This window comes from Bacillus sp. OV322 (genome assembly GCF_900112495.1).
In the GTDB taxonomy this organism is placed as follows: Bacteria; Bacillota; Bacilli; order Bacillales; family DSM-1321; genus Peribacillus.
Map to the genome: position 1 here is coordinate 57672 of NZ_FOMA01000004.1, position 57671 is coordinate 115342.

The window sequence follows — 57671 nt, forward strand, 5'->3', positions numbered from 1 at the left end:
TAATACGCAAACTTATTCCGCCGAAGTGTTTTCTTCTTTATTGCCCGCACCGTCTGCTTAAACGAAACAACCGACATATTAAGCATCGTATCACTGCAATAACCCAGCCCCTTAAAAGCAAATCCCGTCATTCTCCAAAATTCCTCTATCACACTGAAGTCATCAAAAATGCATGAAACAATTTTCGTAAATGCTGCTGGAACTCTTTCGCTTGTGAAAGACGCATCAAGAATCTCAGGATCAGGAGGCGCGGTGTTACGTTCTTTTTCTTTTATGTTGTTAGTTTCAAAAGATTGATAGTTTTCTGGGCGGTCCAATTGTTCGCCTTTGGGTGGTTCAGCGCACTGTGACAAAGAAATACGGTTGAAAACATAAAGATTGGCGGTCTGCGATCCGTTCTTCCTCTCCAGCTCATGAATCGTCAGCAGCCCGGAGTCCTTGGCCTTCAAAACCGCTCTTTTAAACGTCGACCTTGATATCCCCATTTCCCCGTCTTTATGTGTCGCCGCCACAATCGTCCCTATTTTGGCCAAACAAACACCTGGTATTTTGGCAGCATATCGAATAAGCCTCTTAATGGCAATACTTTCACTTTTCGTAAACGTCCCCTTCAGCTCAAGCATCTGCTGTTCAATGCTATTGTTAAACTCTTTTAGTGATGAAAAATTAGATAAATAAGCAAATTCCTCAATATGTGCTACCTTCACAAATCCGCCCCCCAATATGTAAACACACAGGAAAGACTTCCCCCACTAAGTGGAGAAGCCTTTCCTTCCTTATTAAAAAGAATAATTAGTTGTCGTTTTTTCAACGATGCGTGCTTCCTTTTTGCTTGTGTAAGTGCCGGTTTTGGTAATGAAAATGCCTGAAGAGAGCATCTCATCCATCGCTGCACTGATTGCCTGCGAATTAAGATTATCAATCGGATCCTCGACCGATACCTTGGCCGTTTTTCCATCAGAAGTCGTAAAGTATAGTTCTAATACTTTTTCCATTATGGTTTCCTCCTTTCATAGTTTCAGTGAAATCGATTACTCGATATCCCACGTATCCAGACGCTTCACATTCACAACAGCATGCTTTTGAAGTCCGGCAAGTGCATCCGCTCCTTTTTTCAAAGCCGCTGCATCTGCCTTTTTGTCGATGTTAGAAAGAGTTTTGCGCTTAACCACAGGCTCACCCTTCTCATTCACACCAGACTCAAGCTCAATCTGCAAACGAGTCAGTTCCAAAATTTGATTTTCCATGTTCTCACCTCCCTTTCACTGTCTATATATCTTTTACTTAAGAAAAAGGAGCATAGTGGCAATTTTTTTTATATAAGGCTTTGTTAAAGTCCATTGTTGATTTCAGGATTTTGTTGATTGGAGCGGAAGACGCTTGACTCCTGGGGGATTAGCGTTTCAGGCGAGACCCCGCAGGAGCGACAGCGACGAGGAGGCTCGGCGAACGCCCCCCGGAAAGCAAGCGTCTGGAGCGGAAATCAAGAGGCAAGACTAACAGAGCTTTCCATAAAAAAACAGCATCCCTGAATAGGGTGCTGCGCAGTAAATTAAATTGAATATTAATTCAATATTATATATAATTATTCACATATAGACAGAAACGGGGGAAACACCATGTTAACAGCAGTATTAGTAGATTCAGAGTTAAAGGCTTGGGCCATTGAACAGCGGAGGCACCTGCATATGCATCCGGAGCTTTCAGGAGAGGAATATGGGACAGCATCTTTTGTAAAGGAAAAGCTTGCTCAGTTCGGAATTCCGCTTGAGCCGCAATTTTCCGCACCAAGTGTTGTGGCCTTTTTTAAAGGAACAGAAGGAGCAAAAACCATTGCTCTGAGAGCGGATATGGATGCTCTTCCTATTACAGAAGAAGTTGAAAAACCCTATAAATCTACTGTTCCAGGTGTGATGCATGCCTGCGGACATGATGGCCATACCGCCATTTTGCTTAGCGTGTCAAAATGGCTGAGCGAGAATCCTGAGTTAGTGAAAAATAATATCCGCCTCATTTTCCAAAGCTCTGAAGAAGCCTCGCCAAGCGGCGCACAAAAGCTTGTTCGTGAAGGGGTACTGGAGGGAGTGGATGAAATCTACGGAATCCATTTAATGTCAAGCCTTGCTCTTGGGAAAATCGGATTTGCAGTTGGAGCATCCCGTGCTTCCTGCAATGACTTTGATATAACGATCGAAGGAGTGGGAGGACATGCGGGCCAGCCTCACCTGGCAGTTGATCCTGTTTACGTGGCCACACACTTGATTCAGGCTTTCCAATCCATCATCAGCCGCAGTCTTTCGCCACAGGAAGCAGGCGTCATCTCAATCGGCGGGCTGCAGGCAGGAAATTCCTACAATGTCATCCCATCAGAAGCAAGACTGCAAGGCACCATGAGGGCCATGACGTACGAAGCAGCCGACCTGCTGCAGTCAAAAACCAGGCAGCTAACAGAAATGCTTTGCGCAAGCTTTGGTGCAAAAGGACACTACGAATATATCGAAGGAACCATCCCGCTTTACAACCATCCAGAAGCATGTGAATTTGCACAAAAAATCATAAAAGAAACCTTCGGTGCTGACACCTTCGTTACCGTGGAGCCATCAACAGGAGCAGAAGATTTCTCTTACTACTTAAAAGAAAAAGTGGGTGCCTTCATTGATGTGGGCATGCAGAGTGAAAACAGCCAATACCCTCATCACCACCCTCGTTTCGATATTGACGAGGAAGCCATTCCTACAGCGATTGAACTAATGATTCAAATTGCGCTCAAGACATAAGTTTTTTGTTTAACAAAGGGAAGCTTCCGCTTCCCTTTCTTTATGGAGATTTCTCTTTCGTATTCTCATATAATGTAGCACTTCACTATCATTCTTTAGGATGTTTTCGTAAACTGTGTTGTTTTTTAGTAATGAAATTAATAATATAGAAGAAAGGGGTGGTTTTGTGGCACGTTGTACCAATTGTAATAATAAATGGAAAGCTAAAGAAATTTGGTCGCTCGGATTTTCAAAGAAGGGTAAAAACTGTACCAACTGTGGACATAAACAGTATATTTCCTCTGATACTCAAAGGACTTTTTCTTTAGGTTATCTAAGCCTTATATTTATTGTAATTCTTCCTTTCTTTATCAAGTTAAGTGACAAAGACGAACCATTATGGTAGCTTCCGCCATTTTTCTCTGAACGCTGCCTGCCTAAGGATGTGTATCAAAATCCGGGGATTAAATATGAATAGACGCTCAAAGGTTTTTCCGTTCTTAACGGCAATGATCTTAATAGCTTTCATCTAATACATAAGTGTTTTAGCACCGTATAACTTAACAGGAAAGCTGTTCCATAATAGTTTAGGTATTATAAACCAAAACAGTTTTAAAGAAATCGATGAATTGGCTCAATACTTTAAAGGCTATAAAATTGATATAGTAAAATATTTGGGCAGCGACACCTATAAAGTGACTATAGATAAAGGTGAATTTATAATACTGGCCGATTACTCAGATACCATGAATTGGACCTATAAAATCTATAAACTTGATACCATGTAATTGCTTATAAAACACAAAAAGAGCTTTGAATTTAAGCTCTTTTCTTTATAATTTGGTTATACCTCTGTTTCTTTCTAAAAATAGCTATATTTTCAATAAGGATGGAATCAATCCAAAGTCTCTGCAAAATGTGTAAATTTCATTTCCACTTTCATAGACATTTGGCTTCTTTTAATGGGCATAAAATCTGTACCTTTTGCGAATTCAGTTCCCCAAAGTCTCAATGACTATAATGATTGAACAAATACTATATTCATTAGCCATGAAAAACTGAACTTAGACAAATGCAAACTATTAAAGGTATCTGTCCACCTCGGAATCATGCAGCTTTCCTTTAGAATCATGCGACTTTTTATGAAAATCATGCAAGTTTATTCCGAAATCGTGCAACTTTTCGTGATAATCATGCGACTTTCTCTCGGAATCGTGCAACTTCAGAAGTACCGCCATTTCCTTTCGAAATCGCGTGCCTTCTCATAATCATCGTGCTCAACATCCGCCCCTCGGAAAACGAGCATCCTGAAGCGGAATTCAGCCTCCATTTTCTGAATGGGACGGGTGTATATAAATTTCTTTCACACAAAAAACAGCATTAAAATTCACATTTGAATTTTTAATGCTGTTTTGTTCGTCTATACCCGCCTTAAAATTCTTAATAAAGAACAAACAACCAAAAAAATTATCGCATAACTTTCCTGCGTGGCTTACTTAAAAACTTAATATAAAGAATGTCATCATCTGCTCTATAAAATCTGATTCCGACCATTTTTAGTGGCGTCCATATTTCTTTCATATAAAATAATGGCATAATGTCCTTCATCCTTTTTGTGGCAGCCCAGCCATCTTAGCATTTGCTTTAGATCTGTGGCTTTGCGTCCTAACCTTTCGGAAAGTTTGCTTTTCTCTAGAATTAATAGCTTAATAAACTGTCCTATAACTATATAAAGAATAATTAGTTCTCTATAAAGAATATCATAAATTTACTATCATTCATTAGACATGTCAATATCTATATAAAAAAAACTAAAGCAATCCGCTGCCTCTTCACCAGAATTTCTCCCTCTTAACATACAACTTAAAAAGCCCGCTAACTATTCATTAGCGGGCCAGTCTTTTAATATTTAAACCTGTGCTACTAGCTGCTCACTTCTCACGCGCAGGTCTTTTTCAACCACACCGTCTTTTGCCACCAGTACAATATTTTTGGAGTCTTCAAGGGATGTGATATTTTCCACGGGGTTTGTTTTAGTAATAACAAAATCGGCTGCTTTCCCTTTTTCCAGTGTTCCTACCCGGTCTCCCCAGCCCATGCATTCGGCTGCCACTTTGGTTGTAGCAACAATGGCTTCCATTGGAGTCATTCCGATGCTGCACATAAGTCCCAGCTCGCGCAGGTTGGTGCCATGAGGCATGACTCCTGCATCTGTACCCATTGCAATTTTCACTCCAGCTTTATATGCTTTGGCAACACTCTCGCGGTGAATATCGACGACTTCCCGCGCTTTTGCCACGGCATACTCCGGCATGTTTTCTGTATTTTTGCTCGCTTCAAGAACAGAAACAGGAGCAAGCAGTGTCGGCACAAGGTAGGTGCCTTTTTTAAGCATCAATTCAATTGCTTCATCATCGAGGAAAATTCCATGTTCAATGGAATGAATGCCAGCACGGACGGCATTTTTCACTCCTTCCGCTCCCTGGGCGTGGGCCATGACCTTGACGCCCCGGCGGAAGGCAGCTTCCTGAACGATAATGGAGAGCTCTTCTTCAGAAAACTGAGTGAATTCCGGATGATCTGTCGGGCTCATAACTCCCCCTGTCGCATGGACCTTAATAATATCAGCGCCTGCCCTAAGCATCTCCCTTACTCTTTTGCGGACTTCTTCTGGACCGTCGCATAAACCGGACGGCATTCCCGGGTAGGTCTTGCTTGTAACATCTATGCCTGAGCGCATCCAGGAATCCCCGTGGCCCCCAGTAATCGTTAATGGATTGATGCTGACCTGCATCCGCGGTCCTTTAATCAATCCCTGTTCAACCGCCTGTTTCACACCGACATCAGTAAAACCTGCATCCCGGACGGTGGTGATCCCCACATTTAATGTGCGCTTCAAATGTTCAATAGCCTGGTAGAACTTAAGTGAAAAAGGAGTGACAAGTGTCTCGCGCATATCCTTCACTTCAAACATCATATGGACATGTGTATCGATGAGACCCGGAAGAATGTATCCACCCTCGGCATCAATCACCTCGGCATCATTTGGAGCAGTGATCGAATCCAATGTGCCAACCTCTTCAATTCTATTATCCTTAATTAATACCGCTGCATGACGGACAGGTTCATTTCCTATTCCATCTATAAGAGTTCCGTTTTTGATCAATATATAAGCCATATTTTTCCCCTCCTGAATTTATAAGGTTTTTACAAGAATGCTGGCAATGATGACTGAGCCAATCGTAACCGAGGTAAATCCTCCAATAAGCATCGGCGGCAATATTTCTCCGAGAATCTGTTCTTCTTCTTCTTTCGTTCTTCCAACACTTCGGCTCACTTCCTGTGATATCAGGAAGTCACCAGGGAATCCATACATGGCAGTCAGTACAACGGCAACTCCTTTATAAGGATCCCATTTGAAAATTTTCGAACCGATTATACCGCCGATCACCAGTCCTGCTGCACCGACAATAATTATCAAAGCAACAGCTGGCAGGACACTGACAATGCTTTTGATCGTAACGCTTGATAATGAACTAAGGACGATGAAAACCAGTCCCACCATTGCAATGCTGAATCCATTGGCTTTTTCCAGCACCTTTTCCGGATAAAAGCCAAAGTAAGAACCTGCAATCCCAATGGCTAAACCCCATAAGCTGTAGCTGATACCGGTTACTCCCTGAAGTGCCACTGCAAGGGCGCTTCCAATGAAAATCAAAAACAAGAGGATAAAGCTGCTTTGCTGAAACTTTTCCGGAATCAGGTTCCTTTTTTTCTTTTCAACGATTGGCTGCTCGAACTCTATGACTTCCGCTGTTGCAACACCTGAGGCAATGAAGGTTCCGGCATCGATGGTACGGCGAAGGTTTGTGGCATGCCTCCTAAGTAAGAAAGAAGTCAGCGGCATCCCGACAACACTGTGAAGGGTCAGTACAATGATCGGAATCAATACCAATGCAGCCAGTCCCGCTTTTTTAAGGGCTTCCGCTGTTAAGATGTAGGCAATGAGTCCTCCAGTCATTGGCCCTGCACCTGCTACAGCCGTTTTATAATCGAAGAAAATCGGAACAATGAGAAGCATCAGGATAACCGAACAGGCTAGTCCTATTAATGTAATCAATACCGCTTTATATTGGCCCTTTAATACCTTCATAGGAATCAGCGTTCCCATGTGGACTAATAGTGCCGGCTGCAGGACCGTCCCGACCACTGCAAAGGTCGATGCTTCAATGATATTGCTTGGAACAATTCCTGTTTTAAAAAGAATGAATGTACCGAACATCATAACGAGCAATGTCGGAACCTTTGCCCTCGATACAATCGAAACTATTTCACCAACTGTAATAATAGCCAGTACAATCAACGTGGCGTATACCGGATTCATCATGTCATTCCCTTCTTTCTCACAGTGAATTTTTTTGTGCTGCAAAGATGAATCCTAACCTGCTATTCTTTGTTTAATCGAAGCGGTGCTTCCACCAGAATTTTCATTCCATGCTCAAGCGCAGCTTCGTCAACGGAAAAACGCGGATGATGGTGAGGATGGATAATCCCCTTTTCTTCATTTCCTGCTGCTACTAAAAGGAAGCAGCCAGGCACCTCTTCTGAAAAAGCAGAGAAATCTTCACTTCCCATCATGAAACATGAAGGCAGGCGGAGAATGAATTCCTCACCAAGCGCTGATTCGATAACGTTCTCCATTTTCGCAGTCAGCTTTTCTTCATTCACAACGCTGCTGTATCCAAATTCATAATCAAATTCATAGGAAGCTCCGTGTGCATCTGTGATTCCTTTTACGATTCGTTCCATTAATTCCGGTACTTTTTTACGAATGTCAGGATCAAAGCTTCTGACTGTACCATTTAAAGTAACACTTTGCGGGATAATATTTTGGGCGGTACCTCCGTGAATCTGTGTGACGGAAAGCACAACCTTCTCTCTTGTCGCAATGTTGCGGGACACAATGGATTGAAGGTTTGTCACCACTTGAGCACTGATGACGACAGGATCGATTGCTGTATTAGGCTGTGAGGAATGCCCGCCTTTGCCGTTGATGGCGATGTTAAAAACATCACAGTTAGCAGAAAGCGTTCCGTACCCAATGCCAATTTTCCCAGTAGGAATGGGTGAGGATAAATGAAGCCCGATTACATAATCCGCTCCTTCAAGCACCCCTGCTTTCACCATTTCAGCTGCTCCGCCGGGTGGTATCTCCTCTGCATGCTGAAAAATGAACCGAACTTCACCAATGATCTGATCCTTCAGCTGAGTAAGAACCTTCGCGGCCCCAAGCAGCATCGCCGTATGTCCATCATGGCCGCAGGCATGCATCACACCAGGGTTTTCGGAAACAAATTCGAAATCATTTTCCTCCATGATCGCCAAAGCATCCATATCGGCGCGCATCGCCAGCACCCGTCCAGGCTGATTTCCCTTTAACACAGCCATCACACATGTTTTTGTTGGCCTGGTAATCTCTAAACCTCCAAAGCTTTCAAGCATTTCATAAACAAATTGAGAGGTCTTTTCCTCCTGAAAAGATAATTCAGGATGCTGATGCAGATATCTTCTCCACCCGATTACCGTATCTTTTACTTCTTCAATTAATTGTTCCGTTACTAAGATTGTACTCATCCCGCTGACACCTCCTGTTTTTCCGCCTCAGCTTTCAGGATTTTTTTAGATAGATTCACAAATATCCGTACACCATCTTCCAATGCATCTTCATCGATATCAAAGCGCGGATGGTGATGCGGATAGGTAATGCCTTTCTTCGCATTTCCTGCACCAACAGGGATAAAGCAGCCGGGTGCTTTTTGCAGGTACGCGGAAAAATCTTCGCCTCCCATAGCTCCTTCACCATGTTCAACATAGTCACGGCCAAATTCCTCCAAGATGAACTCCTCCACAACCTTCGTGAGTTCTCTGTCATTGACCACTGAACTGTATCCATAGTGATACTGAAAATCATAAGAACCGCCGTGAGCATCCGTTACACCCTTTGCAATTTGTTCAATCGATGTAACCGCCAGCTCCCGAACCTCGGGCAAAAACGACCTGACCGATCCGCCAATATGTACAGTTTCAGGAATGACATTTTTAGCAATGCCCGCCTGAAGTGTTGTTGTCGAAACAACAAGCTTCTCTGCTGGATCGAGATTTCTTGAGACAATCTGCTGAAGGCTTGTGATAAATTGTGCGGCCATCAGCACAGGATCAACGGAATTTTCCGGCTGTGAAGAATGCCCGCCTTTTCCCTTAATCGTTACATCAAAGGTATCCGAGTTAGCGGTTACCGGACCGTAAACAATGCCCACCTTGCCTTTTGGGATCGTCGACATGAGATGGATTCCTACGATATAATCCACATCATCTAGAACCCCTGCATCCACTAACTCCTGTGCACCGCCTGGAGGCAGCTCTTCCGCATGCTGAAAGATAAAACGGATTTCCCCTTCGATATCCTCTTTCTGCCGGCTTAATAGTTTGGCAGCGCCAAGCAGCATGGCCGTATGTCCATCATGTCCGCAGGCATGCATCACTCCGGGGTTTTGGGACACATAATCCACTTGATTTTCCTCTTGGATTGGAAGAGCATCCATATCTGCACGCAAGCCCAATACCTTCCCTGGCTTGCTTCCTGACAGTGCAGCAACTACACTTGTCTTGGTTGGGCGAGACACTCTTAGCCCGCCGAAGGAGTTCAGCTGCTCATACACGAATTGAGCCGTTTTTTCTTCTTTAAACGACAGCTCCGGATGCTGATGCAGATATCTTCTCCATTCCTTCACTTTATCGATAATCTCTGTGAATTCATCCAAACCCGTGTTTTGCATATCATCACCCTTATTTTCTGAATTTTTTAATTATTCATAGATAAATCTTAGCACGGTCTGTCTGCCAGCAAGTAATAAAAAATTTTTATACCCTATCAAGGCTTGAAAAGCTGGCGGTTTTTCTATGATTTATTTACTAGTTTTTATTGTGAATATAGAAAAATCGTTGTAATATATACAATAATAAGAAAATTCAGCTAACAAAAGAGCGCATATACATACAAAAAAATGCATAAGACAGGATGTGTGCGGTAATGGATATAGACGGATTAGAATCTTTTTTAACGGTTGCTAATAAGAAAAGCATATCCAAAGCGGCGGCTTCCCTGCATATTACGCAGCCGACACTTAGTACGAGAATTCGAAAGCTTGAGGAAAGCCTTGGGTTTACATTGCTGGAGAGAAGCTGGGAAGGTGTTACTTTATCGAAACAAGGAGATTACTTTTTACCCTATGCGATTCAGCTTCTGCGGGAATTAAGCAATGCCTCTGCGGTTTTTACGAACTTCAGCGATCTTATTGGTTATGACGCACATTTAAAAGAAACATCAAATCTCCCTCAGCAAAGGATACGAATTGGGATGAACATCTGGCTGGCCCCTGTTTTCACAGATAGTATTATTGCGGATTTAAGCAATCACTTCCCGCAATTGGATTATCAATTCTTCACAAAGCCCACTGATACCTTAAAGGATATGCTTGAATATAACGGGATTCACCTCGCCATCTTTTATCAAAATGAAAGAAAAACAGGCCACTATAGCCGGCCGCTCTTTGAAGATGAAATGGTCCTGATATGCCCCGACGAAGATTGGGCCCTGATGGAAAAGGACATCCACCATTTAGGACGGGTAGACAAACCCTTTCTCCTGCTTGATAACCCAGTGCTTGCAAACAACAAAAAATTAATCAATTCCATAAGAAGCAAGCTGGACATAAAAAAGTGCCAGATCGTTGATAACATCAATGTGATGTGTTCACTGATTTCCTCCAAAAAAGGCTACACAATTTTGCCCAAAACAGCGTTGTTCCAAATCGCCAATCTATCTTCTCTTCCATTAAAAATCGTTCCGCTAGAAAGAAAGGTTCCAAATATAGCAATTCACATTGAATATAATGAAAGCTCTCCATATGCAGAACCTATCCGGTTAATCGAGAATAAATTAACTGCTTATTTTGAAAGAGTTTCTGCAAGCTAAAAAGATTCATTCTCTGTGGCCCTGCACATGAAAAAGCCCGCTAACCAGAAGATTAGCGGGCACATATTAATTATGTTTAAAGCTTTCATTGCCTTCTTACGACAATCCATCCTTTGGAAAGTCCGACCATTTTAATGGGTTCAACATTAATATTAAGTTCCTGAGCAATTTAGCCAATAAGAAATGCTGCTTATTTTTAAGCAGAAGTTTCCTTAGTAACTTTAACCACTGGTCGAATGGGCAGCATAATTCCAATGAAAGCAATAGCTGCACTTACAAGAAACATTTTATCAAATCCAAATACTGCAATACCTGCAACACTACTAAAAATTAAGATGTCACAGAAAGAGTCAACGATTGAAAGTAAAGAAATCGTTGTAGCCCTTACGTGTGAAGGAATAACTTCATTTGCCAATTGTGAATATACAGGATATCTTACAGTTCTCACAAATCGAAGTAATACCATTACACCAAGTAGAATCCATAAAGTTTCTCTGAAATATGCGGCAAGTAAAAGTCCCATTACACCAATCAATCCGCTACCATATAAAACGGTTACTCGTGAAATTTTGGACGTGATCCAGCCAATTGATCTTGAGACAAAGAAGCTTAATAATGCTAGTCCCGATAACACAAAGCCAATTAAATAGACTGGTAGACCAGCATCACTAAGTAATTTGTCACTAAACTTATCGAAGATGGCTGCTGTTGGGATAAACACCAGAGTAATATTTAAAAACATCCATAATACCTGTGGCGCTTTTTTTATCGCAAGAATGCCTTCTTTAACTTGATTAAATGGATTTTCACGATAATTTCCGTGGTTTGATGGATTTTTTATAAAAGTTAGTATGACAAGTTGGACCGATTGAAAAACTATACCTAGCATAATAAGCAAATTAAATTGCTTGTTCGTTAAGTCTTTAGCAATTATTGCTCCAAGAATCAGTACGACTACCATAATAATAAATTGCGCCGATTGGATGAGACCCATGGCTCTATCCATCATGTTTTCTTCATTAGACTCTTTTAATGATTCGTATAGTAATGCTTCATCCGCACCACTAAAAAAGGTAACGGCAAAACCACTTACAAGACTACTAGCAAAGAACACCCACGGTTCATAAGCCCATATAAGCATACTATGACTAACAATACTCAATATGGCACCTATCATAAACGATTGTTTTGCCCCATACCGATCTGCAAACATTCCAGTTGGGACTTCCCCAATTAAAACACCTATACTCCAAAAGAGCATGACCCAAAGTATTGACGCTTCATCGAGTCCTCTTGCAAAATAAAACAAAGCAAGTACAGGTTGGATGAACTGAACACTTCCAAATAAACTAGACCAAAATAAAACACGAATATTATGTGAAGCTAACGTACCTTTTTTCATGAATTTTTATCCTCCTGCTATAATAAATGAATTGTTTGCTAAATTAAAGACAAGCAGGAGTGAATGATTTTGAATAAGCCTTTAAAAACTTACTATTCTATTGTTCACCCCTACTTGTTGGTTTAAAAAGAATATTAAGTTTTTTTGCATATTAATTTCCTCCTCTTAAGTATTTAGTATCATTATACAAGAAAGGGGATTGAAATAAAGGTTAAGTGGTATTGTTTACCAAATTTAAGCGTTAGATCCAAAAAGTTGGCTGTATCCCAAGTACATGCTTAAAAGCCCATTACCTGATAAGTGATAAGCTTGTTATTTAGACTAATTCATCTTATTCATTTCGCTGTGATTTCATCCCTCTTACAATCGAATCAACAGACACCTGACGGGCGGCAGATTTCTGTGCAATATCTATCATTTTTTTCATGAAAAAACCAGACACCTAGGGCATCCGGTTATCTATTCCTTATCACTGATACATATCGCCTCTTTTAGCTGCAAACATTAAACTCATTATGAACAGCATAAAAAAAAGATCCGGCAAATACCCCAATCACAAAGTTAATCATACAATCCTCTCCCAAGTCCCATAATTCGCTGGAAGGTAGTTTCGGCAGCTGGCTGGCTTAGTGTTTAACAATGAAGCCCCTTTAGCTTTGCGTCACCACTTTTCAATGGCTTTGCCCTTATAACAAATTATGATTTTAGGGATAGGCGGTGGAGGTTCTACCATTTTTATTATCTTCAAAAAGAAGAGACTCAAAAGAAATTTGATTCATGGTTTCTTTTACTCCTTAAACTTATTTGTATCCTATAATGACCTTTTCTTTACAATAAAAGCGCCCATCCTTCCCCAGGCAGCATTCAGCGGATTTCATTGCTCAGAGAGTAATAATTAATAAAGAACAAAAGCTATACAGCCAATTGGTGCTTTGGTTAAAGGTAGGTTTTATTTTGTAAGTTAGTACTATAAATACAAGTATTGATGGAATAATTGTTAACTTAAATAAAGTGAAGAACCAAAAAGCAGGAATCATTCCAAAGAAAAGTGAACCTATAATAGAAACAGTAATTCCTGCTAAAACGCCAATAAGCATTAACATTTTCTTCCCACCTTAATCATATTTATCTATAAAATTCATTTTATCTTATCTCTTTTACTTGCTTTGAGTGGAAATCTCCAGATATTATTTTAGTAATTTAGAAAGTATGTTTTTTTTGCATTTGTTGTACTCCACCAACGGCGCCTTCTGAAAGAGTCTTAATCCAATGCTGCTCTTTTTCCTGGGCTTTATCTAACTTAGAAGAAGCTACAGAGAGGGATTTGCTCTTGTGAAAAGGTAATAATACAACCTAACACCCTTTATTTTGTACGTAAAATGAGTCTCCATTTATCAAATTTCTCAAATTGAATAACATGATTTTCCTTTTCATAAATAAAGATATGACCTGGTTTTGAAGGTTCGCCCATTAACTTTATAATCTCGGATTTTGAATAATTCAGTTCTACTTGAATATTATTTATCTCGTTCATTTCATCTACATAAATATAAAACGTTTGATTTTTAATCGTATACCGATACAGTTGGCGTTCTTCCAAGTCACGATGCTCTTCTGGTTTGCCCCAATCTTTCTCGATATCGCTCAACTTCAAAGTCTTATCAAGTTTAAAAGGCGTTCCTCTTAAAGCTCCGTTTTGCAGATCTTTAATCGAATCCATATCTAAATTAAATACGCTGTTCTTCGGATTGTCTTTTGCAGTATTTGTTTCTTCTTTTATTTTCATGCTACAACCAGATAAAATAAATAGAGCAATACTCAATATCATTAATGCATCTATTGTTTTCAAATTCAACCTCCTTTTTACTTCTTTTTCTGTGTTTACTATTTTCATCTTAACCTCCCTTTCCTTATTTTTTAAGTTTTTATATTATAATCATAAAGACGGGCGTTATAAGAAGTATAGTAGAACGCTGTTAACACCGTTTTTATCCAAATAAAAAAGCCCCCATCATAAGGAAGCTCTCGTACTAATTTATAAGTTGTAATCAGTTTCTTATCCTTCATTCTTTATGAGTAAGCTTTTATTCACTGCCTTTAATTTAATTTTCCTCTCTTTTCACTATAAATATTGACTTCATATTGATCGTCTTTAATCATATGTTGTGCTTTCTCTGAATCAAGGAACTCCTGGACTGTTTTTTCAATTTTATCTACAACATCATTTACATCTGGATCTGTAGGTGATAAATTCGTCTCAATTGAAATGGTAAAAGGAATTAATTTATTTGAATAACCTACCATCTTTACTTTATATTCAGATTTTGCGGTTAAACCCTCAGAGATAGTATTAACGATAGGCAACCATCTACTTTCTCGTTCTCTTTTATAAGGGTCATATGTGTGTACTTTTATTGAGAATTCTCCCATTTGTTGCTGTCTTAAACTTTCAACAATTTGTTTTTTAATGTCTTCTGTTCTCGTCTCCGTTTTGGGTAATTCAAATTCAATCAAACCATTATTAATTCCATTTTCTTGCCCCAGAGAGTTGTAACCATATTTTTGTAGTACTTCTAAAACTACATCGCTTATTTTTTCATACTCCTCCCATTCTTTCTTTTCATCTAAAGTCGGTTCCTCTATAACTGGAGCTCTTGACACTTTTATTTCGTAGGCATCAAAATTTCTAGATTTCAATATATCTCTAATAAGTTCTTCTACTGACAATTTAACTTGATTGAAGTATTCATCTGAACCAACTATCATTACGCTTACCTCTCTAGGTTTAACAACAACACCTAATCCGTCCCATTTATATCCCTTTTCATCAAGAGCCTCACTAATTTCATCAATTACTGGTTTAGATTCAATTACCATATTCAGATATGGAATTTTAGAAGCTATTTTTGCCATAGCTGGAGATACAAATGTTGAGCCAATGAAAAGAACACAAGCTGCAGCAAGGGATAACGAGAAAGTAACCGCCTTTTTTCCAAACGTTCTTTTTTGCTTCTTTACGTCAATTCGAAACGCATTCCAATCTTTATCAATTTGTTCTTCTATTTCTTCATTAATATTTCCATCAACATATCGCTCTGGCAGTTCCTCAATAAATTTTTCAAGAGTTTTAGGAACCTGTAACTGGTCTAATGAATGGATAATAACTTCCTTTTTATAACCCATTAGTCTTAACCTCCTGAGAAAAACTGTTTGATTCTTTAATTGTTTGAGCTAACTTTTCTTTTCCCCTTTTCATCCTAGTCTTTACTGTATTGATATTTTCATTGAGAATGAGAGAAATTTCCTTCACGGTCAACTCTTCAAAAAAATAAAGAAAGATGGGTAAACTCTGTTCTTTTTTCAATTTCATTATATGACCTATCATTTCATTTTTATTTTCTTTATTGATAGCAATATGTTGGGCAGATTGAGTTGTCATTTTCATTTTGGCTTCGCTATTATCATCCATATCAATATGTAAAAGTCGATTATTTTTTCGATAAATGTCTATAGAACGTGAATAAACGATACGGTAAAACCATGCTTTAAAATTTGTCATATCCTTACTTTTCATAATGCTAATATAAGCTCCTTCTAGAGCATTTTGAAGTGCATCTTCTGCGTGTTCTTTTGATCTAAGTATAAGATAAGCTGTTTTATAAGCAGATGGCAGCAAGTCCTTTACCAGTAGACTAAATGCCTCTTTATCTCCTCTCCTTATTCTTTCTACTAATTCCTGTTCCTTCTTCAAATGGGGAACCCCCTTTTATTAATTCTATATAGTATAACGATATTAAACGTTCGTTTGGTTTCATTTTGTCTAATTTATATATCGATATCATCTTTGTGATAAACAAAGTATCGCGTAATTACTTGATACAATACTTTAACATGATCAATTTTATAGATATGGAAAAAAGGATCTTCAGGTAGAATCGAAAATCCCTTTATGCTGCTTGTTCAAATCCCCATTAATGGATGAACAACCCTTTTATTAAGGTTTCTTCCACTCTAATTTATTTAAAATATATTAATTACATAGTTCATTCTCTATCCTCCTCAATTAACTCCGGTAAGTGAATCCACGTCTTTGAATAAAATAATTTATTTGATATATCCGTCTATTAAATTTTCTTTATTGGAGAATATCAGCTGCATGGTGCGCAGCGATTTTCATCCTAAAACTTTTTTGCCCCTTGACCGATTATCCCGCCGCCTTGGCTTCCGGCATGGGAGGTTCGGGTGTCCTTCATGCTGGAAGGTTAGCCGTCCTTAATCTTGCATTTTGACAGGACAACCATCTACATTATTCACTAAATAAAGACATTGAGCATATTCTAAATCATCACTTCACCTTGGCCCAACTTACTTTCACTCAAGCAGCCTTATATTAGGTTGCTTTTGCTTTTTCAGTGATAGGTATTTACAGGATATTTCCATCACACCTATTTAGCCCGATAAAAGGGAAGGCACGCGAACAACATGCAGGTAAAGATTGCCTTCAACACACGGTTCAACAAGGAAAATCCGGTTCATATTGACTTGCTTTAACCAATGACATTGAAAAGGACTGTCATTTCATTTATTCAAGCATATGAAACTCATGTAATACCTTCCCGGTATAAAAGGAGGATTTGAAATGTCATATGGATCTGGAGTTGGAGGATACGGTGGCAGAGGCTTTGCTTTGTGGTTGTTCTGTTTATCCTACTAATCATTGTTGGATGTAGTTGTGCCGGCGGTTTCGGCGGAGGCGGTTACGGATACGGCGGTTATTAATACTTCTGCAAAAGCATTAACAAAAGGGAGTCCTTATTTTCGGGCTCTTTTTTTTTTGCAACCAAAAAGGGATTAACCAATTAGGAAGTCATTTTAATCTCAAAACAAAAATAGGGTTAAGGAACATAAAAAAAGCCTCCAAAACGGAGGAAGTCGAAATGATCTATATAGATAAATAAGGGGGGGTACTCATTATTTTAAACACAATCCTTTACTCACATCAAGAAAATAATATCAAGTTCTGACTGATGTGTTGTCTTCACGATATTGTGCTGTCTAGGTGGAAACTTGTGAGGTAAGTTATATTTTTAATAAACCTTTTCACATCAAAACCGTCAACATTTAATTTTTCCTTTTAGATTCATCATGTTTGGAGCCAGTTGCACCAACTATTTTTCTAAATCTCATATAGTTCAATCGGCAGTCCATCAGGATCACGGAAAAAGGTGAATTTTTTATCTGTATATGGATCAATCCGAATTGTCTCAGCACTTATACTTTCTTCTGCAAGTTCTTTTACTGCCTCATCTATGTTTTCTACTTCAAAAGCAAGGTGACGAAGGCCTGCAGCTTCCGGATAGCTTGGACGCTTGGGCGGCTCAGGAAAGGAAAACAATTCTATGGCATACCGTCCGTTCACCTCTAAATCCAGCTTATACGACTCTCTTTCTTTTCGGTATACTTCTCGAACCGGTTTTAACCCAAGAACTCTGACATAGAAATCTTTGGACTTTTCATAATCAGAACAAATGATGGCAATATGATGGATATTATTTAGCTTCATACTTTCTCCGAGACCTCCTTTTCCTCACTGCTCCAAATAATACATAAAGTAAAATGGCAAGTATCATTCCGGCTGAATCGAATGTATACACATCAATAAAATGCCCCGTCCTATCAGCTACAAAGGATTGATGAAACTCATCACTGCAGGCAAAAACAAACGAGCATACAAAACTAATAACAACAACTAATCCTTTACGCAGCCTCGTGCTGCTCCACAATGCTAAGAAAATCAGTGTAAGCACCGTATATTCAAAAATGTGGCCGCATTTCCTGATGATAAATTCAATAAAATCATAAGGAAGTTTTGACGTCACTTCTTCATGATCATACGAAAAAGAAAGGTCTGGCAGTGAATGGGGTGTAAGAGTGATAAGATTCCTCAGCTGCGGTTTGATATCCTGCTGGTGATAAGGAGTATTGGAGGCGCGGAACATAAAGCCCATACAAATCAGCAATATGATTGCGATTAGAGATATTTTGGTTCGGTTATTCATTCTTTTCAACTGCTTTCGTGTAAAAATATGACTGCTTCTATCCAATAACCATTATAACTTATAAACTAGACCAAAATTAGTTAACATTACTTGCCGAGAAATTCAAGTTATTCATACCTCGTTACAAAAAAAAAGGAAAGCATTCACTATGAACCGTGAACACTCTCCCTTTGTAATGTACATAAAGATCCAATCAATTCCTGCCAGTAAAGCTTATTGCTTTAATTTTATTGAAGTTCCTGTCGTACTGATAGTTATCAAATACCAGCTTTAAGTTCGAGTCCGGATTCGTTTCATAGTAAACATATCCGCTTGTCATAGACCCTGGATGCAGGGTGCCCATAATGGTACGATCGTTATAGATCGGGTAATATGGGTGCTGATATACACTTCCGCTATACAAATTCAAGTCAGTGCCGCCATCAACGTATTGAGTTTCTTTCCCGACATTTTTCACTGTCACTTTGAATTGGACCACATTATTTACACCAGAATAATCATCCTGAAATGCATAATACGGATCGACATTCTCAGGCAAGCCTACCTTCACTTCGAGACTGCCGAAGCGTACACTTTGTCCGAACACATGCCCTGAAGCTGCTGGCTTTTGGGAAGACAGGCCGCTTTTATACACATATCCGGTTTTACCCTTGTACGTCACTTTATACATAGTGGAAGAAAGCGGGCTTCTTGTAGTCAGCGCGGTTCCCGCTCCAATAGAAGTAATTTTCTTCTTTTTAGAACTAGTAGAAGTATATAGATTCAAAGCTGTTTTTACATATCTAGTAACAGCAGTGGTCCCTGTGGATAAATTTGATTTATACACGTACCCTGTTTTTCCCCCGTATGTAACTTTGAACATTGAAGATGTCTTTTTTGAATAGGTTGTTAGCTTTACATTAATATCAAGGGTTTTCAATTTAACCTTTGAACTTTTTGTTGAGCTATACAAATAAGCTGTTTTGTGGACATAGTACGTATACTTGCTGCTGGCTGAAGCAGAATGTGAAAGTATACCAAACAAAAAGATAAAAACAGCAATCACAGCCAATAACTTTTTCAAACTTCCCATACTAGATGAGCCCCTCTTCCTTTATGAAAAAATGATAATTACCCCACTATATCCACACACATCCACCTTTAGCGGATAGTGGAAATCAGTAGGCAAGTTATTATACCATCAGAAAGAGATTCCTATAATAGTCCAAGTTATGGAAGTTTACTAGGTCAATAGCATATTGAAAGTTCCTTATGACTAGCTGAAAAAGCCCGCTAGTCTTAGAGATTAGCGGGCTTTTGGTATTTTACATATATTTAGAATCAGGTAAAATTGAGCATCTTCCTATCCGTCAGAATAAGGAAATGACTGCTATGATCCTTTAATAATCATCAATAACTTTGCTGACAAATCTTCTACAAATTCATTGATAGGTACGCATACTTCACTCTCGCCCTTTTCAAATGCGTCCCTAAGAATAGTATAAAATTCTTCATTTGATGTCTTTACTGTCTCCAAATTAATCTTCCTTCATTTGTTTAGTTTGTATAACAATAGATTTTACCATTAAAAGTAAAAAAAAGAAGGGTACATCTTTAATATTTCGGAATTTTTTTCTCACGCTAATAGATCGATAACCTTCTAATTGAACAGGTTGCTACTACATCACATAGTAGATTCCACTTGTACACTAAGCATCCCGCTGAACATCCCTCTTTTTTTCCTTTTCTAGCACCTGGTATTCTCCCATTTGGATCACCTTCCCCCCATCCATGACGAGCACCTGATCTGCATTGCGGATGGTGGTTAATCTGTGGGCTATGACAATGATGGTCATAGTTCCCTTTAGCTTGTCGATTGCACCTTGTATTTTCGCTTCATTTTCTGTATCGAGCGCACTAGTCGCTTCATCTAGTATAAGAATTGATGGTTTCCTGAGAATAGCCCGGGCAAGTACAATCCGCTGCCTCTCTCCTCCAGACAGCCTGATTCCCCGGTCGCCAATCAATGTATCGAGACCATTAGGGAGCTTTTTGACAAAATCAGCTGCTGCTGCAAACTCCAGTGCTTCCCATATGCTTTCTTCGCTGGCATTCTCTTTAATGATCATTAAATTTTCCCGCAGTGTCGCATTAAACAGAAACGGATCTTGAGGAATATAACTCATGGCCTTTCTTAATGATACTATCCGTTCACCGCTAAGCGGGATTCCATCAATGCTAACATGTCCGCTTTCAGGCTTGTTCAATCCCATAAGCAGATCAATCAGCGTACTCTTTCCGGCTCCTGAACGTCCTACAACAGCTGTCATACGGTTCGCCGGAATGTTAATGTTAATATCCTGAAGAGCATAGATATTTTCTTTTTTGCTGTATCTAAAAAACACATGATGGCAGCTAAAGCCCTGTTCCATTTTAATTGGGCTTACTGTTTTATTCTGATACTCTTCAAGCTCCCTCGCTTCCAGGCATTCATTTTGCAGATCTGCTACTGCTTTGAAAGAAGGGATAATCGCCCCTATCATTTCAAGGTTGGACTGAATGCCTGTAATACTTGGCCACAGTCTTGAAAAAATCACCGTAATCAGCATGAGCTGTGCAGTTTGAGCCATGAACATCTTTATCGAAACAAAGACAAAAATGGCAATTAAACAGGTAGAGAAAATTTTAAATGTCATTTGAGAAGTTGAATTCACCGTTGTTGATTGAATTCTGTTTTTCTCCATTTTTTCATTTAACGATTGAAACCAGTTCACATGAACCTCTTCCACGGAATTGCTTTTTATATCCTTAATTCCATTAAAATGATCAGTTATGCCAGCTAAATATGTTTGCGTCAGCAGAACTTGTTCCTTCCCAAGTGATTGTGATTTTCTAATGAAGGTTTTCGAAAAAGCAATCAGCAACACACCAAAAAATAAAAGGAAACCCGTCATTTTGATAGATAAATAAAAGGCGATTCCTACTTGAATAAACGTAAACACAAAGGAGGATAAAAACTGCAGAAATAGTTGGATGCCAGCACTTACATGAAAGGTTTCATTTGTCATGATATTGATAATATCGGATTTCCTTTTTTTAAGAAAAAATCCCCAATTTGCTCCCAGCAGGCTTTTATAGGTCTCATCTCTTACATGCCTGATAAAATTCTGCTGAATCTTTGCGCCTAATATGGTCTGCTGCCGCTTGAAAATACTTTGTCCAATCATCAGCAAAACATAAGCACCCAAAATAATCACAAGGCTTACTGTTTCAGGCATGGATTGGAAGAAGACATTTACTGCTTTTAGTACAGGAAGCTTCCCTATGTTGATATCAAGAATGCCAGTTAAGCCAATTAAAGGAATCAATAAAAAAATTCCTGCACTTTCAATCAATCCTATGAAAATCATGCATAGTAGATTGATATAAAGAACCCTGCCGGAGTAACGGTAGATTTGCTTGGTAAAATACCAAAGATGGCTCAAAATCTATCCTCCTTCCCGCTGCGATATGTTAGAGAATGTTGAAAAGATAGAAGATGATACAAATTCACTAGAAAATTCATGGCAATACCGCCTCACTTATATAATCACTATCCTTTCAAAAAGGAGAATACAAGCCAAAACAATGGCACAAACTATCCCGGCTGGTTCAAAACTGGTTCATTAGCAAACTGGGCTACAACAGTAAATCTTTCCATGACCTCAGCACCTGTCAGATAAAAAGGGCCGCTCCTAAGCCAGGCATGAGCGATAAGCTCTCCCTGTTCATCCTTAGCCGTCCCTAAATAAAGAGTGCTTTCAATGTTTCTTTTTTCTAGCATTTTCATCCCGGCTATAGCCTTAACAAGACACTGGCTTTCCCAAAACGTATACCTGCTCATAATATGAATAGCTTTAGAAACACGGACTAAAACCTCTTTGTCTAGCGTTTCCGCTTTAAACGATGTCTCCTTTAGCTGTTCTCCTAAAGTCGGGGCCACTTTTGAAAAGGGGATGCTTTTAAGATACCGGGCTCTGCCTAACTGGATGAAAGCCTCCATTAACAGCAGCTTGGTTTTCATGTCGAATCTTATGAACGATTTTGCCTTCCTGTATATGTTCATGATTTTCCTCCTGCAGCCAGAAAATGATGAAACGATTAATTGCTGTCCTTAAGTTGTATTAATTCTTCATCTAGCATTTGTTTTAAAAAGGCAGTGACTTGATGTTCACATTCGTCGGGGGTAACATCATACTGGGAGGTTAGATTACTGCACAAATCTTGAAGGGATATTGGCTCTTTTATACGATCCCAAATTTCTCCGCCTAATACCCCAAGATTATAATACTTGCCCTTTTCAATGCTTAACATCACTTTTTCTCCATCCATATTGCTGACGATGTTCCCTGGACTTTGGCTAACCATACTTTCTTTTGTGAATGAATGAGTACGAATCATGATCTTTTCCCTCCGCCATGTATTGTTTTTACGATCATGTCTGCTAAGTCATTTGCCGTAAAACGATTTACTGGTCGCCGCAGCTGATAAAAGCCGAATTGATTAATCATTTTTGTACAAAGATTAAAATGCCACTCCATTAAACCGGAACGCTGAATAAAGAAATTCCGGTACGTATGATAAAACAGCTTATAAAATCGCTCTAAACCTAAAAACTGCTGTATTTCTATCGCATCACTGTCATCAGTAACCAATTCAAACACACCAGCAAGCGGCAAGGATTCAGCAGCAAACTGTGAGGGAACAGGAACTGCAAATTTATCTTCCCTGACAATAAGCGGCTGATACCGGGTGGATTTCATACCAAAATGCTTCAGGCTATCAAGCCATAATTTCTGCTGCGGATAGGAAGGTGTGACAATTGGTTGATGGTTATCATTCAATGTGACCGGAATCACATCATCACTCAGCAATCGATATCCTCTCTTCATTAAGGCCGAAGCGAGAGTGGATTTCCCTGCACCAGAATCACCAACAATAGCATAAGCCTTTCCGTTTATCGCGATTGCACTTCCGTGAATAGGCATGATTTCCCGCTGCAATAAAATGGCCCCCATACAGGTGCCAAGCAAGTATAGGCGAATCTCACGCTCGTGGCTGCCTTCAAATGGAGAATAGAATATTTTGTTTCCATCCTGAACGAGGAATATGGCTTTTTCGTCCAAATGGTACATCACCAAATTTTGCTTGATGACAAAATCATCTCCTGGTTCAGAGTGTGCAGACCACATGTCATACAGCTCAGCTTCTTCAATGACGACATCAGACTGATATTCAACATCCAGCTTACGTAGAGGCAGTTCAGGCAGATGAATATCACTTGAAAGGGTTAATCCGAAAGCTTTATATATGGTTTTCGATAGAGTACTAATCATCACTAACTCGCTCCCATTCAAATATAACGGCTGATTTTTTTTATAAAGCCCCTATATGGTATAGGGACTTGTTACGATAATTTGATTAGTTCTATTTTACATAGGTTAATTAACTTCTAAATGTTATTTTTCCTCTTGGGGTATTTTCTGGAAAAGCAGCATCAGTGTAATCACCACTAGTCCCCAGCATGGTCTTATTAACATCCAAGACTTCCAATACAGGTTTTGTCCAAACCTTTTTCATTGTAATCACCTCCTTTAATCAAACCTTTTAAGAAACCTTCCCACTATTAAACTTCTCATTAAAAATTTAAGATTCGGGTCTGTTGCGGCTTCTGGACTTGGTACGTCTTTCAGTTTTGATAACGCTGTCTTAATGGTTTGTCCATCTAAATATTCCATTGCACAATCATCGGAACCAATCTGCTGGAGTTCATTTTTAATTAAATCCCACTTCGGAATCATCCTGTGCACCCAATCAGCACCCTGCACCCCTCGAATGCGCTGATTCATTCTGATTTTGTCCGGTAAATAATTTTCTGTACCCCTTCTAATCAATGCCCGGTCTATGCCTTTCTGAACATATTGGTTTTCCGGAAGTGATAAACAGAAGCGGATGACACGCAAATCATTGGTAGGATCACGTTTCCATAACGAGTATCTTAAAGAAAGCTTGGATGTTAGTGTGTTTCCTGCATTCCACTGGAAAATGTCTTCAAAGTGCTTTTTTCTTTCAAAAAAGATGTTTGTATTGGAATACCAGCCTGATTGATCTATTCCATATTCGTTAAATTTAGAATACACTTTAGTTCTTTCAGCAAATGCAGGGTTAATTAATGAAGGTATTTTGTAGGATGTGCTATCGGGCTTGACCCGATCTATTATCGGAAAAGCAATCCTCGCAATATATTGCAGATTCCGCTTTCTTGAGCCGCCGCCAACACATCTTTGATACTGAAGCAACTCTTGATTAAGACGAATCCATTTCAACCCTTTTAATAGAATAGAATAATATTCTAAGGGGAAACCCCAGGACACGGAGAAGTTGCCACGGTCACCATTCAGCAAAACCCCTATGTTTTCTTTATAGGCGTTTTCAAACATGCCTTTTAACCAAAATGAGTTCTCGAAAAATTTATAAGGCATTTCCAGAACGTCTAGAAAATCATCAATTTCTGAGTAGGAATCTCTCCCCGTAAAGTTATCATAATGATCGGTAATCCCCCCCACATACTCGACAGTAGATTTGATATAGGGCCGCTCATCTGCCAATAAGTATTTGGGTGTAAAGTCTTTAAAATCATCGGGAGGAAAATAGCTGAATGTATGGAGCGGCTTTCCCTCGCTTTGCAGCTTTCTAGCAGCAAAGCCTACAACGGCACCAGAATCTAGGCCTCCGCTTAGCTGTGAACCGACATTTCGATTAGTTCTTAACCGCGAATTTACCGCTTCCTGAAAAACACTCTGAAACGCTTCTACATATTCTTCATCAGAACTTAGCTTTAGCCGCTTACCTTGAGTTAAGTATGAATATCTTTTAACATATACTTTATTTTTTTCTATTGTAATACTGTGTGAAGGAGGCACTTGCTTTACCGTTTGATAAGGAGTCAGTGAAGAATCGACAGCATCTATCATGCCAGAAACCGCCAAATAATCTGCAAGCCAATCTTCGTTGAGTTTTTTCTGAACATATGGAAGTGACAACAGCGGGTCAATCGTAGAACAAAAGGCTAAATTTTCAGAATTTTCATGATAGTAAAGGGTCCTGCTTCCCGAAAAATCTCTGGCACCAAACAGCGTATGATTCTTCTGATCCCATATCATAAAAGCAAAATCACCAACCAAAAACTTCGGAGCATCCTCTCCCCATTTATAGTAAGAAAGAAGAATGATTTCACTGTCTGTCATGGATGTCTGCTCCGATGCTTCAACCTGCAGCCTTCCAAACAATTCACTTCTGTTGTCGATAATAGCATCTGCAGTAATGGCACACTGCCTTTCAGAATCATAATACGGCAGCACCTCACCCACAGACTCAGCAGTAATCCACTGAGCATGGCAGCCCAGAAAAACTTTGTCAGAATGCCAAGTCCCGATTTGATCGGCAGGATATCTCAAAAAACCCCTCATTAAAACATGGCCGTATTGATCATTCAAAACCCCCCTGCCTAAATGAAAGACACCCGTAATAGCACTCATCTTATCCCCCATTGTAACAATTTAAGATTATTCCAACTTTCTTGAAAGAATAATCATGAACACAAAATGTTCTTAATAAAGAACTATTTAATGTAAAAATACTCTATTTTAAGAAATGTGTCAATATTTAAAACTAAAGCGTTGGAATTAAGATGTCTTTTGTAATATTTTGCTATGATTTACTTAGTTAATAATATATTTTATAAGTACACCTTAAACTCTTTGGTAATTTAGTTTAATTTCTATTAGAAATATTCCGCACATATTATTATCATTTAATTTCGAGAAATTCCCGCATTTGTTCTTGATTTTCTAATTGCCCATAAAAATGGACGCAATGGAAAATATAAAAAATGAAGGGTTTTAGGTAACCTCAATGTCATTGCATCAGCAGAACTAGGATAAAACAAAACCATTATTGAATATATTTTCTGCAGATTTTTTGAATTTAAGGATAAACGATATCGTTTATAGTAAATGCTGGACATGGTGATGTCTAATGGCAAAATATCTTTTATAAAAGGTAGTGCCTTATATGCTAATTCCTTTGAACGACTTTTAACAATCAATAGGTTCATATCTTCATTAGTTGGAGTTTTTAATAGGAGCGAAGATAAAATTAGTGCTTGCCCAACTAGATGGAGAATTTGGTAGTTTTTTAAAAGTATGTTCACCTTGTTAAGATTGATTCCGCCTCTTACCAACTTATCAATATCTAAAAGCCAGCGAAGACGAAACCAAGCATGTCTGGAACCATGAGAAATAAGAAATAAAAATAAATCCTCTTTTCCTAAAAAATTAACTGGGTGGCTAGTTATTGTACTTACTCTTTTTCTTTTCCAGAGTTCTTTAAATTTAGGTTCACTCGAAGGAAATGGATTCAGTCTCCAATGAATTTCAAGCTGAATATTTCTTGCAGGATGGTAATAAACGATGTGGTGTATTCTCCATTTCCATTCATTTAAGATATACGGTTCTAACTTTTTTTCATACCCAGAACTTAGAAGAAGTTTATCTGCTTTTTGAAGGGAATCTATCGGAATAAAAATATCTAAATCCTTAGATGTTCTTAATGAAATATCTCCGTAAATATCGGCAGCGATTACTGGCCCTTTTAAAAATAGGGTAGAAATGTGGTTCTCGGTAAATAATTTACTTATTCGTTCCATTTCCCCGCATAGCGCAAGCATGCTAAATGTGTTCTTATGATATTCTTGGTATAAAGTTTGAACAACAAATTGGGGTATCAGTTTATCATCTAACATTTTTAATTTTGAATAAATGACGGGATAAACACGATGATGCATAGTTAATTGAAGAAATAGCTTCCAATCAATCTCCTTAAAAGAATAACTTGAAAAGTAATCATCTATTTCTTCTTTTTCCATAGCTAAAATTTCTAGTAATAACTTTAATTCATTTGGAAATAATTCTTTTTCCAGATTAAAACTATTTTCCATTGTTATTCTCCCTGTATTCTTATTCTTATTTTATTGTTTATAACTTAAATATTTTTAAAAGTACAGAATAGAAGATGTAGGTAAGAAAATTTTAGATGGGCTTCAAAAAGTTTAAACTATATTGTTGAAATATCGTTCTTTATAAAGAATTTTATTGATAATTTACCTCACCTTACTGATAATGTCAATAATAAAGAATTATTATCACTTTTTGTGACTTGACACAAAAACAGGAAAACGATTTAGAATTTGTGGCAATAATGTTAGCAACACACAAACATTACAAGAGAATCCTTTGTTACTAGAATTTACAAAATTCGAAGTTGTTAATCAAAAGATTTTTCCCACTCATTACTTTATCTATGTCGATAAAAAGTCGGCTGAGAAAATCCTCTATATCTAATTTTGTTGGTCATGTCAACGCCGGTTTATTTTTCCCCATTGTCATCGGAATAAAAGTCCCCATTTATATCGGTTACTCAGTTACTTTGGCTGGGAACATTCCAGCCTTTTTCTTTTCTTTGAGGCGATAGGACTCTCCTTTGATATTAAAAGTGACAGAGTGATGAAGGAGTCGATCTAGAATCGCTGTAGCTAAAACATCATCCCCAAATACTTTTCCCCATTCAATAAATGATTTATTAGATGTTAAGATCATAGCCCCATTTTCATATCGTTTGGACACCACCTGAAAAAAGATATTGGCTGTTAGTTCATCAAATGGAAAATATCCTACCTCGTCTATGAGGAGTAAATTGAGGCGGCTCCATTTGTTAACTAAGCGATGGAGAGTTCCTTTTGATTCTGCCTTTCGGCATTCTGATACCACTTCATCAGCTGTTAAAAATAACGCAGTGTATCCTTGTGTAATAGCTTCTACGGCAAAGGATATTGCTAAATGGGTTTTTCCTACACCTGGTGGACCAAATAGAATCCTATTTTTCCCATTTGCGATGTACCTACAAGTCAAGGTTTCCTTCACACGCTGTTCACTTACACTAGGCTGAAACGTATACTCAAAATCATGGATGTTCTTCATGTAAGGAAGCTTGGCGCTCTTCATCCTGTTGGACAGGAGATTCCCCTGTCTAGCTTCAGTTTCTCTCAAAACAAGAGTGTGCTAAAAATCAAAATATGATACATTATTTCTAGAAGCGTTCTCTAAAAGATCATCTAATTGGTTGGCTATTTCCTGCCAACCAAGATTCTCTAGCTGCTCTTCGAGTTGGTTTTTCATATTGAATCACCTTCTTCCAGAGCAGCATAAGAAGCTAGAGAACGTGTTTCAACAATAGGAGTAGGGACAGTTCCAGAATCTTTGGCCGCCAAACCAGTGGGATTCTCATGTTCCTGCTCTTTTCCTGTTTTGTGTAATCCTTCATAATGCTCTAGCTTCACATGAACACTCGTTTTACCCGTTAAAATAGGGTGTTGAGCCAAGCACTCCTTCTCATCATAGATTTCAATTTGATGATCCAAGGTTACTTTAACCTTTACTTTATATCCCGCATACCGGAAAGGGACGAAATACTTTTTGCCTAAATAAGAGATGAAACAATCCCGGCTTACTTCACGTATCTCCCAATGACTAGTCGGGAAGAGGGGTTTTGTTCCCCAAGTCTGAAGAAACCTTTGTTCGTGTTGTAGGCGTTGAACCGGTGGTTCATTAGTTGTTTGATTCTTCTTTTGATTCGCTGTTTGATCAAGCCATATACGGATATCATGATTTAAGGCGTATATTGTAGGTTCATGTTTTCTTTGGAAGAAATTATTCTTTACATATAGAACCGTTCTTACCACTTTCCCCTTGGTTTGTGGACGATGAGGTTTACATGCTTTTGGGATGATTCCATAATAGGCTAGAAAATCTTCAAACGTTCTATTAAATCGAATCTCTACTGGACTATGCTTCGTGACGACTGTTTTCATATTGTCATAGAGAATCTGTTCCGGTAGACCGTTAAAGTATGCGAAGGCATTCATGTGGCATTTCATCAGAGTTTCTAATTTCATATCTGTTGTAAACTCCACATACTTCATTCTGGAATAACTTAAAACCATGATGAATGCATAAACTTTTTGAAGCTTACCATCTACTTCATACATACCTACATCCGCCCAATCCATCTGAGCTTGTTTTCCTGGTGTTGTTTCAAATCGTACAGTGGCTTGTTTTTTCGGTTGAACCCGATAGGGTTTTATAAACTCTCGGAGGATAGTTGTTTTTCCCTCGTATCCCATGGCTTGAATTTCCTCAAATAGCACCATGCAATTTGTTGTTCCCTCTTGAATCCTTTGAAGAAGATAAGGCTTAAATGTTGCTAATTTACTCTCCCTAACTTTACGCTTAGATGATTGAGGTAATTGATCTTGATTTATGTATTTACTTACTATTTTACGATCAAACCCTGTCTCTTCAGCTATAGCTGTTTTTGTCCATCCTTTTTGATGTAATTCTCTTATCATAAAAAATTCCCCAGTCTTCAGCATCGTCTCAAACACTCCAACCCTCTTAAGTGATTAGACAATTATCTGTTATTATTGGGGAATTTTAAACCGCTGATATTGGGTATTTTAGCACCGTTGATGACAGGTCAAAAGTTATATGAAATTAATGTCGAAATGTTTAGATATAAATATGGACATTATATTCGACTAATTATGGACAGGCACAGGCAATACCGTCAACTTTCGGAAATTTAGGGGTGTCAAAAATAGATATGCTCACCCACGCCATGGAAGAAGGAGACTTCTATGCCGGCTGCTTTGACCGTGCAAACAGGATCGGGGGAAAGTGTGGCTGCATTCGCAGTAAGAATATTTTCTTTTTTGATATGCAATGTAACAGGGACGATGGTAAGTTTTTGTGGAGGCATGGAAAAGCACCTCCTTTAATTAGATACGTTTATCGTACCCGAGGTGCCTTTCATTTTATATGCGTTGTTTGAATACGGGCTTACAGAATTGGAAATCAAAGGTTCACTTTTAATGTAATCAAAACTTATAAAAGTGGGTCAAAACTAACTTATCAAAAACGAAAAACAAAAAAGCCCGCCAAGCTATTAGGCCTAGCGGGAAATAATCTTATTTAGAATTCTGTAATTCTTTATTATTCTTCTCAAAACGCCAAGCATCTCTGCACATGGCGATAATATCACGTTTCGCCGTCCAGCCTAGTTCCCGCTTTGCTTTTGAAGTGTCTGCATAGCATGAAGCAATATCTCCAGGTCTGCAATCCACTATTATATAAGGAACTTTAATACCATTAGCTTCTTCAAAAGCTTTCACTAACTCTAGGACGCTGGTACCTTGACCAGTTCCCAAGTTATAAACATGAGCACCTTCTTTAAGATTATCTAATGCTGCAACATGCCCCTCAGCAAGATCAACTACATGAATATAATCTCGAACCCCTGTTCCATCCACTGTTGGGTAGTCGTTACCAAACACACGTAATTTCTCAAGTTTACCTTTTGCTACTTGAGATACATATGGCAAAAGATTATTGGGGATACCATTAGGAGCTTCACCAATTAAACCGCTCTCATGAGCTCCTACTGGGTTGAAATATCTAAGAATTGATACCGAAAGAGCTGGATTTGCCTTTGCTATATCGATTAAAATTCGCTCACTCATAGCTTTTGTTTCACCATAGGGATTAGTCGTTAGCAACAAGTCCATTGACTCTACAAATGGAACTTTATTATCCCCGTAAACTGTTGCTGATGAGCTAAAGACAAAACGATTTACACCAAATTTCTGGCAAGCTTTTATAAGAACCATTGTACTTACGATGTTATTATAATAATAATCCAGAGGTTTCTCTGTAGACTCACCTACTGCCTTAAATCCTGCAAAATGAATAACTCCATCAATCTTGGAATTTCTAAAAATATTATCAACAGCTTCAGCATCTGTTACATCAATCTCGTAAAAAGTTACTTCTTTTTCAGTTATTTCCATAATTTTTATAACAATCTCACTCTTACTGTTAGAAAGGTTATCGGCAATAATGACTGAATATCCTGCTTCTAAAAGAGCAATACAGGTATGTGAGCCTATATATCCGGCACCGCCGGTTACTAGTATGTTCATAAATTTACCTCCCTTCCAATTAAAAAAACTTTAAATATAAAATGAAATATTATTTCTCTTATAATTTTTTAATATTCAACAAGCAATTTCTTCTATAAATAACGAAGGGTTATTCCTTAATCATTTCATACTGAAGAATTGAGTCTTCTGATATATCCATTACAGCTACTTTCCCAATAACATTCTTTATATCTGCAGGTGAAATACCTGTACCAGGTCTTTTAAAAGTAAGCATTTCGTTAGTAATAATCTGGCCCTTTTTAATAGAATATGCTGCAACTAAAGATCTTCTAGCATTCTGTCTAGAAGTTAATTCTGATTCAAGGTAATTAATCTCATACGATCCTCTAATTTTTTGAATAAACTCAATACCTTGAACTATCTTTTTCGCATCACTAGGGTCCATCGCATGATAATGGTCATTACCAGGTAAAGTTTTATCCAGCGTAAAATGTTTCTCTACTACATTTGCTCCTAAATTAAAGGCCGTTTTAACTATATCTGCATCAACATCGGGTTTTGTATGGTCAGAATAACCAATAATTACATCTGGATATCTGTTCTTTAAGCTAACTATCTTATTAAGGTTAGCATGACTACAAGGAGTTGGGTATTCTAGTACACAGTGCATTAAAACAATAGACTGATCATTATGCTCTCTAATCGTTGAAATGGTTTGATCAATTTCTTCTACATTTGCAGCTCCAACCGATAAAAGTATAGGCTTACCTTTCTTAGCCTGATACTCAACAAACGGTATATTATTTAAATCTGAGGAGGATATTTTATAAACATTCATTAAATCATAAAGGTAGTCAGCTGATTCTATATCAAATGCAGTTGATAAAAACTCAATTCCTAAATCATTACAATATTGAGCTATTTCTTTATAGTCTTCATAAGTAAAGCTATCAAATTTTTTAAAGAGTTCAAACTGTGAAGTGGTGGCTTCTTCATTTGTATCCCAGTAGGAAGGCGATTCCTTAGCAGCTAATGTTTCAGCTTTATATGTTTGGAATTTCACAGCATGAATACCTGCCTTTTTGGCTTCCTTTACCATTAGTTTTGCTGCTTCCATTACAGAAATCTGCATTTTTTTAGCTATGTCATAGTAATTTACACCTATCTCAGCTATTAAAACAAATTTATCATCTTTAGCTCGTTCAATAATTGTATTCATTATCTTAGTCCTCCTTTAAAATTATATCAATCACTCTTTTTATCCCTTTTTTCAAATCATGTCTCAACATTAGCTCTCTCATTTCATGCCTAATCTGATGTGCTTCTACCAACCATTTAAAGGTGGACTCAATAGTCCCGATAGATATATTTTTTCCTAGTCCTAAATTCATAAATCCATTTTGCATTTGGGCAAAGGTATGCAATTGTTCTCTTTCATTTTGAGATAAGACAATAGAAGGAATTCCTAATGATGCCAATTCAAATACAGTTCTACCTTGTGAGGTAAATGCTATATCAGCATTTATCATATAATCACTTACCCTTTTAACATCGTTAAGGACAAATATTTTTTTATCTTCAAGGGTATAAATACCATTATCCTCACTGTTATATCCTTTGCCGGTAATAAAATTAAATTCAAACCTTGGATTATTCTTGTTTATTTTTGTAGCGAAATGATATATTTTTTTGGTTAAGTTCGAAGGATCCGTACCTCCAAATATTACCAAAATGTTTTTTACTTCTTTAGAGAATGTTTTAGGCTTATTAATCAGGAATTCATCCCTAAGACAAACATAGCTTTCCCCATAATATTCGTTAGATAATTTCTTCTCCTTATTATAAAGGGCATTAATTACAGCATCGGCATACTCAGCACCTTCACCCAAATCTTCTATAGTTATGACTTTACTTACAATTTTTTTTAATTTTTGAATGTAATTTTCATCAGTATCCAGGCAGTCATTAACAACTATATCTGCATCCCATTCAACTAAAAAATCAAAGAACTCCTCATCAGAATTAATTAGGGTATAAGGCATATAACTACTTTTAATCTTATTTACCCCTTCTGTACATTTTTCTTTTGTAACAAACATTATTTCATGACCTGTCAAATTATAGGCTAAGGTTAGACAATGATATATATGTCCCATACCTAGCTCCTTGTATCCATCAACACGAAATATAATTCTTTTCCTTTTCAAAGCATTTTCACAAATTAACCAATCACTTTTAGTATCAATATCCACAGATTCTTCTTCAGGAACCTCAAAAATAGAAACGTCCTGTCCCATACGACTATTTGGTTTAACATATTCTCTTTTTGTAATAAAAAAGGCACCTGTTTCAATATAGTTAGGAGGTAGCTGTTGTCTATTTACTCGTTCTTCATAATTAGGGAAATATCCACTTTCATTTGCCGACCATGATAAATGTGGAATATTAACAGCACTTATATAAGTATCCATCCCACTGTTTATAAAGCTTTCAATGGCATTATTTAAAGTAGAACTTTTTAACAATGGAGAAGTTGGTTGAAGCGTTACGATAAAGTCATATCCTATATTTTTTTCTTTTTCCATTTTGAGTACTGCGTCATAGATAACTGGATCCAAAGTAACGTTATCTTCTGCTAATTCTTTTAACCTTTCAACATAGGCAACAGTATTTAATTTAGCAATACCTATAATTTCTTCGTCATCAGTTGTTATTACTACATCTGTAATCCATTCACACGATTTAGCATTTTCAATTGAATAGGATATTAAAGGTTTTCCATTCATCAATCTAACATTTTTTCGTGGTATACCTTTGGAACCACCTCTTGCAGGGATAACTGCTAATATATTCACAAACAATCACTCCATTTTACCACTTGTTTTTTTTGTTTATCATAAAACCATCTTAAATATTACGATATTTTTTCAGAATTTATTTGTTTTCTTATTTTTATTAGAAAAACGATATTCATTAAAATACAATAAATAAAAAATGATATAGAAGTTGCTAAAGCAACTGAACTAATCGAATAAACGTAATGCAGAAATACAATACTTAATATAACATTTAACAATATACAAAATAATTGGATAGAAACATATACTTTTTGATTATCTGTAGAATTAAAGTAATTGGCCGCTATTCCGACTAATGTTAGGGGGTAGACTCCAAAGAGTAGTATTTGTGCAGTTTTAATACCTTCATTATACTCTGGCATATACCATTTAATAAAATATGGCAATAAAAAGTACCCACATATAACTATTCCTAGCATTATTAATGCCAAAATTTTATTTACCTTGAAATAAAGTTTTTTCACTTCAATAACTTTGTTTTTACTAACCAGACTTACAATTTCAGGGTAGAAAATTTGATCTAAAACTTGCGGAAAGAGCATTACAGTACTAAATACAAACATTCCTACACTATAGTTTCCTAAGTCTTGTGGAGTCATAAATATAGTTATTATAAATCTATCTGATGCAATCGTTATACCCCAAACAATCCCGACTAACAGTATTGGGAATCCAACCTTAATTAATTCCTTGAAATTACTTGAATTACCTTTTTTTCTTTTAAATGGAATTACCTTTCTAGCTATAAACACCTGTATTATTAAGGCAAGTAACATGCCTAAATACATGCCTAAGTAGCCAAACCAGACTACAAATGATAAAGTTAACACAGACTGTGTAATACTTCTAATGGAAACTAACTTTGAAGTTTTTTTAAAATCCTGTTGAGACTTAAAATACATTTCAACATAATTTGATAGATAACTAAAAAACACAATTACCGTTACTAGGAATAATCCAGATTTATATTCATTAGGTATATCTGAAAAAGACATAAATATACTTGTAAATAATAATAATACAATTATATAAATAGGTACTGTAAATAAAAAAGAAAAAACTGACTCTCTAATTTCTTGGACTTTTTTCAAATCATTTCTTGCTAGGAAAAATGGCACCTGCCTATTCATTGCATTTAAGGTTCCTAAATGAAATAAGGGAGTAAAAGTAAATATCAATGTAACAGAAACCCAATACCCATATTGTTCAGGTCCAAGGATATTCCTTGTTAATACACCGATTAAGAAAGACAATAATGCATTAGTTAAAGTTGCAGCTCCTAAAGAAGTAATATTTGATAACGTATCATTTTTTAATAATTTACTTTTCATTTAATTCTCAACCCATTTTCTTCAAAAATGCTGTTAATAGTAAATAATATTATAAGACTTTAATTATTTTTTATGTCTCTTCATCATTGTTTGTGATGGCGGTGTTTGTTATTTTTAAGCTTAAATAACTGAGCGGCGTCTCAAAATCATTCGATTGGTAAAAGTCACGAAAACGTTTTTTAGGAAAAACACATAAAATAAATTTTCATGGTCTTCAAGGAGTTTATTGAGTCGTTCCTTTTGCCAATCTTTGAGGTTTTCATTGCTATTCACAGGGTAAACTGGGCTTTCTACATGGTACTTATCAATCACAATCTTGGCTTGTGGAAATACCTATATCAAAATATTTTCCAATTTTTATGTTAAATCACAAAAGGTGATGATGAATCTTAATGTTTAATAGTATGAGCATTTTTTTTTACTTTCATTAAGGTTAAATCCACGGTACATTCACCTGATTCTTTCTACAACAGAATACATCGATTATTCACATAACCTTATTTATAGGTTTGATTAGCCAACTACCATCGTCCAAACTTTCTTTCTGCATAACCTTGTTTATAGGGTTATTTTCCTGATAAAAAATTATAATCCCACACTTCTTTATTTATATATACATATTAACATTCCTATTTTTTATATAATCTTGGTTTTACCAATAATTATGAGAAAGTCTTAAAACCAGGCACTATTCCTTGTTGCTCTCTAATACATTAAGAATATTTTCTAATTCTTCAATTGTTTCAGGTATGAAAAACTTATTTATATCTCTATAACTATTCTTCACCTTAAAAACTATATCATAAAATGTACTATTTAATGGTTGCTGTATAGAATTATCCAGTAACTTGAACAACAATATTACATAAGGTTCTTCATCATATACTATTTTAGGGTTTAAACAGGCAGTAGAACTTATTGAAATTAATACTTTTTCCTCAACTTCATTATTAAGCTCAAATAATTCAAATGGTATCGGTAAATTAGTAACCTTACATAAGTTTTCATATGTACTCTTAACTGTTCTAGGGTGTAACTTTACAGTTACTTTATCTGATTCTGTCTTTGTTATTATAAACTGTAAAAGCTGCTTCCCTCGATTCATACTCGAATTAAACTGAAAAGCTTGATCAAAAAATATATATGGTTTATCTAATTCCCTCTGATAAGAGTCTTGATAATTCATTATTTTATTTAATAGGTTCTTAATATTAATATCTTTTTTATTTATAGAAGGCAGTTTATTTATTTTGACCATTTTATTAGTTTGTAAAAATTCTGGTCTGTAAACATATACCCCAGTATGTTCATTCATTATGTCTCTTCCAAAAATAACCTTTATAAAAAGTTTTTTAAAAAAATTAAATTGAAAATCAAAATAACTATAAGCAAATGTTCCATCCTCATACATAAATAGTTGAGTAGCATTAGTTTTATTTTTATAAAAGTAATATATTAATTGACTAGGGATATCCGGGGAAGAAATAAAGATACTATCATAAACTTTGTCATTAAAAATCTGATTGGTTACATATCTTGAATTTAATAAATGTTTAAAAGAATTGTAATAACGGATCAAAGGAATGCTGCTTCCTCCTCCAGTTAAATTCTTTGTTCTCAAAAAAAGGATGTTATCGAATATTTTTTCTCCCTTTAAATTCAAATATATTTCATAATTACTTGCGGAATGGTCAAGTATATATAAGTCTTTCTCACTATCACTATATATAGTATTTACCAAGCTAACCGCGTTATATATATGGTATGGTGTACTACATATAAAAAGGACCATCCTTGTTACCTCTCTTAATAGGATCTTTGTTATTAAAATATGGTACTAGGTATTATTCTCAGGTAAAGACACAAATACTATATGTTACACTAAATAAATAGTTTAATCCGATTATTATAGTATTTTTATACTAAAGCTTTCCCTCTATCTCTTTTCTCAGTTGCCGTCTTATAGATTAACATCCAAAATAATAAACCAATAAATAATTCGGGTCTTACTAATAAAGACTCCAAGGCATTGTAATACAAAAAACTAATAATAAATGAAACAGATTTACTATCAGCTGCATCAATTAAGATATTTAGTGATTTAACAATTAACACTAAACTAAAGATAAAGAAAGTAATACCCATTGAGCACAATAATAATAAATAACCGTTATCAACGTCTCTTTCCGTTGTCCCCCCTAACAAAAAGGTTTTCATGGTATTAGTTTCTAAATAAAATGTATTTAAAGTTAATCTCAGACTAAAAATTTTATCTAATATTGGATAGTTTTTTAAAAGAAATGGAGAAACTACAGATAAAACTAAAGGGATTATACAAATAATGGTAATAAAACCTTTTAATACATTTTTGTATTTTAAATTTTCCTTCATGAAACTTCTTAGAATAAAATAAAATAATAAAAAAATTAAAATACTATATAGTACACTTCTAGTATCTGTATAGTTAAAAATAAAAGTTAAAACAATTAAATTAATAATGATATGAGTTAATTTGATAGTTTTCCTTGATAATAAATAGACCATTAATATAGAATACTCTAAATTAGAAAATGCATTTACATTATTAAATCCAAATGTACTTCTTACTCTATCCCCAATAATCTGTTCGACATTTTGGGTAATTCCTAATTGTAGAAATATTATTAGAAGGAATGCAACAAAAAGGTTAAAATAATTAAAATATTTATAATATTTATCGATAGAAATACTTCTTGAAACTATAATTACTAATAATAAATAACTGAAGTTAAAAATTTTATCATTGAAACTAAACCCAAAAAGTGCAGTCATGCTAAAGAAAAACCAAACCAAATCAATAGGTCTTATTTTTATAGCGTTTTTTTGTATTAAAATCGAAAATAATAATAAGGATATAGATATTATTCTGATACTACTTTTTTCTATCGGATTCAATCCTAATGAATTATACAAAACATAATTTAAGTTTGCTATACATAAACTTGCTAGGACAATTATTCCCCTCATCTAAAATTTCCCCAAATCCAAATATAAATTCACAACAAAGACTCGGTGTACAAATTTATATATTGATTATATTTTTTATTTTTCTCATATAATTTAGCCCTATTAATACAAGAATTTTTTGTGATTGCTTCAGATTTTAGCGTAAAAATAGCTTCTTTAAGCATTGATATATCTCCTTTATCTACCACCAATCCACAGTTCTGATCTACAATTTCTGGTAAAGCTGTTGCATTAAAAACGATTACAGGGGTACCACATGCTAAAGCTTCAACCGTAGTTAACCCCATTGTTTCTTCAACACTTAAATTTAGATAAATATCTGCAGATGAGTATATACCAATTAATTCTTGAATATTATTAGTCTTGGGCAAACCAATAATATTTTTAGGCAAAGTATTAATCTGTTCTTTGTTCAAACCAACTAGAACAATTTTATAATTGTCTTCTAGATTTTCAGACAACTTTAAAAAGTACCTAAGTCCTTTCCTCTCTTCCCATTCACTAGCTACTCCAAGTAATACATATTGATTTTCAATATTATATTTTGTTTTAAAATCACTATAAACTGGTTTAAATATATTTAAATCAATCCCGTTTTCAATTACTTTAATAGGATACTCGTTTAAAAAGGATTTCTCGACTACACTTCTCAACCATTTAGAAACAGTTACTATTTTTAGGTTTTTAACATCAGTAAAAATTTCTTTTTTAATTTTAAAATTCTGTTTTGAATTATCTAATAACATACTACTTGGATATGATTTTTTCTGCGGGCAACTATGGCATAAAGACATCCATTTATTACAACCTATATCATCAAAATAAGTACAATGGCCTGTGAAACTCCAACAATCATGGAGTGTCCATATTACAGGTTTGTTAGATTCTTTTAAGTATTCAAAGAAAAGTTCTATATTTAAATAGTATCCATGAATATTATGCAAATGAATAACATCCGGATTAAGTGTCTTTAACACAGTAATAAAATCCCTAGTTACTCTTTTAGATCCGAACCCATGTCTATCAAATATCCTTGTTATAGTTACATGTTTATAATTATCATATTTATTACCTATTCTGAGGGCACTATCACAATTTATCGGATTCTCTCTTCCAAAAGCTATATAGCTTTTGTGACCTTGTTCTTTTAAGATTGCATGTATATCAGTTGCAATTCTTCCTGTACTTCCTATTCCACATACGGAATTTATCTGTAATACTTTCACTGGGTTTTCCCCCAGACAACTCTATTCACATAATCAGTATATGATAATATTATTCTCAGAACCTTATCGGATACATTAGGCATACTATAATCGCTTACAAGCTTTAATGTGCCATTTTCTTGTGTTTTTAATATTTCCATTCCTTGTAAGACTCTCTCTTTCCTTAATCCAACCATCATAACTGCTGCTTCTTCCATTGCCTCTGGTCTTTCATGAGTTTGTCTAATATTAAGTGCTCTAAACCCAAGAATTGAAGATTCCTCACTAATTGTTCCGCTATCACTTAATACTGCTTTCGCCTTAATTTGGAGTTTAACATAATCATTAAACCCTAAAGGCTTCAGAGTTTTAACTAAAGGATTGAACTCAACGCCTTTAATCTCAATCATTTTTCTAGTCCTTGGATGAGTACTCAAAATTACTGGCATATTATATTTTTCTGCAATCGCATTTAAACTATCAACTAAATCTAGGAAATTGACTTCTGAACTAATATTTTCCTCTCTATGAGCTGATACTACAAAGTAATTACCTTCTTTTAGGTCTAATCTTTCTAATACATCCGAACCCTCTATATCGTCTTTTCTAGAGTTAAGAACTTCAAACATAGGGCTTCCAGTTTTAATAATTCTATCTGAAGGAAATCCCTCTCTAAGAAGACACTCTCTTGCGATATCACTATAGGTTAAATTAATATCTGCTGTATGATCTACAATTTTTCTATTAGTTTCTTCCGGTACTCTTTGGTCAAAGCATCTATTTCCTGCTTCCATGTGGAATATAGGAATAAGTCGTCTTTTTGCTGCAATTGCACATAAACAGCTATTCGTATCTCCAAGCACTAAAAATGCATCTGGTTTGACTTCCTCCATAATAGGATCTATTTTAACCAGTATATTTCCAATTGTTTCTACTGCTGTCCCGGTAGCTGCATTAAGAAAATAGTCCGGTTTTTTTAAATTAAAGTCTATAAAAAACACTTCGTTCAACTCATAATCATGATTTTGTCCCGTATGAACAAGTGTATGTTCAATCGCACTTGATTCTTCTAATTTATTTATTACAGCTGACAATCTAATAATCTCAGGTCTAGTTCCAACAACTGTCATGACTTTTAATTTCTTCATTTATTATACCTCCACGAAGTAAGTGTCCGGCTTTTCTGAATCAAAACATTCATTTGCCCACATTACTGTTACGAGCTCTCTCTCTCCTACGTTTACAATTGAGTGTGTATAGCCAGTAGGAATATCCACAACCTGAAACTTTTCCCCACTAACTCTATATTCAATAATTTCTTCAGAACCTATCTTTCTAAAGCGAATTAAACCTTCTCCACTAACAACTAAAAATTTCTCGTTTTTAGTATGATGCCAATGGTTTCCTTTTGTAATCCCAGGCGTTGAAACATTTACAGATACTTGCCCTCTTTCAGGTGTTCTCATAAATTCTGTAAAAGATCCTCTATGGTCGCGATTCATTTTAAGATCATACGAGAACTGGTCTTTAGGTAAAAAACTTAAATAAGTACTATAAAGTTTCTTAGTTAAAGCATTTTCCATATTAGGAATATCTAAATTTGTTCTACACTCTTTGAAACTCTTTATAAGGTTAGCCAATTCTCCGAGTTTAATATTTTGTGTCACTGGTACAATACAGAAATCATTTTGTGTTGTGGGATTTCCCTCTAAAGCTCTTATAAATTCATCTAATACATCATCTATATAACAAAGTTCTAGTTCTGCATCTGGATTGTTTATTTGAATATCTAAACCTCTTGCTATATTATGACAAAATGTTGCTACCACAGTATTATAGTTAGGTTTGCTCCATTTACCAAATAAGTTTGATAGTCGATATACATACACATTTACATCTGTCTCATAATAATAATTAAACAATAAATCTTCTCCAGCCTTCTTACTTTTTCCGTAAGGATTAGTCTTTTCTGCTTGTATAGAAGAAGTAAGAAGAACAGGAGCTTTATTATTATTTTTCATTAATAGCTCTAGTAAATGAGAAGTAAAGCCATAATTACCTTCCATAAATTCATCTTCATCTTCTGGTCTGTTTACACCAGCTAAATGAAAGACAAAATCACATTCTTTTGTATACTTTTCAAGTAGAAAAGGTTCACTTTCCCTAGCAAACTCAAATATATCGTCATAACCCTTATTTTTAAGTTCAGCAATAAGATTTTTTCCCACAAAACCTTTTGCACCTGTTACAAGAATTTTCATGATTTACGTACCACCTTAGCTCATTACATTAACTTTTTTATTCCATTCCTTTAGCTCATTCTTCACATAATCTAATTCAAGTAGTTTTTCTTTAATCTGCTCAACTGTAAGAATTTGTGTATTGTCAGAATTATATTCCGCTACAGTAGTAAGTTTTTGATCACCCTCAGCAAAATATTTATCATAGTTAAGATCCCTTTGATCAGCAGGAACCCTGTAAAAGCCAGGTAAATCTTCTGCCTTTACATATTCTTCTTTTGTAAGAAGTGTTTCATAGCGTTTTTCACCATGACGAGTTCCAATAATTTTTATTTCATTGTTTACATTAAAGAGCTCCTTTACTGCTTGAGCAAGGTCACCAATTGTACTAGCCGGAGATTTTTGAACCATAATATCTCCCGCCTCAGCATTTTGGAATGCAAAAACAACTAGCTGGACTGCTTCTTCTAGACTCATTAAGAACCTTGTCATATTAGGATCTGTAACCGTTAAAGGATCTCCACTTTTAATCTGCTCAATAAATAATGGAATGACTGACCCACGGGATGCCATTACATTACCGTATCTCGTACCACAGATAAGTGTTTTTTCTGGTGATACTGTTTTTGACTTTGCAACAAAAACCTTTTCCATCATTGCTTTCGAAACTCCCATTGCATTGATTGGATATGCCGCTTTATCAGTTGATAGGCAAATTACCTTTTGTACTTCATAATCAATAGCAGCTGTTAAAACATTATCAGTCCCTAGAATATTCGTTTTTACTGCTTCCAATGGGAAGAATTCACATGATGGTACTTGTTTCAGTGCAGCAGCATGAAAAATGTAATCAACTCCGTGCATTCCATTTTTCACACTTGCTAAATCCCTTACATCTCCAATATAAAACTTTAATTTTTCGTTTTTATACAATTTACGCATATCATCTTGCTTTTTTTCATCACGTGAAAAAATTCGAATTTCTTTTATATCACTTTCTAAGAATTTTTCCATGACAGCATTACCGAAGGATCCTGTTCCTCCAGTAATTAATAATGTTTTATCTTTAAACATGCTCTATACCTCACTTTTTAAAATGGCTCTCTAGTATCTCAACAGAACGATTTACATTGAAATTTTCTTCTAAATACTTACGACCATTAGCCCCCATCAAATTCAATCGTTTTGATTTGGACATTTCCTTAGCCTTATTTATAAAAGTTTCTATATCTCCTGACCAAACCCACTCACCACATTCCGCTTCTTCAATTAGCTCTTTTAAGTCAGTCACTTTATCTGTAGCTGCCAGCACTGGTTTGGCGTACTCCAAATACGATAGGATACGTGAAGGATAATTTGGTATAGAGAATCGTGGATCTAATACAATCAATCCAACATCACATTCTTTTGTTATCTGTTCATACTCAGTTCTTGGTAGATTTTCAATTACAAGAGCATTGTCAATATCCTTTTCCATTATTGTCTGCTCTAATTTATATCTATCAGTTCCTCTACCAATAAAAAGAAAGTACATGTCTTTCTCATTTTTGCACCCTTCAATAACCTTGCATAAAAGATCAATATACTGTGGTCTTCCCATATTTCCACCAAATAAAAAAACACAAGGCTCTTTAGGAATCCCAAGCTGCTCTCTCATCCGAAATTCATTAACATCTATACTGTTTGTCATTTTTTTAGTGTTAGGAAATATCTCGACCTTTGATGAGCTAACCCATGAATTATGATTTAATACGTATTGCAAATTAGCATTAGACATACACCCTATGTAATCAGCAGTTTGTAATAACTTTTTTTCCTTTGATATAAAAAATCGATGTAATATACCTTTTTCCCTTATAATCTCTAAATCTACTGCATTTTGAGGGAATATATCTTTGAGCATTAGATATGCTGGGCAGTTGAATTTTCTTTTTGCCCATGCAACCAAGCCCGCATTTGTAACTGGTGGCGATTCAAATAAAATAAGGTCAAACTCTTTTTTTTCTAAAAACTTTTTAATTCCATTTTTCATAAAACTTGGTATTTTTAATGTTGTGATGCCTTTTTCTATAAAACCTACATCATAATAGTTACCCGTCACAATACGTAGTACATCAAAACCACGTTCTTTCTTCATTTCTGTATGTTGCTTATTTCTCGCCTGTTCAGAAACAGCCACTGTGATCTCATTACCAGCTTCATTTAATGCTTCAGCTAAATCTGTATATATAGTAGCCCCCTTAACTGGCTCTGGAAAAGAAGTCGCAATGTATAGTAATCTCAAAAATATCTCTCCTCGTTTTCTGCCACACACTTTATATAATTTAGTAAAACAACACTATAAATTCCACAAATGATAAACTTGATGACATCCTACCTGTTTACAGCCAACTTTATGATAAAAGTTAATAGCCCCCAAGTTTCTAACTTGCGTACCAACTTTAATTACGTTAAAACCTTTTTGATGTGCTTCATACTCAACTACCTTAAATAGAGCACTACCAATGCCGCCTTGTGTCTCTTTTCGAGATACAGCAATTAGTTCAATTACACATGAATTATCAACATATGAAAATAATAAAAAACCATTTATATCGCCTTTTTTATCACTAGACAATGCATAATACTTGTCAGCCTTTCCAAAAGAATTAATAAGCCATTGTTGATAAACTTGATTCCCACCTCGTTTGGCTAATTCAGGATCCTCTGTGAATTTTGAGAACTGGAAATCTGCTATTTCAATGACTTGATCATTCTTTTCTAGTGCTTGGTGTATAGTTACATTCTTTGGTTTTTCATCTATTCCTACTAGTTTTTTCTCAAATTGTATATTAACATCTCCAAAAAAGGCTGATGTGTCTTTTCCAATCAACTGTGCATTAATAGGTTCAGAGTTTTTATTAATGATTGATATAAACTCATAATCTTTAAACCTAGTCTTTAATTCAATCCATTCATATAATGTAAGAGGTAAATTCAGAATAGCTTTAGCACAAGTAACACCAAAAAATTCTGTATCCCAATTCAATTCATTAAAGGTTACCGCATTTTTGAGATTTTCCAAAAAACTCACCCCTTACATTCCTAAACCCGTATTTTTGTTTGATTTCGTACTCTTTTTGGTTACAAATACATCTTCACGCTTCAGAACAGATTTAGCTGTTTTGAAAAATATCTTAATATCGAGCCACCAAGAAAGATGATCGATATAGTAAATATCATTTTGAATTCTTTCTTTCCAAGGCACAGTGTTTCTAAAGTATGCTTGATTATATCCCGTAACACCTGGCCTAATTTCAAGCTTTCTTTCCTCGTTACCCTTATATATTTCACGATGTTCTGGTAAGTCAGGTCTAGAACCAATTATACTCATATCACCCTTAATAATGTTTAACAACTGTGGTGTTTCATCAAGGCTAGTCTTACGGATAAACTTTCCGATCTTAGTTAATCTAGGATCATCTTCTGCATTAAAAGTTGATCCATCATCATTTCTTAGGTCAGGAGCATTTATTTTCATGGAACGGAATTTATACATTTTAAATACTTTTCCACCCTTACCGAGCCGGGGCGCATTATAAAAAATTGACCCTTTATCTTGAAAGTAAATGATCGGCCCTATAATCACTAGAATAATAAACCAAAATGGCATGGCTACTAAAGCTAAGATAAAATCAAATACTCTTTTAAAATAGTTCTTATACACCTTGTAACCCACCTTGAACATCACTAAGTACTTTTTTTAAATTCTCAACTACATATTTTACATCCTCATCACTCAATAGAGTATGAAGCGGAAGTGTGACTTCATTTACATATTGCTTATAAGCATTTGGGTAATCCTGAATATCAAACCCTAAATTCTTATAAGCCGTAAACATTGGTAATGGCTTATAATGGACGTTACATGCAACTCCAGCTTCAGCCATTTTAATAATAATTTCATTTCTCTGTTCTTCACTAATACCAGGTATTCTTACTAAATAAAGATGACCAGAGGAAGCAAAGTCCTCACAATAATGCCGCAAGCTTTGAATACCTAATGGTAAAAGTGCTCGATTATACATCTCAATAATCTCCCTACGTCTTTCCAACAATTCTTGGTATCTATTAAGTTGTATTAATCCAAAACCGGCCATAATGTCAGTCATATTGCACTTATATGCTGGATAAATAATGTCATATTCCCATGCGCCTTTTTGTGTTTTAGCAAGTGCATCTTTTGATTGGCCATGAAGGCTATACAACATGAACTGCTTATATAGCCATAAATCATCTAGACCACTGTCATTTCTCCAAACAACCGCTCCACCTTCAGCAGTTGTAAGATTCTTTACAGCATGAAAAGAGAAACAAGTAAAATCAGCAACTTGCCCACATTTCAATCCTTTTCTCTCAGCACCAAAGGCATGAGCAGCATCCGTCATAACTATTACTCTATTAAATAACGACTGAATTTCATTGTTAGGCTTAAACAGGCTTTTCTTACTTTCTACTATTTCATATATAGTATCGTAATTACACATCTTTCCTGCTATATCAACTGGGATGATTGCCTTAGTCTTTTCTGTAATTGCATCAGCCAATTTTGCATAATCCATTTCAAAAGAATCCGGGGCTGTATCAACTAGTACAATTTTCGCTCCTACATGTTCTATAATTGAAGCAGATGCCGTATACGTATAAGCTGAAGTAATGACCTCGTCATCCTGCCCTATTCCTAATATGCGAAGAGTTAACTCCATAGCAGCTGTTGCTGAATTTAAACAAACTGCTTTATTTACACCTACATATTCGGCAATTCTTTTTTCAAATTCTTTAGTTCTAGGTCCCGTAGTAATCCAACCAGACTTTATTGCTTTTACAACTTCTTCAATCTCCGCATCGGTGACATCTGGCGGAGAAAAAGGTATATTTCTTAATTCGGTATCAATCATTTTAATAGCCTCGCTTTACTCAAATTTTAGATTAAGAGCAATTAAGATATAATTTAGTTTGATAGTACTTAATTAGAATCCAATCAACTACTAACTCACTAAAATTGTTATCTACTTTTGATAGCCACCTCGTAATATCTATTCAATCTGCAAGCAAATACGAAATAGGTATTCATTCCTAATTCACCTTTTACCGAGTTTCTTCCTATTTAACATTCAAACGTTTATAACCCAGTTCTTTTTCTGAGAGGAAACTAATTATTTAAAAGAAACCGGACAATCTCCTTACTCCTCATCGCTGCCACCACTAATGCCATGAACAAACAACACTTTAGTATATTCATCGTTGATTTCAATTAGTAACTAAGAGTAAACTTTTTCGAAAAATTAAAAGTTGCATACTCTCATACATGATTTTATCTTTTATCAGGTTTTCCTGTATAAAAAGGCTAAGCAAAATAGTAAAATTAATAATAAGTCTTTCATTTTAACAGAATACCTACTTGTAAAATTTTCCTAAAACAAGTTTTTTTATAGTAAGTGAATAATATTGTTACCTAACATAACAAACGTCTATACCACAAACTGACTTATATTAATATTTGTAGATTAATAAAGCGCAAAAGTTACCTAAGAAAAGCTAACTGCTTCCCTCATTACCTCTTTCAACCCATCCTTCGTATTCGCAATCTCCACCAGCAGCTTCTTCAAAGTCACGTTATCTTTATCTATCAAGCTGGCAATAAACTCATAAAAGATTGGATCATCGACAACAGCTGCTTTTCCAATGTGTATCTTTGGAAATACCTGTTCCGGATGTACTTCATATTTGTTGAGCAGTTCTTCATACATCTTCTCCCCTGGTCGGATACCTGAGAATTCAATGCCGATATCTTCTATAGAATAGCCTGACAGTGTGATCAGGTTTTGGGCAAGGTCAACGATTTTGACGGGCTCTCCCATATCGAGTACAAAGATTTCTCCGCCTCTTGCTAATGACCCAGCTTGAATGACCAGCCTCGATGCTTCTGGAATAGTCATGAAGTAGCGGGTCATATCCGGATGGGTAACTGTGACCGGACCGCCTGCCTGGATTTGTTTTTTAAACAAGGGAATAACAGAACCCCTGCTGCCAAGTACGTTCCCGAACCGCACAGCAACGAAATTAGTTTGGCTTTCTCTTGCGAGGTTTTGAATAATCATTTCAGCAATTCGCTTTGTTGCCCCCATTACATTAGGCGGGTTAACAGCTTTATCTGTAGAAATCATAACAAAGCTTTTTACTCCAAATGCGTCAGCTGCCTCTGCTACATTTTTAGTACCAAATATATTGTTTTTCACTGCTTCCATAGGGTTATATTCCATTAATGGTACATGCTTATGCGCTGCTGCATGATACACTACATCCGGTTTATACTCGCTCATAACATCAAATATACGTACACGGTCCTGTACATCTGCTATAAGTGGAATAAAGTTAATCGTATCGCAATATTTATTCCTTAGTTCCATATCAATTGAATAAATACTGTTCTCTCCGTGGCCAAGCAACAGTAGTTTATCTGGATTGAATTTACAGATTTGACGGCATATTTCTGATCCAATTGATCCGCCTGCACCAGTAACCAATACTGTTTTTCCAGTTAATTGCTTCGATATTGTACTCAAATCCAGTTCTATTGGCTCTCTTCCAAGTAAATCCTCGACTTCGACATCTCGAATTTGATTGATGGATACATTCCCTGATGCAAGGTCTTCAATCATTGGCATGGTTTTTGTATTCGCACCTGTCTTTGCGCATTGTTCATAAATTCGTTTCAGCTGCTTTCTTTTTAACGAAGGAATTGCGATGACAATATTCTCAATAGACATCGTCGCGACTAGATTCGGTATTTCTGAGGTATCCCCTACTACCTTTATATTGTAGATTTGCAACTTTAACTTTTTAGGATCATCATCCACAAAAGCAACAGGATATAAATCTGTGTTTGTGCTCTTTAGCAGCTGTCTGGCAATCATGGTACCTGCCGATCCGGCTCCTATTATTAGCGTGCGTTTTTTATTAGGAGATGAAGTAACATAACGATCTCTAAGAACTCTCCAAGAAAACCTCGACCCTCCAATGAAAATAATATGCATCATCCAGGTTAAGCCTAACACTCTAAAGTAAATATCATGATTAATTAGCAATTGGACTAGTGAAGTGGTTACTGCAGAAAAGGTAACTGCCTTTGCAATGGCTAACAATTCACCTATACTCGCATACTCCCAGGCCTTCTGATACAAACGGTAAATGGAAGCGAATAAATGATGGCTGCATAATAATGTAATAGAACTAATCCAAACCATTGGGACCGTATAAATATCCATATAAGGGTTGAGGATAAAGTATCCGACGAAAATAGAAAATATAACAATAATGGAATCAAGTAACACTAACAGTGGTAACCTGCGTCTATAAGCCACTTGCAACCCCTCTTTAATTAGGATTTTTCACTTCGTACATTGTTAAACTCTTCTCTAAGAATGAAAGAATTTCATTTCTTATTTCTTCATCTTGAAGTGCGAATTCAATCGTTGTCTTTACGAAACCAGCTTTTTCTCCCACATCGTATCTTTTGCCTTCAAAGTCATAAGCAAATACCCTTTGAATTTGGTTCAACTGCTGAATGGCGTCTGTCAGCTGTATTTCACCGCCTGCACCTTTTTCATGGCGGTCAAGGAACATGAATATTTCTGGTGTCAGAATATATCGGCCCATGATGGCTAGATTAGATGGTGCATTACCTACACTAGGTTTTTCTACAAAATGATTCACTTGGTAGCGGCGACCCTCCTTTGTTGCTGGATCGATGATCCCATAGCGATGTGTTTCTTCACTATGCACTGTCTGTACACCAATGATAGATGATAATGTTTCATCATACTGATCCATTAATTGGCGTAAACATGGTGTATTGCTTTGGACAATATCGTCACCAAGTAATACAGCAAATGGTTCATCACCTATGAAATTCCGTGCACACCATACCGCATGCCCCAGTCCTTTTGGTTCTTTTTGACGGATATAGTGTATGTCAGCAAGATTGCTTGAGTAGCGGACCTTCTCTAAAATATCCAACTTATCTTTTTCTAATAGATTTTGTTCAAGCTCCCAGGCATGATCGAAGTGATCCTCTATCGCCCGTTTCCCCTTGCCTGTCACGATAATAATTTCTTCAATTCCAGATGCTACTGCTTCCTCCACGATGTACTGGATAGTTGGTTTGTCTACTATCGGCAGCATTTCCTTAGGCATCGCTTTTGTTGCCGGCAAGAATCTGGTCCCTAGTCCGGCTGCCGGTATGATGGCTTTTTTGACCTTTCTCACATGTTTTTCCTCCTTGGCATTTGATTTTTCGCAAAATAAATATCCAATGATAATGCACGTGTCATGACATGACCTATCATCAGATATTTATAATGGTGGAATAATTAATAAAAATGGGCATCTAACCCGTCCTCACATCATGCTCTTGACGACGAACGTGTCTAAGGAAATCTGTGTTTCCCACAGCACAACCGAGTGCTTTCCTGGATAACGGACAGAAAGCTTCGCCGGTCAGGTTTTTCCTGACATTTAATATTTAAAATAAGCCTAAAAATTTCTTCTTTGTGATTTTTTCCGGGATTTCTTTATAAACAGATTGTCCCTGAACTATTAGCTCTGCGTTTTCCTGGAAGAAATAAACCATATCCACACCGAACTGCTTCTCAACGTCGTCAAGCGCTTCCATTAGTTTAAAGCTGCGGTTGGTCGTATTGTGGGCATCTGATGAAATGAAATGAGTTAGATTTGCTTCAATAAGCTGATGAGAGAATTTTGTAATGTTTTTTCCGAAATAACCAGCAAGGCTGGAGGCTGTGACTTGGGTTAATGCGCCGTTCTTTACTAGCTGGTATAGAATATCAGGGTTTTGAATCAGTTCCCGATTTCGTTCTGGATGTACAATGATCGGGGTCAATCCTTTATTTTGCACGTCGTAAAGCAAGCGTTCGGTATAGCGCGGCACATGCCCAGAAGGCAGTTCAATGAATAGGTAAGAACTGCTGATATTCAATGGCAGAATGTCACCAGCGTCATAATCTTCAAGTAGTTCACCATAAATTCTTGTTTCCTGGCCAGGCAGGATGGTGAGAGGGACAGAGGAGTTTTTCAATACTTCGTTCAGTTCTCTTACTTTGCTTAAAATATCCTTTTTTGTATTATCATAGCTTCCATTTTTATGATGAGGAGTCGCAATGATTGACGTGATGCCTTCTTGTACGGCAACCTTTGCCATATCCAGGCTGTCTGCGATAGTTTTTGCTCCATCATCAATACCAGGAAGTATATGACAATGTATGTCAATCATTTACCTATCCCTCCTTTTAACATTTTTATAATTAATCAATCACTCTAGCATATTGCTTATTTTTTAATAGTTTCTGATTAATATCTTTTACTTTCCTCCATAATAATAGTAATACTGGCCTTCTTTTACCTTTTTATTGTTTAGTACGATGCCTAAGATGGTTGCATTAACAGTTACTAGAGCTTCCTTTGCCTTAAGTGCTGCATCCTTTTCGGTCCTTCCGCTGGAGACTACTAATATCGTTCCATCACTGCGGTTAGCTAGTATTTGGGCATCGGTAACGGTCAACAATGGTGGTGTATCAAATAAAATGATATCGAATTCTTCCTGCACATCATCCATGAATTCTTCCATTGCTCTTGAACCTAGAAGTTCAGCCGGGTTAGGCGGAATCGGGCCGCTAGTTAAAATGTACAAGTTCTTTTCCTTTGTCTTAACAGCTGCTTCTCTCAATTCCATTTGCTTTGTCAGCACCGTTGTTAATCCAAAGGTATTTGTTAAGTTGAACGTATAATGTGCAGTAGGTTTTCTGAGATCGGCATCAATCAGCAGTACAGATTTTCCCTGCTGTGCAAATACAACTGCAAGGTTCGCTACTGTTGTTGATTTCCCTTCTGTCGGCCCTGAAGATGTCACGACTAGTGTCCGGATTTCTTTATCTACAGAAGAAAACTGTATATTCGTCCTGATGGTCCGGTATTGCTCAGAAATCGGGGACTTGGGATTTAGTCTTGTAACAAGCTTTCGCTTATGTTCAAATAACTTCTTTTTGGGAGCCAATGGTTTCACCTCTCCTCTTTGCCGTTCTTTCCGATTTTGAACCCACATCTTCTTGCTCATTTATTGTTGTAATGACTCCCAGTACAGGAAGTTCCAGAAGTCTTTCAACATCCTGCTCGGTCTTGATTGTGTTATCAAGGTACTCCAGGAGAAATGTCAGCCCGACTGATACCATCAAACCTACTACCAGTGCAATCGCAATGTTCATTAGCGGTCTCGGTTTAACCGGTGATGGAAAATCTGATACTTCTGCTCTGGAAAGAATCTTTACGTTATCAACCTTCATAAGACTAACAACTTGTTTCTGAAAAACTTCGGCAACGTTGTTAGCTATTTCTGCAGCTGTTACCGGATTAGGGTCATCCACGGTAATGTTCATGATTTGGGTATTTTGCGCACTCGCTACTGTAATCTTATTGCCAAGTGATTTTCCATTACCATCCAAATTTAGGTTAGATACTACTTTATTAAGAACAGCTGGACTTTTAATGATCACGTTATAGGTATTTACAAGCTGCAGATTGGTTTGTACCTGATTATACTCATAGGGTGAACTTATACCTTTATTCTCGTTAACTAAGATCTGTGATGTAGCCTCATAAACAGGAGTCAGATAAAAATAGCTGACTGCTGCACTTGCCACTGCGGCAAGCCCTGTAACCACTAGGATTAAGCCTAGCCGTTTCTTGATAACACTAACTATTTCTTTTAAACTGATTGTCTCTTCCATTGCTTCCTCCTGTTCAGAAAATATAAAAATTCTCGAGCTAATTGCCATCATACAATCCACGATATTAATTACTTCTAACAAAATTTGGTTAATGATGTAATTCATTTAATAACAAAAACAATGAAAAGGCTACACATTTTTGTAAATTTTTCAAATTAATTATACAAATCACTTTGTTCGTTATAGTGTACAACATGTTTGTGGAAAAATCCACTATAATACTCATTTTTCTCGCTTGTATCGACAGGAACTTTGGCAGCATCCAAATAAAATTGCTGTAATGCGATCGAATAAAATGAATGTCTTCGTTCAATAAAAAGACAAAAGGAAATCTTCAATGCAAAATTTGTTGTAAGGCGACTACTGTAGATATCCGAAAATACAAAAACGCCCTGGATGATTTCCAGGGCATTTCTTGGGTTGATATTTAATTAGCCACGATGGTAATATGTGCACTAAAACTATTGCTGCTGTTACGGCTTGTTTTCTTCTCTTAATCATAGATTCGGGTGCATCCAAAATCTTAACATCAATTGTTCTTCTTTAAGGTTTGATGGCAGCTGACTGATTTTGTCGAAACCTGACAGAATTCCCTATAGCTTTGCGTCATCCCTTTTCAGTAAATTTACCTTTACTCTCTCATTGTGAGGTATCAAATTATTTAAGCGGTCACCTAATATTCCACGGCATTTCATGAAGGATATATTCTTCTAAACTAGAGCTCAGGTTTGAAATTTTAAAGAGCGGAAGAGAAATAATATAATTAGGAAGAAACACGGTTTTTAGATGAATAATGTATGGGCTAATATTTGTTTTACCCATCTCTTTAATCCTCGTTCAAAAAGGCAGAGGGATAATTAAGTGCAGGTAATGCACATGATACACCACCAGCATCAGCTCCGTCTATTCTTCCTGAAACCAGATATGTCGAAATACCTAGAATTAGCACTTTTATTCTTTAACTATTGAACCCTCTTCTTTGGTAAAAGATTACCTGTTAGAACATCCATCTTAATATTTTCACAGTGTTTTTTCTGTATAATGCCGTCGAAATTATAAGAAAAGTATTGATTCAGCGTTTACTACCTCTATGGTAGGATTAAACTACCAATTTATTAACGAAAGGAGGGTTAAATGTATGATCGACATCAGCACTCATATATTGCCAGGATGCGGCGATGGTCCTGAAAGTATGTCGCATAGTGTGGAGATGGCCAGGAAATTTTCAGCCGCAGGCATTTCAGCAGTGTTTGCTACCCCTCATCATAAAAACGGCAAATATGATAATTTCAGAGATGATATTCTTCTGAATACCGGACGCTTGAATACAGAATTGCTGGAGGAAGGCATTTCTTTGACGGTCTATCCGGGGCAGAAAACGAAACTATATGGAGATCTTATTGCTGATCTTGTTAAAGGTGAAATCTTGCCGCTGAATGACGGAATGTATCTGCTGTTAGAGCTTCCTTCCGACCATGTGCCAAAGTATACCGAACAGCTTTTGTACGATTTGCAAATAAAAGGGCTGATCCCCATACTTGCCGGACCAGAGCACAATCCGCAGATTATGGAGCAGCCGGATCTGCTGTATGAGCTTGTCAGGAGGGGTGCACTGACCATGATAGGCACTTCCAGCATTCTGGGCGATCACAAACGGGCTATCCAAAGATTTGCCCTGCAAATGATTGACTGCAACCTTGCCCATTTCATCTCATCTAACCATAACGGCAGCCGGGAAGCCCTTCAATTATCCAAAGCTTATGATATGATCGGCAAGAAACTTGGCAAAGACACGGAATTCCTATTTCGCGAAAATCCGCAGTATGTCATTGAAGGCACATCCATCCTGAAAGATGCACCAAAGCGTTTGAAGAAGAAAAAAGCACTCGGCATTTTTTAAATGATTATCTATATATAGAACCATCTCCACTCCTGATATCTATATGTCAGGAATATGTGAACTTGGTTCTTTTTCTTGGCCGATGGTGCGAAATTTGTAGCAAATTCGGGTGTTTCATTTACATAAAATGGCGGTATAAGACATGAAAGGCAGTTCTTCTGGTTTTACAATTTCCTAAAAAATATAAGGAGTGAAACAGAATGAGTATTAAAGCCGGTATTTGGAGAATTCTTGCGTCACAGGACAAAATATATATCCTGCAATCACTTAGCAATGATTCGCGGGTAATAAAGAACGAAGATTGATAGATGATTTTGAATAGAAAATGAAGGAATGGACTTAACAGCGGCTGTTTTAAAAAGTTCATTCCTTTTGCATGTCCTAAAAATATTTCAATTTCCGTAATTTTTATCATGTTAAACAATGGCCTGCTATGTATTTTTCCTGTAAAATAAAGTCATCATTAGTATATAGAGGGTGAATCCAGCATGAGTGAACCATTAGTAAAAGAAGCTTTACAGCGTAAGGAAAGAATTTGGACACGAGATTTTATCCTGATTTGCCTGGCCAATTTTTTTATTTTTCTCGGCTTTCAGATGACACTGCCGACCATTCCCTTGTTTGTCGAGCATCTGGGCGGCAATGATCAGCTGATTGGTTTTGTTGTCGGCATCTTCACATTCTCTGCCCTGCTGACCCGTCCCTTTGCCGGACATGCGCTGGAATCAAAAGGAAGACGTTTTGTATACATACTTGGATTGGCGATTTTTGTTGTTTCTGTCGGATCCTTTGGATTCCTGGTCAGCATGTTCATGCTGTTTGCCATGCGGATTGTCCAGGGAGTGGGCTGGGGCTACTCCACTACCGCCTCCGGTACGATCGCAACTGACCTGATTCCGGTAACACGGCGCGGAGAAGGAATGGGATATTTCGGCTTATCCGGAAACCTGGCTTTAGCTTTCGGCCCGTCGCTTGGCCTCGCCCTATCAGGAACATTGCCTTTTAAGGAACTGTTCTTTATCTGCGCTGGGCTCGGTCTCATGGCCATGCTGCTTTCTTCTCAAATTCGCTACAAAAAGGTGGAAAAGGCCTCGGTTGATACCGTAACCGTAAAGTGGGACTTTTATGAAAAAAGCGCGCTAAAGCCGTCCCTCCTTCTTTTTTTCATCACTGTTACCTTCGGCGGCATTGCAGCCTTTCTACCACTGTACACAGCGGAGAAAGGCATCTCCGGGATTCAGTGGTACTTCCTTGTGTATGCCATTGCCCTGCTTTTGACAAGGACCTTTGCAGGAAGATTGTATGACGCGAGAGGCCACCGAGCCGTGTTCATTCCGGCCACAGCACTGATTGTCATCGCCATGGTCCTTCTCGCCTGGCTGCCTAACACAACCATTCTTTTGATTGCCGCCTTTTTGTACGGCTTTGGATTCGGCTCGGTCCAGCCCGCTCTCCAAGCCTGGAGCATCGAGAACGCCGAGCGCAACAGAAAAGGAATGGCCAACGCCACTTTCTTCTCCTTCTTCGACCTCGGAGTCGGAGTCGGCGCGATGGCCTTTGGCCAAATCAGCCACATTTTCGGTTACAGCAGCATCTATATCACAGCCGCCATCTCGGTTCTGCTCGCAATGGTTGTTTATTTGATGATCACTAGGAAAAGAACAGTGTAAGCTGCGGGAATTGATCCTGCAGCTTTTTTTGTGGGGCGGAGTTGCTTTTGTCTATTCTTGGGGTTAATTGGTACTCAGGAGAAACAATTCACTTACAGTGCCTCATTTAATTGTTCATACTCAACGGCACTTGAATGGGCTATTTCTTGATTATTTAATTCTTTAATTACCTCTTGAATGACCATAAATCCCTCGTTTATTAGAATGTTACTTAAATAAGATGCTCTCTTTCAAAAAAGCGCATCTTATTCGAGAATCACGCACATTTGTTGAAGATCACATGCCTTAGAATGAATCATTTTTCTTGTAGATAAGCACCCTTTTGTTTTGATTAAAAGTGATTTAAAAAAAGAGAGTTTAAGTATATCAATATGTTATGTTTGGGCTTCTACGATGCTTTGTAGCCTGCTCAAAGGCATAAGCGACTTTTATTAAAACACCTTCATTAAAAGCAGTACTTGCCAAAGTGAAACCAAAAGGTATTCCATTTTTCATATATCCAGCAGGTATAGCTATGGAAGGATAACCAGCTTTCGCACATATTGTCGAACCTATATACGAAGGGAATAGAATCACATCAAGACCATACGTCTTTAAGGCAAAATCAATGCCTTGTTCCTGGGAAAAATACAAATCTTCTAATTTTGCATTCAAATATTCAGGATTTCTTAATGTGTTAGGGAAACTTTCTCTTAGCTCCAACTTATTTTGACCGTACTTTAATGCTTTTGCTTCGATGTTTTTGTTAAACTGAATTAATTCAGCAATAGAATGTACAGGTGTATTCGATGGTAATTTTGAAAGATAATTTTCTAAGCTATGTTTCAATTCATATAATGACACTCCCCAGCTCCATTCTCTATGAAAAGAGGGGATTTCTATATTTTCAAAGACCTGTGCGCCTTCATTTTTTAGTGTTTGAATGACATTTTTAAACAATTCCTCATCGTACTCTTCAGATTCATAATAATCATTAGAAGCTTTGTTGAATACTCCAATTTTCGCATCCTTAAGACCCATAGAATCTAAATAAACTGTATAATCCTGTTGCAACCTTCCTTTATTTTTATGTGTAGCAGGATCAAGCTTATCAACTCCAGCTAAAGTTCCTAATAAAATTGCTGCGTCTGTAACAGTTCTTGCGAATGGTCCTGCTGTATCTTGAGAATATGTAAAGGGAATAATCCCACTGCGGCTAACTAAACCAACAGTAGGTTTAATACCAATCACAGAGTTTGTAATAGCTGGACTAAGAATAGAAGCATCTGTCTCAGTACCTACTGATAATACGGTAAA

49 protein-coding genes, 2 pseudogenes and 3 riboswitches (2 of these 54 cut by a window edge) are annotated in these 57671 nt (G+C 36.7%); of the genes and pseudogenes, 5 read left to right on the forward strand and 46 right to left on the reverse strand.

Going from position 1 to position 57671, the window contains the following annotated elements; genetic code table 11:
- The 3 genes from BM126_RS10605 to BM126_RS10615 all read right to left on the reverse strand — a co-directional run.
- A protein-coding gene (locus tag BM126_RS10605; RefSeq protein ID WP_090989492.1) for a hypothetical protein crosses the window boundary here: on the reverse strand, positions 1-707 show its 5' portion. 67 nt of this gene lie to the left of the window's left edge; only the first 707 of its 774 coding nucleotides appear in the window; the start codon lies at positions 705-707; the stop codon falls past the left edge of the window.
- Positions 708-779: 72 nt separating this feature from the next.
- Positions 780-995 carry a DUF2922 domain-containing protein gene (locus tag BM126_RS10610; protein WP_071353213.1) on the reverse strand — a complete coding sequence of 72 codons (216 nt, stop codon included), beginning with the start codon at positions 993-995 and terminating at the stop codon, positions 780-782.
- A gap of 36 nt (positions 996-1031) precedes the next feature.
- Positions 1032-1247 carry a DUF1659 domain-containing protein gene (locus BM126_RS10615; RefSeq protein ID WP_090989493.1) on the reverse strand — a complete coding sequence of 72 codons (216 nt, stop codon included), beginning with the start codon at positions 1245-1247 and terminating at the stop codon, positions 1032-1034.
- A gap of 372 nt (positions 1248-1619) precedes the next feature.
- On the opposite strand from BM126_RS10615, the gene BM126_RS10620 reads away from it, so the two are divergent.
- Positions 1620-2777: a M20 metallopeptidase family protein gene (locus BM126_RS10620; RefSeq protein ID WP_090989494.1), complete on the forward strand. Its 1158-nt coding sequence runs from the start codon at positions 1620-1622 to the stop codon at positions 2775-2777.
- Positions 2778-4370: 1593 nt separating this feature from the next.
- A riboswitch (cyclic di-GMP riboswitch) is annotated at positions 4371-4453 on the reverse strand.
- 212 nt (positions 4454-4665) lie between these two features.
- On the opposite strand, the gene BM126_RS10630 is transcribed toward BM126_RS10620, so the two are convergent.
- Genes BM126_RS10630 through BM126_RS10645 form a run of 4 tightly spaced genes read right to left on the reverse strand, consistent with a single transcriptional unit; the run spans position 4666 to position 9592 of the window.
- The gene (locus tag BM126_RS10630; RefSeq protein WP_090989495.1) at positions 4666-5934 is read right to left on the reverse strand and encodes a metal-dependent hydrolase family protein; all 1269 of its coding nucleotides are present in this window, start codon (positions 5932-5934) and stop codon (positions 4666-4668) included.
- 18 nt (positions 5935-5952) lie between these two features.
- The gene (locus BM126_RS10635) at positions 5953-7143 is read right to left on the reverse strand and encodes a hypothetical protein (RefSeq protein ID WP_256213060.1); all 1191 of its coding nucleotides are present in this window, start codon (positions 7141-7143) and stop codon (positions 5953-5955) included.
- 59 nt (positions 7144-7202) lie between these two features.
- Positions 7203-8390: an amidohydrolase gene (locus tag BM126_RS10640; RefSeq protein WP_090989496.1), complete on the reverse strand. Its 1188-nt coding sequence runs from the start codon at positions 8388-8390 to the stop codon at positions 7203-7205.
- Positions 8387-9592 carry a M20 metallopeptidase family protein gene (locus BM126_RS10645; protein WP_090989497.1) on the reverse strand — a complete coding sequence of 402 codons (1206 nt, stop codon included), beginning with the start codon at positions 9590-9592 and terminating at the stop codon, positions 8387-8389. The genes BM126_RS10640 and BM126_RS10645 overlap by 4 nt, the downstream gene beginning before the upstream one ends.
- A 254-nt stretch (positions 9593-9846) precedes the next feature.
- Between BM126_RS10645 and BM126_RS10650 the strand changes: the two genes are divergently transcribed.
- Positions 9847-10791 (forward strand): LysR family transcriptional regulator, encoded by a 945-nt coding sequence (locus BM126_RS10650; protein ID WP_177201396.1) that lies wholly within the window; start codon positions 9847-9849, stop codon positions 10789-10791.
- A 196-nt stretch (positions 10792-10987) separates the two neighbouring features.
- On the opposite strand, the gene BM126_RS10655 is transcribed toward BM126_RS10650, so the two are convergent.
- The 5 genes from BM126_RS10655 to BM126_RS10675 all read right to left on the reverse strand — a co-directional run bounded on the left by BM126_RS10655 (position 10988) and on the right by BM126_RS10675 (position 15944).
- Entirely contained in the window at positions 10988-12193 is a 1206-nt protein-coding gene (locus BM126_RS10655) for an MFS transporter (protein ID WP_090989499.1), read from the reverse strand.
- Positions 12194-12802: 609 nt separating this feature from the next.
- Positions 12803-12888, reverse strand: a riboswitch (cyclic di-GMP riboswitch).
- Between the two features lie 186 nt (positions 12889-13074).
- Positions 13075-13296: a hypothetical protein gene (locus BM126_RS10660; RefSeq protein ID WP_090989500.1), complete on the reverse strand. Its 222-nt coding sequence runs from the start codon at positions 13294-13296 to the stop codon at positions 13075-13077.
- 260 nt (positions 13297-13556) lie between these two features.
- Entirely contained in the window at positions 13557-14042 is a 486-nt protein-coding gene (locus BM126_RS10665; protein WP_141770061.1) for a hypothetical protein, read from the reverse strand.
- 248 nt (positions 14043-14290) lie between these two features.
- The gene (locus BM126_RS10670; RefSeq protein ID WP_090989502.1) at positions 14291-15376 is read right to left on the reverse strand and encodes a DUF4179 domain-containing protein; all 1086 of its coding nucleotides are present in this window, start codon (positions 15374-15376) and stop codon (positions 14291-14293) included.
- Complete coding sequence (locus BM126_RS10675; RefSeq protein ID WP_090989503.1) at positions 15366-15944, reverse strand: RNA polymerase sigma factor; 579 nt, start codon at positions 15942-15944, stop codon at positions 15366-15368. Before BM126_RS10675 ends, BM126_RS10670 begins: the two co-directional genes overlap by 11 nt.
- A gap of 938 nt (positions 15945-16882) precedes the next feature.
- Here BM126_RS10675 and BM126_RS23305 point away from each other — a divergent pair.
- A pseudogene (locus tag BM126_RS23305) lies at positions 16883-16972 on the forward strand (YjcZ family sporulation protein); the annotation flags it as partial.
- A 397-nt stretch (positions 16973-17369) separates the two neighbouring features.
- Here the strand turns inward: BM126_RS23305 and BM126_RS10685 are convergent.
- The 33 genes and pseudogenes from BM126_RS10685 to BM126_RS10830 form a co-directional block, all read right to left on the reverse strand.
- Positions 17370-17756, reverse strand: a complete 387-nt coding sequence (locus BM126_RS10685; protein WP_090989504.1) for an SMU1112c/YaeR family gloxylase I-like metalloprotein — start codon at positions 17754-17756, stop codon at positions 17370-17372.
- A complete protein-coding gene (locus tag BM126_RS10690) occupies positions 17743-18252 on the reverse strand; it encodes a VanZ family protein (RefSeq protein WP_090989505.1) in 510 nt (169 codons plus the stop codon). Before BM126_RS10690 ends, BM126_RS10685 begins: the two co-directional genes overlap by 14 nt.
- A 193-nt stretch (positions 18253-18445) precedes the next feature.
- Positions 18446-19324 carry a DUF4352 domain-containing protein gene (locus BM126_RS10695; protein WP_090989506.1) on the reverse strand — a complete coding sequence of 293 codons (879 nt, stop codon included), beginning with the start codon at positions 19322-19324 and terminating at the stop codon, positions 18446-18448.
- A gap of 297 nt (positions 19325-19621) precedes the next feature.
- A complete protein-coding gene (locus BM126_RS22355) occupies positions 19622-19768 on the reverse strand; it encodes a YwzD family small protein (RefSeq protein ID WP_177201397.1) in 147 nt (48 codons plus the stop codon).
- A gap of 147 nt (positions 19769-19915) precedes the next feature.
- A pseudogene (locus tag BM126_RS10700) lies at positions 19916-21716 on the reverse strand (ABC transporter ATP-binding protein).
- A 152-nt stretch (positions 21717-21868) separates the two neighbouring features.
- Positions 21869-22336: a lasso peptide biosynthesis B2 protein gene (locus tag BM126_RS10705; protein ID WP_090989507.1), complete on the reverse strand. Its 468-nt coding sequence runs from the start codon at positions 22334-22336 to the stop codon at positions 21869-21871.
- Between the two features lie 35 nt (positions 22337-22371).
- Positions 22372-22671 (reverse strand): lasso peptide biosynthesis PqqD family chaperone, encoded by a 300-nt coding sequence (locus BM126_RS10710; RefSeq protein ID WP_090989508.1) that lies wholly within the window; start codon positions 22669-22671, stop codon positions 22372-22374.
- Complete coding sequence (locus BM126_RS10715) at positions 22668-23606, reverse strand: HPr kinase/phosphorylase (RefSeq protein ID WP_090989509.1); 939 nt, start codon at positions 23604-23606, stop codon at positions 22668-22670. The genes BM126_RS10710 and BM126_RS10715 overlap by 4 nt, the downstream gene beginning before the upstream one ends.
- A 109-nt stretch (positions 23607-23715) precedes the next feature.
- A complete protein-coding gene (locus BM126_RS21930) occupies positions 23716-23850 on the reverse strand; it encodes a paeninodin family lasso peptide (protein WP_141770062.1) in 135 nt (44 codons plus the stop codon).
- 14 nt (positions 23851-23864) lie between these two features.
- Positions 23865-25808, reverse strand: coding sequence for a lasso peptide isopeptide bond-forming cyclase (locus BM126_RS10720; RefSeq protein WP_090989510.1), 1944 nt, complete (start codon positions 25806-25808; stop codon positions 23865-23867).
- A 275-nt stretch (positions 25809-26083) separates the two neighbouring features.
- Complete coding sequence (locus BM126_RS10725) at positions 26084-27268, reverse strand: nucleotidyltransferase domain-containing protein (protein ID WP_090989511.1); 1185 nt, start codon at positions 27266-27268, stop codon at positions 26084-26086.
- A 475-nt stretch (positions 27269-27743) separates the two neighbouring features.
- Complete coding sequence (istB, locus tag BM126_RS10730) at positions 27744-28376, reverse strand: IS21-like element helper ATPase IstB (RefSeq protein WP_305728153.1); 633 nt, start codon at positions 28374-28376, stop codon at positions 27744-27746.
- Between the two features lie 125 nt (positions 28377-28501).
- Positions 28502-29758 (reverse strand): IS21 family transposase, encoded by a 1257-nt coding sequence (istA, locus tag BM126_RS10735; RefSeq protein WP_256213085.1) that lies wholly within the window; start codon positions 29756-29758, stop codon positions 28502-28504.
- Between the two features lie 218 nt (positions 29759-29976).
- Positions 29977-30144, reverse strand: a complete 168-nt coding sequence (locus BM126_RS22360; protein WP_177201398.1) for a hypothetical protein — start codon at positions 30142-30144, stop codon at positions 29977-29979.
- A gap of 208 nt (positions 30145-30352) precedes the next feature.
- The gene (gene galE / locus BM126_RS10740) at positions 30353-31363 is read right to left on the reverse strand and encodes a UDP-glucose 4-epimerase GalE (protein WP_090989512.1); all 1011 of its coding nucleotides are present in this window, start codon (positions 31361-31363) and stop codon (positions 30353-30355) included.
- Between the two features lie 109 nt (positions 31364-31472).
- Positions 31473-32543: an N-acetylneuraminate synthase family protein gene (locus tag BM126_RS10745; protein WP_090989513.1), complete on the reverse strand. Its 1071-nt coding sequence runs from the start codon at positions 32541-32543 to the stop codon at positions 31473-31475.
- A gap of 4 nt (positions 32544-32547) precedes the next feature.
- Positions 32548-34179: a cytidylyltransferase domain-containing protein gene (locus BM126_RS10750; RefSeq protein ID WP_090989514.1), complete on the reverse strand. Its 1632-nt coding sequence runs from the start codon at positions 34177-34179 to the stop codon at positions 32548-32550.
- Positions 34180-34238: 59 nt separating this feature from the next.
- Positions 34239-35513 (reverse strand): lipopolysaccharide biosynthesis protein, encoded by a 1275-nt coding sequence (locus BM126_RS10755; RefSeq protein ID WP_090989515.1) that lies wholly within the window; start codon positions 35511-35513, stop codon positions 34239-34241.
- 688 nt (positions 35514-36201) lie between these two features.
- Positions 36202-37305 carry a polysialyltransferase family glycosyltransferase gene (locus BM126_RS10760; RefSeq protein WP_090989516.1) on the reverse strand — a complete coding sequence of 368 codons (1104 nt, stop codon included), beginning with the start codon at positions 37303-37305 and terminating at the stop codon, positions 36202-36204.
- Between the two features lie 125 nt (positions 37306-37430).
- Positions 37431-38519 carry a hypothetical protein gene (locus BM126_RS10765; RefSeq protein WP_090989517.1) on the reverse strand — a complete coding sequence of 363 codons (1089 nt, stop codon included), beginning with the start codon at positions 38517-38519 and terminating at the stop codon, positions 37431-37433.
- Positions 38520-38548: 29 nt separating this feature from the next.
- Positions 38549-39745 (reverse strand): glycosyltransferase, encoded by a 1197-nt coding sequence (locus BM126_RS10770; RefSeq protein ID WP_090989518.1) that lies wholly within the window; start codon positions 39743-39745, stop codon positions 38549-38551.
- Positions 39742-40872 (reverse strand): non-hydrolyzing UDP-N-acetylglucosamine 2-epimerase, encoded by a 1131-nt coding sequence (wecB, locus tag BM126_RS10775; RefSeq protein WP_090989519.1) that lies wholly within the window; start codon positions 40870-40872, stop codon positions 39742-39744. The genes BM126_RS10770 and wecB overlap by 4 nt, the downstream gene beginning before the upstream one ends.
- Before the next feature lie 3 nt (positions 40873-40875).
- Entirely contained in the window at positions 40876-41985 is a 1110-nt protein-coding gene (locus BM126_RS10780) for a capsular polysaccharide biosynthesis protein CapF (protein ID WP_090989520.1), read from the reverse strand.
- 15 nt (positions 41986-42000) lie between these two features.
- Positions 42001-43038 carry a nucleoside-diphosphate sugar epimerase/dehydratase gene (locus BM126_RS10785; protein ID WP_090989521.1) on the reverse strand — a complete coding sequence of 346 codons (1038 nt, stop codon included), beginning with the start codon at positions 43036-43038 and terminating at the stop codon, positions 42001-42003.
- A 10-nt stretch (positions 43039-43048) separates the two neighbouring features.
- Positions 43049-44248 carry a glycosyltransferase family 4 protein gene (locus BM126_RS10790; RefSeq protein WP_090989522.1) on the reverse strand — a complete coding sequence of 400 codons (1200 nt, stop codon included), beginning with the start codon at positions 44246-44248 and terminating at the stop codon, positions 43049-43051.
- Positions 44249-44302: 54 nt separating this feature from the next.
- Complete coding sequence (locus BM126_RS10795) at positions 44303-45028, reverse strand: GNAT family N-acetyltransferase (protein WP_090989523.1); 726 nt, start codon at positions 45026-45028, stop codon at positions 44303-44305.
- Positions 45029-45040: 12 nt separating this feature from the next.
- The gene (locus tag BM126_RS10800; protein WP_090989524.1) at positions 45041-45670 is read right to left on the reverse strand and encodes a sugar transferase; all 630 of its coding nucleotides are present in this window, start codon (positions 45668-45670) and stop codon (positions 45041-45043) included.
- The gene (locus tag BM126_RS10805) at positions 45663-46901 is read right to left on the reverse strand and encodes a DegT/DnrJ/EryC1/StrS family aminotransferase (protein WP_090989525.1); all 1239 of its coding nucleotides are present in this window, start codon (positions 46899-46901) and stop codon (positions 45663-45665) included. The genes BM126_RS10800 and BM126_RS10805 overlap by 8 nt, the downstream gene beginning before the upstream one ends.
- 630 nt (positions 46902-47531) lie before the next feature.
- Positions 47532-49367: a polysaccharide biosynthesis protein gene (locus BM126_RS10810; RefSeq protein ID WP_090989526.1), complete on the reverse strand. Its 1836-nt coding sequence runs from the start codon at positions 49365-49367 to the stop codon at positions 47532-47534.
- Between the two features lie 13 nt (positions 49368-49380).
- Positions 49381-50271 carry a UTP--glucose-1-phosphate uridylyltransferase GalU gene (gene galU / locus BM126_RS10815; protein WP_090989527.1) on the reverse strand — a complete coding sequence of 297 codons (891 nt, stop codon included), beginning with the start codon at positions 50269-50271 and terminating at the stop codon, positions 49381-49383.
- Positions 50272-50527: 256 nt separating this feature from the next.
- Positions 50528-51295 (reverse strand): tyrosine-protein phosphatase, encoded by a 768-nt coding sequence (locus tag BM126_RS10820; RefSeq protein WP_090989528.1) that lies wholly within the window; start codon positions 51293-51295, stop codon positions 50528-50530.
- Positions 51296-51382: 87 nt separating this feature from the next.
- Positions 51383-52075 (reverse strand): CpsD/CapB family tyrosine-protein kinase, encoded by a 693-nt coding sequence (locus BM126_RS10825; RefSeq protein ID WP_090989529.1) that lies wholly within the window; start codon positions 52073-52075, stop codon positions 51383-51385.
- Positions 52050-52805, reverse strand: coding sequence for a YveK family protein (locus BM126_RS10830; protein ID WP_090989530.1), 756 nt, complete (start codon positions 52803-52805; stop codon positions 52050-52052). Before BM126_RS10830 ends, BM126_RS10825 begins: the two co-directional genes overlap by 26 nt.
- A gap of 552 nt (positions 52806-53357) precedes the next feature.
- Positions 53358-53445, reverse strand: a riboswitch (cyclic di-GMP riboswitch).
- Positions 53446-53943: 498 nt separating this feature from the next.
- Here BM126_RS10830 and BM126_RS10835 point away from each other — a divergent pair.
- Positions 53944-54705 carry a tyrosine-protein phosphatase gene (locus BM126_RS10835; RefSeq protein WP_090989531.1) on the forward strand — a complete coding sequence of 254 codons (762 nt, stop codon included), beginning with the start codon at positions 53944-53946 and terminating at the stop codon, positions 54703-54705.
- Between the two features lie 488 nt (positions 54706-55193).
- Positions 55194-56375, forward strand: coding sequence for an MFS transporter (locus BM126_RS10840; RefSeq protein WP_090989532.1), 1182 nt, complete (start codon positions 55194-55196; stop codon positions 56373-56375).
- Between the two features lie 366 nt (positions 56376-56741).
- Here BM126_RS10840 and BM126_RS10845 read toward each other — a convergent pair whose 3' ends face one another.
- Positions 56742-57671, reverse strand: the 3' portion of a protein-coding gene (locus BM126_RS10845; RefSeq protein ID WP_090989533.1) for an amidase family protein. 543 nt of this gene lie beyond the right edge of the window; only the last 930 of its 1473 coding nucleotides appear in the window; its start codon lies beyond the right edge, outside the window; the stop codon is at positions 56742-56744.

What these genes read in the sequence shown, in the direction of transcription:
- BM126_RS10715 (WP_090989509.1), bottom strand. Translation starts at nt 23,606, where the DNA reads ATGATTAGTACTCTATCGAAAACCATATATAAAGCTTTCGGATTAACC.
- BM126_RS10830 (WP_090989530.1), bottom strand. Translation starts at nt 52,805, where the DNA reads ATGGAAGAGACAATCAGTTTAAAAGAAATAGTTAGTGTTATCAAGAAA.
- BM126_RS10660 (WP_090989500.1), bottom strand. Translation starts at nt 13,296, where the DNA reads ATGTTAATGCTTATTGGCGTTTTAGCAGGAATTACTGTTTCTATTATA.
- BM126_RS10620 (WP_090989494.1), top strand. Translation starts at nt 1,620, where the DNA reads ATGTTAACAGCAGTATTAGTAGATTCAGAGTTAAAGGCTTGGGCCATT.
- BM126_RS10720 (WP_090989510.1), bottom strand. Translation starts at nt 25,808, where the DNA reads ATGAGTGCTATTACGGGTGTCTTTCATTTAGGCAGGGGGGTTTTGAAT.
- BM126_RS10840 (WP_090989532.1), top strand. Translation starts at nt 55,194, where the DNA reads ATGAGTGAACCATTAGTAAAAGAAGCTTTACAGCGTAAGGAAAGAATT.
- BM126_RS10635 (WP_256213060.1), bottom strand. Translation starts at nt 7,143, where the DNA reads ATGATGAATCCGGTATACGCCACGTTGATTGTACTGGCTATTATTACA.
- BM126_RS10745 (WP_090989513.1), bottom strand. Translation starts at nt 32,543, where the DNA reads ATGAATACAATTATTGAACGAGCTAAAGATGATAAATTTGTTTTAATA.
- BM126_RS10760 (WP_090989516.1), bottom strand. Translation starts at nt 37,305, where the DNA reads ATGGTCCTTTTTATATGTAGTACACCATACCATATATATAACGCGGTT.
- BM126_RS10705 (WP_090989507.1), bottom strand. Translation starts at nt 22,336, where the DNA reads ATGAACATATACAGGAAGGCAAAATCGTTCATAAGATTCGACATGAAA.
- BM126_RS10785 (WP_090989521.1), bottom strand. Translation starts at nt 43,038, where the DNA reads ATGTTTAAAGATAAAACATTATTAATTACTGGAGGAACAGGATCCTTC.
- BM126_RS22360 (WP_177201398.1), bottom strand. Translation starts at nt 30,144, where the DNA reads ATGCCTCCACAAAAACTTACCATCGTCCCTGTTACATTGCATATCAAA.
- BM126_RS10655 (WP_090989499.1), bottom strand. Translation starts at nt 12,193, where the DNA reads ATGAAAAAAGGTACGTTAGCTTCACATAATATTCGTGTTTTATTTTGG.
- BM126_RS10690 (WP_090989505.1), bottom strand. Translation starts at nt 18,252, where the DNA reads ATGAATAACCGAACCAAAATATCTCTAATCGCAATCATATTGCTGATT.
- BM126_RS10725 (WP_090989511.1), bottom strand. Translation starts at nt 27,268, where the DNA reads ATGGAAAATAGTTTTAATCTGGAAAAAGAATTATTTCCAAATGAATTA.
- BM126_RS10820 (WP_090989528.1), bottom strand. Translation starts at nt 51,295, where the DNA reads ATGATTGACATACATTGTCATATACTTCCTGGTATTGATGATGGAGCA.
- BM126_RS10765 (WP_090989517.1), bottom strand. Translation starts at nt 38,519, where the DNA reads ATGAGGGGAATAATTGTCCTAGCAAGTTTATGTATAGCAAACTTAAAT.
- BM126_RS10695 (WP_090989506.1), bottom strand. Translation starts at nt 19,324, where the DNA reads ATGGGAAGTTTGAAAAAGTTATTGGCTGTGATTGCTGTTTTTATCTTT.
- istA (WP_256213085.1), bottom strand. Translation starts at nt 29,758, where the DNA reads ATGCTGAAGACTGGGGAATTTTTTATGATAAGAGAATTACATCAAAAA.
- BM126_RS21930 (WP_141770062.1), bottom strand. Translation starts at nt 23,850, where the DNA reads ATGAAAAAGGTTTGGACAAAACCTGTATTGGAAGTCTTGGATGTTAAT.
- BM126_RS10780 (WP_090989520.1), bottom strand. Translation starts at nt 41,985, where the DNA reads ATGAAAATTCTTGTAACAGGTGCAAAAGGTTTTGTGGGAAAAAATCTT.
- BM126_RS10685 (WP_090989504.1), bottom strand. Translation starts at nt 17,756, where the DNA reads ATGAAGCTAAATAATATCCATCATATTGCCATCATTTGTTCTGATTAT.
- galE (WP_090989512.1), bottom strand. Translation starts at nt 31,363, where the DNA reads ATGAACATACTAGTAACCGGCGGTGCCGGATATATAGGCTCACATACC.
- BM126_RS10670 (WP_090989502.1), bottom strand. Translation starts at nt 15,376, where the DNA reads ATGGGTTATAAAAAGGAAGTTATTATCCATTCATTAGACCAGTTACAG.
- BM126_RS10835 (WP_090989531.1), top strand. Translation starts at nt 53,944, where the DNA reads ATGATCGACATCAGCACTCATATATTGCCAGGATGCGGCGATGGTCCT.
- BM126_RS10755 (WP_090989515.1), bottom strand. Translation starts at nt 35,513, where the DNA reads ATGAAAAGTAAATTATTAAAAAATGATACGTTATCAAATATTACTTCT.
- BM126_RS10650 (WP_177201396.1), top strand. Translation starts at nt 9,847, where the DNA reads ATGGATATAGACGGATTAGAATCTTTTTTAACGGTTGCTAATAAGAAA.
- BM126_RS10640 (WP_090989496.1), bottom strand. Translation starts at nt 8,390, where the DNA reads ATGAGTACAATCTTAGTAACGGAACAATTAATTGAAGAAGTAAAAGAT.
- BM126_RS10630 (WP_090989495.1), bottom strand. Translation starts at nt 5,934, where the DNA reads ATGGCTTATATATTGATCAAAAACGGAACTCTTATAGATGGAATAGGA.
- BM126_RS10805 (WP_090989525.1), bottom strand. Translation starts at nt 46,901, where the DNA reads ATGATTGATACCGAATTAAGAAATATACCTTTTTCTCCGCCAGATGTC.
- wecB (WP_090989519.1), bottom strand. Translation starts at nt 40,872, where the DNA reads ATGAAGAAATTAAAAGTCATGACAGTTGTTGGAACTAGACCTGAGATT.
- BM126_RS10610 (WP_071353213.1), bottom strand. Translation starts at nt 995, where the DNA reads ATGGAAAAAGTATTAGAACTATACTTTACGACTTCTGATGGAAAAACG.
- BM126_RS10645 (WP_090989497.1), bottom strand. Translation starts at nt 9,592, where the DNA reads ATGCAAAACACGGGTTTGGATGAATTCACAGAGATTATCGATAAAGTG.
- BM126_RS10615 (WP_090989493.1), bottom strand. Translation starts at nt 1,247, where the DNA reads ATGGAAAATCAAATTTTGGAACTGACTCGTTTGCAGATTGAGCTTGAG.
- BM126_RS10710 (WP_090989508.1), bottom strand. Translation starts at nt 22,671, where the DNA reads ATGATTCGTACTCATTCATTCACAAAAGAAAGTATGGTTAGCCAAAGT.